At 36.2% G+C, this 56,747-nt stretch carries 63 protein-coding genes and 1 tRNA gene (2 of these 64 running past the window's edge); 17 read left to right on the forward strand and 47 right to left on the reverse strand.

What is annotated here, in order from left to right; all coding sequences use genetic code 11:
- From HHL20_RS11270 to rplC, 27 genes are all read right to left on the reverse strand, one after another.
- Window positions 1-504, reverse strand: the 5' portion of a protein-coding gene (locus HHL20_RS11270) for a DNA-directed RNA polymerase subunit alpha (protein WP_169231316.1). Its footprint begins 492 nt before the window's first position; 504 of the gene's 996 nt are visible here — the first part of the coding sequence; it begins with the start codon at window positions 502-504; the stop codon falls past the left edge of the window.
- Window positions 505-537: 33 nt separating this feature from the next.
- Entirely contained in the window at window positions 538-1,146 is a 609-nt protein-coding gene (gene rpsD / locus HHL20_RS11275; protein ID WP_169231317.1) for a 30S ribosomal protein S4, read from the reverse strand.
- Window positions 1,147-1,165: 19 nt separating this feature from the next.
- Entirely contained in the window at window positions 1,166-1,555 is a 390-nt protein-coding gene (gene rpsK, locus HHL20_RS11280; RefSeq protein WP_002983263.1) for a 30S ribosomal protein S11, read from the reverse strand.
- A 12-nt stretch (window positions 1,556-1,567) separates the two neighbouring features.
- Window positions 1,568-1,945 carry a 30S ribosomal protein S13 gene (rpsM, locus tag HHL20_RS11285; protein ID WP_027381318.1) on the reverse strand — a complete coding sequence of 126 codons (378 nt, stop codon included), beginning with the start codon at window positions 1,943-1,945 and terminating at the stop codon, window positions 1,568-1,570.
- Window positions 1,946-1,954: 9 nt separating this feature from the next.
- Window positions 1,955-2,071: a 50S ribosomal protein L36 gene (gene rpmJ, locus HHL20_RS11290; RefSeq protein ID WP_007839480.1), complete on the reverse strand. Its 117-nt coding sequence runs from the start codon at window positions 2,069-2,071 to the stop codon at window positions 1,955-1,957.
- A 110-nt stretch (window positions 2,072-2,181) separates the two neighbouring features.
- A complete protein-coding gene (gene infA / locus HHL20_RS11295; RefSeq protein ID WP_029297754.1) occupies window positions 2,182-2,397 on the reverse strand; it encodes a translation initiation factor IF-1 in 216 nt (71 codons plus the stop codon).
- Window positions 2,398-2,400: 3 nt separating this feature from the next.
- Window positions 2,401-3,780 (reverse strand): preprotein translocase subunit SecY, encoded by a 1,380-nt coding sequence (gene secY / locus HHL20_RS11300; RefSeq protein WP_066434454.1) that lies wholly within the window; start codon window positions 3,778-3,780, stop codon window positions 2,401-2,403.
- A gap of 9 nt (window positions 3,781-3,789) precedes the next feature.
- Complete coding sequence (gene rplO, locus HHL20_RS11305; protein WP_169231318.1) at window positions 3,790-4,239, reverse strand: 50S ribosomal protein L15; 450 nt, start codon at window positions 4,237-4,239, stop codon at window positions 3,790-3,792.
- Window positions 4,240-4,334: 95 nt separating this feature from the next.
- Window positions 4,335-4,511 carry a 50S ribosomal protein L30 gene (rpmD, locus tag HHL20_RS11310; protein ID WP_029297759.1) on the reverse strand — a complete coding sequence of 59 codons (177 nt, stop codon included), beginning with the start codon at window positions 4,509-4,511 and terminating at the stop codon, window positions 4,335-4,337.
- A gap of 11 nt (window positions 4,512-4,522) precedes the next feature.
- A complete protein-coding gene (gene rpsE, locus HHL20_RS11315; protein WP_029297761.1) occupies window positions 4,523-5,044 on the reverse strand; it encodes a 30S ribosomal protein S5 in 522 nt (173 codons plus the stop codon).
- Between the two features lie 18 nt (window positions 5,045-5,062).
- A complete protein-coding gene (gene rplR / locus HHL20_RS11320) occupies window positions 5,063-5,416 on the reverse strand; it encodes a 50S ribosomal protein L18 (protein ID WP_169231319.1) in 354 nt (117 codons plus the stop codon).
- 15 nt (window positions 5,417-5,431) lie between these two features.
- Window positions 5,432-5,977 (reverse strand): 50S ribosomal protein L6, encoded by a 546-nt coding sequence (rplF, locus tag HHL20_RS11325; protein ID WP_169231320.1) that lies wholly within the window; start codon window positions 5,975-5,977, stop codon window positions 5,432-5,434.
- Between the two features lie 17 nt (window positions 5,978-5,994).
- Window positions 5,995-6,393, reverse strand: a complete 399-nt coding sequence (gene rpsH, locus HHL20_RS11330; protein WP_029297768.1) for a 30S ribosomal protein S8 — start codon at window positions 6,391-6,393, stop codon at window positions 5,995-5,997.
- A 147-nt stretch (window positions 6,394-6,540) separates the two neighbouring features.
- Window positions 6,541-6,810 (reverse strand): 30S ribosomal protein S14, encoded by a 270-nt coding sequence (rpsN, locus tag HHL20_RS11335; protein WP_029297771.1) that lies wholly within the window; start codon window positions 6,808-6,810, stop codon window positions 6,541-6,543.
- Between the two features lie 3 nt (window positions 6,811-6,813).
- Window positions 6,814-7,365 (reverse strand): 50S ribosomal protein L5, encoded by a 552-nt coding sequence (rplE, locus tag HHL20_RS11340; protein ID WP_072883928.1) that lies wholly within the window; start codon window positions 7,363-7,365, stop codon window positions 6,814-6,816.
- Window positions 7,366-7,378: 13 nt separating this feature from the next.
- Complete coding sequence (gene rplX, locus HHL20_RS11345; RefSeq protein ID WP_123852737.1) at window positions 7,379-7,705, reverse strand: 50S ribosomal protein L24; 327 nt, start codon at window positions 7,703-7,705, stop codon at window positions 7,379-7,381.
- A 20-nt stretch (window positions 7,706-7,725) separates the two neighbouring features.
- Complete coding sequence (gene rplN, locus HHL20_RS11350) at window positions 7,726-8,094, reverse strand: 50S ribosomal protein L14 (protein WP_007839504.1); 369 nt, start codon at window positions 8,092-8,094, stop codon at window positions 7,726-7,728.
- Window positions 8,095-8,096: 2 nt separating this feature from the next.
- Window positions 8,097-8,351, reverse strand: coding sequence for a 30S ribosomal protein S17 (gene rpsQ, locus HHL20_RS11355; protein WP_029297775.1), 255 nt, complete (start codon window positions 8,349-8,351; stop codon window positions 8,097-8,099).
- A gap of 12 nt (window positions 8,352-8,363) precedes the next feature.
- A complete protein-coding gene (rpmC, locus tag HHL20_RS11360; protein WP_027381309.1) occupies window positions 8,364-8,549 on the reverse strand; it encodes a 50S ribosomal protein L29 in 186 nt (61 codons plus the stop codon).
- A 12-nt stretch (window positions 8,550-8,561) separates the two neighbouring features.
- Window positions 8,562-8,987 (reverse strand): 50S ribosomal protein L16, encoded by a 426-nt coding sequence (gene rplP, locus HHL20_RS11365; RefSeq protein WP_002983219.1) that lies wholly within the window; start codon window positions 8,985-8,987, stop codon window positions 8,562-8,564.
- A 97-nt stretch (window positions 8,988-9,084) separates the two neighbouring features.
- Complete coding sequence (gene rpsC, locus HHL20_RS11370) at window positions 9,085-9,837, reverse strand: 30S ribosomal protein S3 (RefSeq protein ID WP_169231321.1); 753 nt, start codon at window positions 9,835-9,837, stop codon at window positions 9,085-9,087.
- A 7-nt stretch (window positions 9,838-9,844) separates the two neighbouring features.
- Window positions 9,845-10,243 carry a 50S ribosomal protein L22 gene (gene rplV / locus HHL20_RS11375; RefSeq protein ID WP_029297778.1) on the reverse strand — a complete coding sequence of 133 codons (399 nt, stop codon included), beginning with the start codon at window positions 10,241-10,243 and terminating at the stop codon, window positions 9,845-9,847.
- A 2-nt stretch (window positions 10,244-10,245) separates the two neighbouring features.
- A complete protein-coding gene (gene rpsS, locus HHL20_RS11380) occupies window positions 10,246-10,524 on the reverse strand; it encodes a 30S ribosomal protein S19 (RefSeq protein WP_002983209.1) in 279 nt (92 codons plus the stop codon).
- 2 nt (window positions 10,525-10,526) lie between these two features.
- Window positions 10,527-11,348, reverse strand: a complete 822-nt coding sequence (rplB, locus tag HHL20_RS11385) for a 50S ribosomal protein L2 (protein WP_029297782.1) — start codon at window positions 11,346-11,348, stop codon at window positions 10,527-10,529.
- A 21-nt stretch (window positions 11,349-11,369) separates the two neighbouring features.
- Window positions 11,370-11,660, reverse strand: coding sequence for a 50S ribosomal protein L23 (rplW, locus tag HHL20_RS11390; RefSeq protein ID WP_029297784.1), 291 nt, complete (start codon window positions 11,658-11,660; stop codon window positions 11,370-11,372).
- A 3-nt stretch (window positions 11,661-11,663) separates the two neighbouring features.
- Window positions 11,664-12,293 (reverse strand): 50S ribosomal protein L4, encoded by a 630-nt coding sequence (gene rplD, locus HHL20_RS11395; RefSeq protein WP_029297786.1) that lies wholly within the window; start codon window positions 12,291-12,293, stop codon window positions 11,664-11,666.
- Complete coding sequence (gene rplC, locus HHL20_RS11400; RefSeq protein WP_169231322.1) at window positions 12,284-12,910, reverse strand: 50S ribosomal protein L3; 627 nt, start codon at window positions 12,908-12,910, stop codon at window positions 12,284-12,286. Before rplC ends, rplD begins: the two co-directional genes overlap by 10 nt.
- A gap of 457 nt (window positions 12,911-13,367) precedes the next feature.
- Here rplC and HHL20_RS11405 point away from each other — a divergent pair, with 457 nt between their 5' ends.
- Together HHL20_RS11405 and HHL20_RS11410 are read left to right on the forward strand one after the other, a co-directional pair.
- Window positions 13,368-14,345, forward strand: coding sequence for a hypothetical protein (locus HHL20_RS11405; RefSeq protein WP_169231960.1), 978 nt, complete (start codon window positions 13,368-13,370; stop codon window positions 14,343-14,345).
- Between the two features lie 39 nt (window positions 14,346-14,384).
- Window positions 14,385-17,090, forward strand: coding sequence for a hypothetical protein (locus HHL20_RS11410; RefSeq protein ID WP_169231323.1), 2,706 nt, complete (start codon window positions 14,385-14,387; stop codon window positions 17,088-17,090).
- Between the two features lie 61 nt (window positions 17,091-17,151).
- Here HHL20_RS11410 and HHL20_RS11415 read toward each other — a convergent pair whose 3' ends face one another.
- The 7 genes from HHL20_RS11415 to HHL20_RS11445 form a co-directional block, all read right to left on the reverse strand.
- Window positions 17,152-19,407, reverse strand: coding sequence for a zinc-dependent metalloprotease (locus tag HHL20_RS11415; protein WP_169231324.1), 2,256 nt, complete (start codon window positions 19,405-19,407; stop codon window positions 17,152-17,154).
- Between the two features lie 170 nt (window positions 19,408-19,577).
- Complete coding sequence (locus HHL20_RS11420; RefSeq protein ID WP_169231325.1) at window positions 19,578-20,060, reverse strand: low affinity iron permease family protein; 483 nt, start codon at window positions 20,058-20,060, stop codon at window positions 19,578-19,580.
- A gap of 137 nt (window positions 20,061-20,197) precedes the next feature.
- Window positions 20,198-21,448 carry a hypothetical protein gene (locus HHL20_RS11425; RefSeq protein WP_169231326.1) on the reverse strand — a complete coding sequence of 417 codons (1,251 nt, stop codon included), beginning with the start codon at window positions 21,446-21,448 and terminating at the stop codon, window positions 20,198-20,200.
- An 11-nt stretch (window positions 21,449-21,459) separates the two neighbouring features.
- Window positions 21,460-22,491, reverse strand: a complete 1,032-nt coding sequence (locus HHL20_RS11430) for an HlyD family secretion protein (protein ID WP_169231327.1) — start codon at window positions 22,489-22,491, stop codon at window positions 21,460-21,462.
- A gap of 1 nt (window position 22,492) precedes the next feature.
- Window positions 22,493-23,197 carry a DUF4956 domain-containing protein gene (locus HHL20_RS11435; RefSeq protein ID WP_169231328.1) on the reverse strand — a complete coding sequence of 235 codons (705 nt, stop codon included), beginning with the start codon at window positions 23,195-23,197 and terminating at the stop codon, window positions 22,493-22,495.
- A gap of 196 nt (window positions 23,198-23,393) precedes the next feature.
- On the reverse strand, window positions 23,394-28,640 hold the full coding sequence (locus HHL20_RS11440) for a lamin tail domain-containing protein (protein ID WP_169231329.1): 5,247 nt from the start codon (window positions 28,638-28,640) through the stop codon (window positions 23,394-23,396).
- Window positions 28,641-28,772: 132 nt separating this feature from the next.
- Window positions 28,773-30,140, reverse strand: coding sequence for a hypothetical protein (locus HHL20_RS11445; protein ID WP_169231330.1), 1,368 nt, complete (start codon window positions 30,138-30,140; stop codon window positions 28,773-28,775).
- A gap of 210 nt (window positions 30,141-30,350) precedes the next feature.
- Here HHL20_RS11445 and HHL20_RS11450 point away from each other — a divergent pair, with 210 nt between their 5' ends.
- Window positions 30,351-31,382, forward strand: a complete 1,032-nt coding sequence (locus HHL20_RS11450) for a helix-turn-helix domain-containing protein (RefSeq protein WP_169231331.1) — start codon at window positions 30,351-30,353, stop codon at window positions 31,380-31,382.
- 175 nt (window positions 31,383-31,557) lie between these two features.
- Here HHL20_RS11450 and HHL20_RS11455 read toward each other — a convergent pair whose 3' ends face one another.
- The 6 genes from HHL20_RS11455 to HHL20_RS11480 all read right to left on the reverse strand — a co-directional run bounded on the left by HHL20_RS11455 (window position 31,558) and on the right by HHL20_RS11480 (window position 37,664).
- Window positions 31,558-32,385 carry a GLPGLI family protein gene (locus HHL20_RS11455; protein WP_169231332.1) on the reverse strand — a complete coding sequence of 276 codons (828 nt, stop codon included), beginning with the start codon at window positions 32,383-32,385 and terminating at the stop codon, window positions 31,558-31,560.
- A gap of 220 nt (window positions 32,386-32,605) precedes the next feature.
- Window positions 32,606-32,911, reverse strand: coding sequence for a 30S ribosomal protein S10 (gene rpsJ / locus HHL20_RS11460; protein ID WP_002661363.1), 306 nt, complete (start codon window positions 32,909-32,911; stop codon window positions 32,606-32,608).
- A 17-nt stretch (window positions 32,912-32,928) separates the two neighbouring features.
- Complete coding sequence (gene fusA / locus HHL20_RS11465) at window positions 32,929-35,046, reverse strand: elongation factor G (protein WP_169231333.1); 2,118 nt, start codon at window positions 35,044-35,046, stop codon at window positions 32,929-32,931.
- Window positions 35,047-35,052: 6 nt separating this feature from the next.
- The gene (rpsG, locus tag HHL20_RS11470) at window positions 35,053-35,529 is read right to left on the reverse strand and encodes a 30S ribosomal protein S7 (protein WP_169231334.1); all 477 of its coding nucleotides are present in this window, start codon (window positions 35,527-35,529) and stop codon (window positions 35,053-35,055) included.
- Window positions 35,530-35,551: 22 nt separating this feature from the next.
- Entirely contained in the window at window positions 35,552-35,965 is a 414-nt protein-coding gene (rpsL, locus tag HHL20_RS11475; RefSeq protein WP_027381287.1) for a 30S ribosomal protein S12, read from the reverse strand.
- A gap of 103 nt (window positions 35,966-36,068) precedes the next feature.
- Complete coding sequence (locus HHL20_RS11480) at window positions 36,069-37,664, reverse strand: glycosyltransferase family protein (protein ID WP_169231335.1); 1,596 nt, start codon at window positions 37,662-37,664, stop codon at window positions 36,069-36,071.
- Window positions 37,665-37,771: 107 nt separating this feature from the next.
- Between HHL20_RS11480 and HHL20_RS11485 the strand changes: the two genes are divergently transcribed.
- The 5 genes from HHL20_RS11485 (at window position 37,772) to HHL20_RS11505 (ending at window position 41,464) form a co-directional block, all read left to right on the forward strand.
- A complete protein-coding gene (locus tag HHL20_RS11485) occupies window positions 37,772-38,248 on the forward strand; it encodes a Dps family protein (protein WP_169231336.1) in 477 nt (158 codons plus the stop codon).
- Between the two features lie 87 nt (window positions 38,249-38,335).
- A complete protein-coding gene (gene pncB / locus HHL20_RS11490; protein WP_169231337.1) occupies window positions 38,336-39,514 on the forward strand; it encodes a nicotinate phosphoribosyltransferase in 1,179 nt (392 codons plus the stop codon).
- Between the two features lie 2 nt (window positions 39,515-39,516).
- Window positions 39,517-40,029, forward strand: a complete 513-nt coding sequence (locus HHL20_RS11495; RefSeq protein ID WP_169231338.1) for a YciI family protein — start codon at window positions 39,517-39,519, stop codon at window positions 40,027-40,029.
- Window positions 40,030-40,033: 4 nt separating this feature from the next.
- On the forward strand, window positions 40,034-40,624 hold the full coding sequence (locus HHL20_RS11500) for a hypothetical protein (RefSeq protein ID WP_169231339.1): 591 nt from the start codon (window positions 40,034-40,036) through the stop codon (window positions 40,622-40,624).
- 84 nt (window positions 40,625-40,708) lie between these two features.
- Entirely contained in the window at window positions 40,709-41,464 is a 756-nt protein-coding gene (locus tag HHL20_RS11505) for a DUF5995 family protein (RefSeq protein WP_169231340.1), read from the forward strand.
- An 8-nt stretch (window positions 41,465-41,472) separates the two neighbouring features.
- Here the strand turns inward: HHL20_RS11505 and HHL20_RS11510 are convergent, their stop codons facing one another.
- The gene (locus HHL20_RS11510; RefSeq protein ID WP_169231341.1) at window positions 41,473-42,132 is read right to left on the reverse strand and encodes an SGNH/GDSL hydrolase family protein; all 660 of its coding nucleotides are present in this window, start codon (window positions 42,130-42,132) and stop codon (window positions 41,473-41,475) included.
- Window positions 42,133-42,302: 170 nt separating this feature from the next.
- Between HHL20_RS11510 and rmuC the strand changes: the two genes are divergently transcribed.
- Both rmuC and HHL20_RS11520 read left to right on the forward strand, forming a co-directional pair.
- Complete coding sequence (gene rmuC / locus HHL20_RS11515) at window positions 42,303-43,811, forward strand: DNA recombination protein RmuC (RefSeq protein WP_169231342.1); 1,509 nt, start codon at window positions 42,303-42,305, stop codon at window positions 43,809-43,811.
- Between the two features lie 106 nt (window positions 43,812-43,917).
- The gene (locus HHL20_RS11520) at window positions 43,918-44,682 is read left to right on the forward strand and encodes a TrmH family RNA methyltransferase (RefSeq protein WP_169231343.1); all 765 of its coding nucleotides are present in this window, start codon (window positions 43,918-43,920) and stop codon (window positions 44,680-44,682) included.
- An 81-nt stretch (window positions 44,683-44,763) separates the two neighbouring features.
- On the opposite strand, the gene HHL20_RS11525 is transcribed toward HHL20_RS11520, so the two are convergent.
- Entirely contained in the window at window positions 44,764-45,033 is a 270-nt protein-coding gene (locus HHL20_RS11525; RefSeq protein ID WP_169231344.1) for a hypothetical protein, read from the reverse strand.
- Between the two features lie 184 nt (window positions 45,034-45,217).
- Between HHL20_RS11525 and HHL20_RS11530 the strand changes: the two genes are divergently transcribed.
- Together HHL20_RS11530 and HHL20_RS11535 are read left to right on the forward strand one after the other, a co-directional pair.
- Window positions 45,218-46,381, forward strand: coding sequence for a hypothetical protein (locus HHL20_RS11530; protein ID WP_169231345.1), 1,164 nt, complete (start codon window positions 45,218-45,220; stop codon window positions 46,379-46,381).
- Entirely contained in the window at window positions 46,365-46,949 is a 585-nt protein-coding gene (locus tag HHL20_RS11535; RefSeq protein WP_169231346.1) for a hypothetical protein, read from the forward strand. Before HHL20_RS11530 ends, HHL20_RS11535 begins: the two co-directional genes overlap by 17 nt.
- Here HHL20_RS11535 and HHL20_RS11540 read toward each other — a convergent pair.
- Together HHL20_RS11540 and trhO are read right to left on the reverse strand one after the other, a co-directional pair.
- Window positions 46,895-47,437, reverse strand: coding sequence for a 5-formyltetrahydrofolate cyclo-ligase (locus tag HHL20_RS11540; RefSeq protein WP_317166002.1), 543 nt, complete (start codon window positions 47,435-47,437; stop codon window positions 46,895-46,897). The genes HHL20_RS11535 and HHL20_RS11540 overlap by 55 nt on opposite strands.
- A gap of 136 nt (window positions 47,438-47,573) precedes the next feature.
- Window positions 47,574-48,938 carry an oxygen-dependent tRNA uridine(34) hydroxylase TrhO gene (gene trhO / locus HHL20_RS11545; RefSeq protein WP_169231348.1) on the reverse strand — a complete coding sequence of 455 codons (1,365 nt, stop codon included), beginning with the start codon at window positions 48,936-48,938 and terminating at the stop codon, window positions 47,574-47,576.
- A gap of 360 nt (window positions 48,939-49,298) precedes the next feature.
- Between trhO and HHL20_RS11550 the strand changes: the two genes are divergently transcribed.
- A complete protein-coding gene (locus HHL20_RS11550) occupies window positions 49,299-50,831 on the forward strand; it encodes a trypsin-like peptidase domain-containing protein (protein WP_169231349.1) in 1,533 nt (510 codons plus the stop codon).
- Between the two features lie 47 nt (window positions 50,832-50,878).
- On the opposite strand, the gene HHL20_RS11555 is transcribed toward HHL20_RS11550, so the two are convergent.
- The 3 genes from HHL20_RS11555 to HHL20_RS11565 all read right to left on the reverse strand — a co-directional run bounded on the left by HHL20_RS11555 (window position 50,879) and on the right by HHL20_RS11565 (window position 54,368).
- Complete coding sequence (locus HHL20_RS11555) at window positions 50,879-51,331, reverse strand: hypothetical protein (protein WP_169231350.1); 453 nt, start codon at window positions 51,329-51,331, stop codon at window positions 50,879-50,881.
- Window positions 51,331-51,711 (reverse strand): RidA family protein, encoded by a 381-nt coding sequence (locus HHL20_RS11560; RefSeq protein WP_047401234.1) that lies wholly within the window; start codon window positions 51,709-51,711, stop codon window positions 51,331-51,333. The genes HHL20_RS11555 and HHL20_RS11560 overlap by 1 nt, the downstream gene beginning before the upstream one ends.
- Window positions 51,712-51,779: 68 nt before the next feature.
- Entirely contained in the window at window positions 51,780-54,368 is a 2,589-nt protein-coding gene (locus HHL20_RS11565) for a putative LPS assembly protein LptD (RefSeq protein ID WP_185194812.1), read from the reverse strand.
- 65 nt (window positions 54,369-54,433) lie between these two features.
- On the opposite strand from HHL20_RS11565, the gene HHL20_RS11570 reads away from it, so the two are divergent.
- From HHL20_RS11570 to rpsT, 4 genes are all read left to right on the forward strand, one after another.
- Window positions 54,434-55,720, forward strand: a complete 1,287-nt coding sequence (locus HHL20_RS11570) for an N-acetylmuramoyl-L-alanine amidase family protein (protein WP_169231351.1) — start codon at window positions 54,434-54,436, stop codon at window positions 55,718-55,720.
- A gap of 56 nt (window positions 55,721-55,776) precedes the next feature.
- Window positions 55,777-55,848, forward strand: a tRNA-Glu gene (locus tag HHL20_RS11575).
- 257 nt (window positions 55,849-56,105) lie between these two features.
- Complete coding sequence (locus HHL20_RS11580) at window positions 56,106-56,426, forward strand: hypothetical protein (RefSeq protein WP_169231352.1); 321 nt, start codon at window positions 56,106-56,108, stop codon at window positions 56,424-56,426.
- A 68-nt stretch (window positions 56,427-56,494) separates the two neighbouring features.
- Window positions 56,495-56,747: the 5' portion of a 30S ribosomal protein S20 gene (gene rpsT, locus HHL20_RS11585; RefSeq protein WP_072883895.1), read on the forward strand. Its footprint extends 2 nt past the window's final position; only the first 253 of its 255 coding nucleotides appear in the window; the start codon lies at window positions 56,495-56,497; its stop codon straddles the right edge of the window (only 1 of its three bases is visible, at window position 56,747).

A 56,747-nucleotide genomic window follows, 5' to 3' on the forward strand; every position in this document is an offset into this window, starting at 1 on the left:
AATGGTACCTATTGGCGCATTGTTTGACTTATTTTGTTCAGAAGGAACGTATCCTCTACCTTTTTCAATATTGAAAGTAATTTCGAAAGTTACATCACTGTTTAGGTTACAGATCACTAAATCCGGGTTAAGAACCTCAAATCCGTTGATAGATTTTCCTAAATCACCAGCAGTAATAATCGTCTGACCCGAAACTTTAGCAACAACCTGCTCATTAGACTGGTTTTCTGCCGTAGATTTTAGTCTTACCTGTTTAAGGTTAAGAATAATTTCGGTAACATCTTCGATTACTCCTGGAATAGTTGAAAATTCGTGCTCTACACCTTCTATTTTGATAGATGAAATAGCATAACCTTCCAGAGAAGAAAGCAACACTCTTCTCAAAGCATTACCGATTGTAAGCCCGAAACCTGGTTCTAGTGGTCTGAATTCAAATTGACCTCTAAATTCATCAGAGTTAAGTAAAATTACTTTATCGGGTTTTATGAATTGTAAAATTGCCATATTATTGGGTTGAGCAAAAATTTGATTAAAAAATTATTTAGAGTAAAGTTCGACGATAAGCTGTTCCTTGATGTCCTCCGGAATCTGGATTCTTTCAGGAGCAGAAACGAAAGTACCTTCTTTCTTCTCATCGTTGAATTGTAACCACTCATAATTTGCTTTAGAAGCCAATGCGTTGGTAACTACTTCAAGAGACTTAGACTTTTCTCTTACAGCAATTACATCACCAGCTTTTACCAAATATGAAGGAATGTTCAGGATTTCCCCGTTCACAGTGATATGTCTGTGAGAAACCAATTGTCTTGCAGCAGATCTGGTTTTAGCAAAACCTAATCTGTATACTACGTTATCCAATCTTGATTCGCAAAGTTGTAATAGAACTTCACCTGTTACTCCTTTACTTCTGTGTGCTTTGTCGAATAAGTTAGCAAACTGTCTTTCTAAGATACCGTAAGTATATTTAGCCTTTTGTTTTTCTGCCAACTGAACTGCGTATTCAGATTTTTTAGCACCTCTTCTTTTGTTAGGACCATGTTGTCCCGGTGGTTGGTTTTTTCTTTTCTCGAAGTTTTTGTCATCTCCGTAGATTGCAGCACCAAACTTTCTTGCAATCTTAGTTTTAGGACCAATATATCTTGCCATAATGGATAAATTCTAAAAATTAAACTCTTCTTCTTTTTGGTGGTCTACATCCATTGTGTGGCATAGGAGTCACATCAATGATTTCGCTAACTTCAATTCCTGAATTGTGGATAGATCTGATTGCAGATTCTCTACCTGCACCAGGACCTTTCACAAACACCTTTACTCTTCTTAATCCAGCTTCGTGAGCTACAGCAGAGCAATTTTCAGCTGCCATCTGAGCAGCAAATGGAGTATTCTTTTTAGAACCTCTGAAACCCATTTTACCGGCAGAAGCCCAAGAGATAACCTCTCCGTTTTTATTTGTTAAAGAAATGATGATGTTATTGAAAGAAGCCTGAATATGCGCTTCCCCAATAGCCTCAACTTTTACTTTTCTTTTCTTAACTACTTTAGTTTGTTTTGCCATAATTCCTAACGATTATTTACTAGCTTTTTTCTTGTTAGCAACAGTTTTTCTCTTTCCTTTTCGGGTTCTAGAGTTGTTTTTCGTTCTCTGGCCTCTTAAAGGTAATCCAAGTCTGTGACGTATTCCTCGTTGGCATCCTATGTCCATTAATCGCTTAATGTTCAATTGCACTTCAGATCTTAATTCTCCTTCTACTTTAATGTTTTCGGAGATATAGTTTCTGATTGCAGCCAATTCATCGTCATTCCATTCGTTGACTTTCTTGTCTTCGCTGATACCGGCAGCTTTAAGGATTTCTGAAGATGTACTTCTTCCAATTCCGTAGATGTAAGTTAAACCGATAACACCTCTTTTGTTTTTTGGTAAATCAATACCTGAAATTCTCGCCATAATTTAATTTTAGCCTTGTCTTTGTTTAAATTTTGGGTTCTTCTTGTTGATTACGAACAGTACACCTTTTCTGCGTACGATTTTGCAATCAGCACTTCTTTTTTTAATTGATGCTCTTACTTTCATTTGAAAATATTTATTTTTTTAACTGCCAAATGTAATCTTAAGATTTCATTTTGAGTATTTATTTTTAACAACAGCCAAATGGAACGTTTGCTCCATCTGGCAGATTGTTTTTAATATCTAAATGTAATTCTCCCCTTAGACAAATCGTAAGGAGACATTTCTAATTTTACCTTATCACCAGGTAATAACTTAATATAGTGCATACGCATTTTACCGGAGATATGAGCGATGAGTACATGCCCATTTTCCAGCTCAACACGGAACTGAGCGTTCGAAAGTGCTTCCGTGATAACGCCGTCCTGTTCAATATGTTTTTGTTTTGCCATAAATTAATATCCAGTCGTTCTTGATAATTTAGACTGCATTAAGCCATCATAATGATGGTTCAGCAGATAGGTATTAATCTGTTGAACAGTATCTAAAATTACTCCCACCATAATCAATAGTGACGTTCCCCCGAAAAATAAGGCGAACGCATCTGTCTGAACAAAGCTTCCGTGTACAATTGCCGGAAGGACTGCAAAGATAGATAAAAAAATTGCACCTGGCAAGGTAATTTTTGATAAAATGTCATCTAAATAATCAGCGGTCTCTTTTCCTGGTCTCACCTTCGGTACTAAACCTCCATTTCTCTTCAAATCATCAGCCATCTGGTTTACCGGAATTGTGATCGCAGTATAGAAAAACGAGAAGATAATAATCAATAGCGCAAACAGCACATTGTACTGCCAGCTAAAAACATTCTTGAAGCCTGCAAGAAAAGTGTTTGACTCATCTACTTTTGTTAATAATCCCGGAACGAACATCAACGCCTGCGCGAAGATAATCGGCATTACACCGGCAGCATTTACTTTCAATGGAATCCACTGTCTTGCGCCCTGCATAAGATTTCTGTTTACACCTCCTCTTGCCTGAGCTCTGCTTACATACTGGATTGGTATTTTTCTTACAGCAACGGATAACACCACTGCCAAAAGAACTACCAACATCCAGAAAATCACTTCAATAAGGATCATGATAGACCCCATTCCTCCTTTTCCGTTCTGAACTGCCATTTCCTGTACGAATGCTTCCGGTAATCTTGAAAGGATCCCCACCATAATAAGGATAGAGATACCGTTTCCGATACCCTTGTCGGTGATTTTCTCACCCAACCACATTGCGAATACTGAACCGGCAACCAAGATTACAATACTTGGCAACCAGAACATGATGGAATTTGGCTCTACATAATATGCAGATGAGAACTGAGCATATGGTAAGAATAATTGAGTAATAGAAGTTAAATAAGAAGGCGCCTGTACAAGACAAACTCCGATTGTTAACCATCTAGTTATCTGATTCAATGTATTTCTACCTGACTCTCCATCTTTCTGAAGTTTCTGAAGATAAGGGATAGCCATCCCCATCAACTGAACAATAATAGAAGCAGAAATATAAGGCATGATACCTAACGCCATTACGGAAGCGTGGCTGAAAGCCCCCCCCGTAAACGACGAAAGCAAGCCAAGGAGACCTGCTCCTTGCTTGTTACCGCCTTGATTTTTATAATGCTCTAAGAGATCTCCTACTTCTGCAAGATTAATTGCAGGTAAAGAGATATAAGATGCGAATCTATACACAAGGATAATTCCTAAAGTAAAGATAATTTTATCTCTAAGTTCTTTAAGACTCCAAATATTTTTGAGGGTTTGTATAAATTCTTTCATTAGTAATTATTATAAGGTAATTGCTTTTCCACCTGCTTTAGCGATAAGCTCTTCAGCAGATTTAGTGAATTTGTCAGCTGAGATAGAAACCGCAGATTTCAATTCTCCTCTACCCATAATTTTCACTAATTCGTTTTTAGTTGCTAACCCGTTAGCTACCAAAACTTCTTTTGTAATATCTCCAGTAATAGATTTATTTTCAATTAAAGTCTGGATAGAATCAAGATTAATAGCTCTAAACTCTTTTCTGTTTACGTTTTTGAATCCGAATTTAGGTAATCTTCTTTGTAAAGGCATCTGACCTCCTTCAAAACCGATTTTCTGAGAATATCCGGCTCTTGCTTTTTGTCCTTTGTGACCTTTTGTAGAAGTACCACCTTTTCCGCTACCTTGTCCTCTACCAATTCTTTTTGAATTGAAAGTTGATCCTGCAGCTGGTTGTATATTGTTTAAATTCATTTTTTTATTGATTTAAAGATTAAATAAATTAAAGATTAAAAAATTCCGACTAAAATAGAAAGAATATTTTAATCTTTTAATCTTTGAATTTTTAATTATTTTTGAACTTCAAGTAAATGACTAACTGCAGCTATCATTCCTAAAATAGAAGGAGTAGCTTCGTGTTCTACAACTTGGTGAAGTTTCTTTAATCCTAATGCTTCAAGCGTTCTCTTTTGGGTTTTTGTTCTTCCAATAGCGCTTCTTACTTGTTTTACTTTGATTGTTGCCATTGTTTTATCTATTAACCGTTAAACACTTTACTTAGTGAAACTCCTCTCATTCTAGCAATTTCTTCTGGTCTTCTGATATCCAATAACGCTTTGAAAGTAGCTTTCACAACGTTGTGAGGGTTTGAAGATCCTTTAGATTTTGAAAGGATATCGTGAATACCAGCAGACTCCAATACCGCTCTTACCGCACCACCGGCGATAAGTCCTGTACCGTGAGAAGCAGGTCTTAAGAAGATATCAGCACCACCGTATCTTGCAGAAGTCTGGTGAGGGATAGTGTGGTTCATTACAGGAACTTTCACAAGGTTTTTCTTAGCGTCTTCAACTGCTTTAGCAATTGCAGAAGCAACCTCTTTAGATTTTCCTAAACCGTAACCGATCACTCCTTCTTCATTTCCAACAACAACGATTGCAGAAAATCCGAAAGCTCTACCTCCTTTCGTTACTTTTGTTACTCTGTTAACAGCTACGAGACGATCTTTAAGTTCTAATCCTCCCGGTTTTACTCTTTCTATATTATCTAGTCCTAACATATTTCCGAAATTTAATGATTAGAATTTAAGTCCACCTTCTCTCGCACCGTCAGCAAGAGCTTTAATTCTCCCGTGATATACGAATCCGTTTCTATCAAACACAATATTTTCGATTCCTGCAGCGATAGCTTTGGCAGCGATAGCCTTACCTACGGCAGCAGAAACTTCAGTCTTAGTTCCGTTAGCTTCAACGCCTTTCTCTCTTGAAGAAGCAGAAGCCAAAGTTTTTCCACTGTTATCGTCGATTAACTGAGCGTAAATTTCCTTATTACTTTTGTATACAGATAATCTTGGCAATTCAGAAGATCCGGAGATTTTCCCTCTTACTCTTCTTTTGATTCTTATTCTTTTTTCTACTTTAGTTAATGCCATAATACTTATAATTTATTAAGCAGATTTACCAGCTTTACGTCTAACAATTTCTCCTACGAATCTTACCCCTTTCCCTTTGTATGGTTCAGGCTTTCTGAAAGAACGGATCTTTGCAGCTACCATCCCTAGAAGTTGGTTGTCGTGAGACGTTAAAGTAATAATTGGGTTTTTACCTTTTTCAGTCAATGTATCTACTTTTACTTCGCTTGGAAGTTCTAATACGATACCGTGAGAGAATCCTAAAGCCAACTCAAGTTTTTGACCTGCGTGTGAAGCTCTGTATCCTACCCCTACTAATTCCAGTTTCTTTTCGAAACCTGTATTTACACCAACAATCATGTTGTTGATTAACGCTCTGTATAAACCGTGAAGCGCTTTGTGTTGTTTAGTTTCAGATGGTCTGTTTACGTTCAGTTCACCATCTTTCTGTTCTATAGTAATTCCTGCTGTAAGCTCCTGAGAAAGTTCTCCTTTAGGACCTTTTACAGTTACCACACCATTGTTTTCAGTGATTGTAACTCCTGCTGGAACTGTTATAATTGCTTTACCAATTCTTGACATTTTCCTGTGATTAAAAATTAATAAACATAGCAGATTACTTCACCGCCTACTTTCTCTTCTCTAGCTTTCTTGTCAGTCATTACTCCTTTAGAAGTAGAGATGATAGAAATACCCAAACCGTTTAGTACTCTTGGAAGTTCTGTAGAACCTTTGTACTGTCTCAAACCTGGTCTAGAAGCTCTTTGGATAGACTTGATAGCTGGTTTGTTGGTTTGCTTGTCGTACTTTAAAGCGATTTTGATCGTTCCCTGAACAGCGCTATCTTCAAACTTGTAGTTTAAGATATACCCCTGATCAAATAAGATCTTAGTAATCTCCTTTTTGATTTTTGATGCAGGAATTTCCACCACTTTGTGGCCTGCGCTTTGTGCGTTCCTTACTCTTGTTAGGAAATCTGAAATTGGATCTGTTACCATTTTTCTTTTATAAATTATTGGTTAAAGAACAATCAGTATTGTAAGGACTTGAAGAGTAAAATATCAGACTTCAGAAATCTTCGGTCTGATATTTTTTATCTTTAGTATCCAGACAACTTAATTGTCCCGATTTTTAATTAGTAATGATTACCAACTAGCTTTTTTAACTCCCGGGATAAGACCGTTGTTTGCCATTTCTCTGAAAGTTACTCTGGAAATACCGAACGTTCTCATGTATCCTCTTGGTCTTCCTGTCAGTTTACATCTGTTGTGTAATCTTACAGGAGAAGCGTTTTTAGGCAATTTTTGAAGTCCTTCGTAATCACCTGCTTCTTTAAGAGCCTGTCTTTTAGCAGCGTATTTAGCAACTAGTGCTTCTCTTTTGCGCTCACGCGCTTTCATTGATTCTTTAGCCATTTCTTAGTTCTTTTTGAATGGTAAACCGAAGTGAGTTAATAATGCTTTAGCTTCTTTATCTGTTTTCGCAGTGGTAACGAAAGTGATGTCCATCCCTTGGATTTTTTTCACTTTGTCGATTACGATCTCAGGGAAGATGATTTGTTCAGTGATCCCTAAGTTATAGTTACCTCTACCATCAAATCCATCAGCTTTAATACCAGAGAAATCTCTGATTCGTGGTAATGCAGAAGAAGTAAGTCTGTCTAAGAACTCATACATTTTATTAGCTCTAAGTGTAACTTTCGCTCCTACAGGCATTCCTTTTCTCAATTTGAAAGCAGCTTCGTCTTTTTTAGAGATAGTACCAACAGCCTTTTGACCAGTGATATTCGTTAATTCTTCAACAGCATAATCAATGATTTTCTTATCTGCAGTAGCATCACCTAAACCTTGAGACAATACAATTTTCTCTAATCTAGGTACCTGCATTACAGATTTGTATCCGAATTCTTCCATCATTGCAGGAACAATCGTTTCTTTATATGCTTTTTTGGGTCTTGCTATATATTCCATGTGTTATTTAAAATTATAAAGTTTCACCCGTTTTTTTGTTGATTCTTACTTTCTTATCTCCTTCAGTTTTATAACCTACTTTGATAGCTTTTCCGTCTTTTCCAACTAAAGCTACATTTGAGATATGAATAGAAGCTTCTTTCTCAGTGATTCCTCCTTGAGGGTTAGAAGCTGAAGGCTTAACGTGTTTTTTAACGATGTTAAGACCTGCAACGATAACTCTAGGGTCTCTTCCTTCTTTTTTGATCACTTCAATAACTTCACCAGTCTTACCTTTGATATCTTTCTTACCGGTAGTAATGATTACGTTATCTCCTCTTTTTATTTTTAACTTTGACATTTTTTTTAAAATTTTAAATATTAAAGTACTTCAGGAGCTAATGAAATGATTTTCATATATTCTTTGTCTCTCAACTCACGAGCAACTGGTCCGAAAACACGGGTTCCTCTCATTTCTCCCGCTGCGTTTAGCAATACACAAGCATTGTCTTCGAATTTGATGTATGAACCATCTTTTCTTCTAACTGCTTTTTTAGTTCTTACTACTACAGCTTTAGATACCTGACCTTTTTTAGCGTTTCCTGATGGTGTAGAATCTTTGATAGTAACAACGATTTTATCACCAACTGAAGCATATCTTCTTCTGGTTCCTCCCAGAACTCTGATAACCAATACTTCTTTAGCACCTGTGTTATCAGCAACTTTTAATCTTGATTCTGTTTGTAACATTATTACTTAGCTTTTTCAATGATTCTTACTAATCTCCATCTTTTGTTTTTGCTTAAAGGTCTAGTTTCTTGGATCAAAACTGTATCTCCTTCCGCGCATTCGTTGTTTTCGTCGTGTGCAGTATATTTTTTCGTTTTCAATACGAATTTACCGTACATCGGGTGCTTTACTCTCGTAGTTTCACTAACAACAATAGTTTTTTCCATTTTATTGCTGGAAACCACTCCGATTCTTTCTTTTCTTAAATTTCTATCCATTGTAAAATGAAATTATTGTTTGTTAGTTAACTCAGTATTTAGTCTTGCGATTGTTTTTCTCAAATCTCTGATTTGGATCGGGTTTTCAATTGGGCTGATTGCATGAGCCAACTTCAATTTAGAATATTGAGCTTTTGCTTCAGTTAATTGAGCTTGAATATCACCCGCGCTTAAATTTTTAATATCAGCTTTTTTCATTGTATTCAAAGATTAAAGAGGTTTAACAAAATCGTTAGCAACTATAAATTTAGTAACAACTGGTAATTTTTGTGCTGCAAGTCTTAGGGCTTCTTTCGCTACTTCGTAAGGAACACCTCCTACTTCAAACATAATTTTACCTGGTTTTACTACAGCTACCCAATATTCCACGGCACCTTTACCTTTACCCATCCTTACTTCAGCTGGTTTTTTGGTAATTGGCTTATCCGGGAAGATTTTGATCCATAGCTGACCCTCTCTCTTCATATATCTTGTCGCAGCGATACGAGCAGCTTCAATCTGTCTTGCAGTGATCCAAGCACCTTCTGTCGCCTTGATTCCGAAAGTTCCATAAGCAAGTTGACTACCTCTCTGGGCATTCCCCTTCATCTTCATCTTATGTACTCTACGGAACTTGGTTCTTTTTGGTTGTAACATAATCTCTAAATTTTAGATTTTAGATTTTAGATTTTAGATTTTTTTTATTTTAAAAAAGTAACGGTAATTTAAAATTCAAAATTTCTAATCTAAAATTTTAATTATTATTGTTATTGTTGTTATTTTTTCTAGGTCTTCTGTTGTCTCTGTCTCCTCCTCTGTTGTCTCTTCTGTCAGACTGACCTCCTTTTTTCTGTTGTCCCACTAGTGGAGAAAGCTCTCTTTTACCGTAAACTTCACCTTTCATGATCCAAACTTTTACTCCTAGTTTTCCGTACTGAGTCAATGCCTCACCGATATGGTAATCTATATCTGCTCTGAAAGTAGACAAAGGAATTCTTCCGTCTTTGAAAGATTCTGATCTTGCCATTTCAGCACCGTTCAATCTACCAGAGATCTGAACTTTGATACCTTCTGCACCCATTCTCATTGTACCTGCCATCGCCATCTTAACAGCTCTTCTGTAAGAGATTCTGTTCTCAATTTGCTTAGCAATGCTGTCTGCAACTAATACTGCATCAAGCTCAGGTCTTTTGATTTCGAAGATGTTGATCTGAATATCCTTTTTAGTCAATTTTTTCAACTCTTCTTTCAGTTTATCAACTTCCTGACCTCCTTTACCGATGATAAGTCCCGGTCTTGCGGTAGTGATTGTAACTGTTACTAATTTTAATGTTCTTTCAATATAAATTCTTGAAATCCCACCTTTAGATAATCTAGCTTCAAGGTATCTTCTGATTTTGTAGTCTTCCGCGATTCTGTCTCCATAATCGTTTCCGCCAAACCAGTTAGAATCCCATCCTCTGATGATACCTAATCTGTTACCAATTGGATTTGTCTTCTGTCCCATACCTTGATTAATTTTCTTTATTACCTAAGATTAATGTAACGTGGTTAGATCTTTTTCTGATTCTGTACCCTCTACCTTGCGGAGCTGGTCTCAGTCTCTTCAATTGTCTTGCACTATCCACGAATATTTCTTTAACGATAAGGTTTGCTTCCTCAATGTCAGCCCCTTCGTTTTTCACTTGCCAGTTGGCAATTGCAGAAAGAAGTAATTTTTCTAATTTGTTAGAAGCTTCTTTCTTAGAATATTTAAGGATATAAAGAGCTTTATCTACTTGCTCTCCTCTAATGATATCAGCAACTAATCTCATTTTTCTCGGAGAAGATGGGCAGTTATTTAATGAAGCTTTCACAACGTCCTTGTTAGCTTCTTTTCTTGCGATTGAACTATCTTGTTTTCTTGATCCCATGATTATCTGCTTCCTTTGTTTTTGTTACCACCATGACCTCTGAAAGATCTTGTTGGAGAAAATTCGCCTAACTTGTGACCTACCATGTTTTCTGTAACGTAAACAGGGATAAAAGATTTCCCGTTGTGTACAGCAATAGTTTGTCCTACGAAGTCCGGAGAGATCATCGATGCTCTAGACCAAGTTTTGATAACTGTCTTCTTACCAGACTCTATATTTGCCTGAACCTTCTTATCTAAAGTATGATGAATGAACGGTCCTTTTTTAAGTGATCTTGCCATAATTATTTTCTTTTAGATACGATGTAACGGTTAGACACTTTGTTTTTCTTTCTAGTTTTGTAACCTTTAGACGGCATACCGTTTCTAGATCTTGGGTGACCTCCTGAAGAACGTCCTTCACCACCACCCATCGGGTGATCTACAGGGTTCATTACAACCGCTCTTGTTCTTGGTCTTCTACCTAACCATCTGCTTCTACCTGCTTTACCTGATACCGTTAACTGGTGATCTGAGTTGGAAACCGAACCGATCATTGCCATACATTCAGTAAGGATCATTCTTGATTCTCCTGAAGGCAATTTGATGATCGCATATTTTCCGTCTCTTGAAGTTAACTGAGCTGAAGAACCAGCACTTCTTGCTAAAATTGCACCTTGACCAGGCTTCATTTCAACACAAGAAATTACAGTACCCAATGGAATATTTCTCAATTTCATTGCGTTTCCTACGTTTGGTTCTACATTTTCTCCGGAAACTACTTTTTGGTCTACTTTGATACCGTTTGGAGCGATGATATATCTTTTCTCTCCGTCTGCGTACTCTAATAAAGCGATGAATGCAGTTCTGTTTGGATCGTATTCTACAGATTTTACTGTTGCTTCAACATCGAATTTGTTTCTTTTGAAGTCAATAATTCTGTATTTCTTTTTGTGTCCACCTCCGGTGTAACGCATGGTCATTTTACCTGTTTGGTTACGTCCACCTGACTTTTTAATACCAACTGTAAGAGATTTCTCTGGTTTGTTGGTAGTAATTTCCTCAAAATTGTTTACAATTCTGAATCTCTGTCCCGGGGTGATAGGTTTTAATTTTCTAACAGACATTACTATTATTTATAATTATAATTAATTTACAGCAAAAATATCGATAACCTCACCTTCAGCAAGTTTGATTACCGCTTTTTTCAATTTGTTTGTCTTTCCAACCTGAAGACCTTTCTTAGTATATTTCGCAGATACTCTAGGAGCATAAATCATTGTATTTACGTCTGCTACTTTTACACCGTAAGCTGCTTCCACAGCTTTTTTAATCTGGATCTTATTCGCTTTGGTATCTACCAAGAAAGAATAAGTACCTCTTAAATCCGTAAGGTAATTAGCCTTTTCTGAAATAACTGGTTTAATAATAACTGACATGATTTATTTCTTTAAATTTTCCTGGAATTTTTCAACTGCACCTTCAAAGAATACGATCTCACCTGCATTTACTAAATCGTAAGAACTTACTTCGTTGAAGTTCATTACTTTAGTTTTAGGTAAGTTTCTTGAAGATAAATACACATTCTTGTTAGCTTCAGGAAGAATGAACAAAGATTTTTTACCGTTTAATGTCAATGCATCTAATAAAGTAATGAAATCTTTAGTTTTAGGAGCGTTTAAGCTCACATCTTCTAAAACTCTGATGCTGTTGTCTCTCATTTTTTGAGATAAAACAGATTTTTTAGCTAATCTCTTAAGCGCTTTGTTCAATTTGAATCTGTAGTCTCTTGGTTTTGGTCCGAATACTCTACCCCCACCTCTGAAAGTTGGAGATTTAATATCACCATATCTAGCAGATCCAGATCCTTTTTGCTTCTTAAGCTTTTTAGTAGAAGCTGTAATTTCGCTTCTTTCTTTTGCTTTATGAGTTCCTTGTCTTTGTGCAGCAAGGTACTGTTTAACTTCTAAGTAAACCGCATGCTGATTTGGCTCAATTCCGAATACTGATTCGTCTAGAGTTACTTTTCTTCCGGTCTCTTTTCCTGATGTATTTAATACTACTAGTTCCATTTTCTGATAATTACATAAGAATTTTTAGCTCCCGGAACAGCACCTTTTACTACTAAAAGATTTTGTTCTTGATCCACTTTTAACACCTGAAGGTTTTGAACAGTTACCTGCTTACCTCCCATTCTTCCAGCCATTCTCATCCCTTTGAATACTCTTGAAGGGTCTGAACCAGCACCGATAGAACCTGGAGCTCTAAGTCTGTTGTGCTGACCATGAGTTGCCTGCATTACACCTCCAAAGCCGTGTCTTTTAACAACACCTTGGAAACCTTTACCTTTAGAAGTACCTGTTACGTCAACGAATTCACCTTCAGCGAATAAGTCTACAGTTACCTCTTCTCCTACTTTTACTTCATCAACGAATTCTCTGTAGAATTCTACCAATTTAGCTTTAGGAGCAGAACCAGCCTTTTTAAAATGACCAGCTAACGCTTTACCAACGTTCTTCTCACTCTTGTCATCGAAACCTAATTGAACAGCTTTATAACCGTCTTTTTCTAAGGTTCTGACCTGTAAAACCGAGCACGGACCAGCTTGAATAACTGTACAAGGAATGTTTTTCCCTTCTTCGTTAAACAAAGATGTCATACCGATTTTTTTACCAATAATACCTGACATTGTTTATATTATAATAAAATTTATCCTTTATTTATCACTATTTTCAGGAAGTCTGAAGTAATTTCTACGTTTGATGTAGGCATACTACGCCCCTAAAATGAGTGTGCAAATTTATGAATATTTTTATAACTGACAAATATTTCACACAAAATATTTTGATTTTTAATCAATTAGATCATTTTTGTAAAATCAGAAAGAAAATTCGGGAGGATAATTTGTGAATAATAAAATTTCTTATTGCGATCAATCTATAGTTACTATAATTTACGGTTTGATTTTTGTTAGGATAAAATTATTTCTATAAACTTTCTGATGAGATGAAAAACACATATAAATTACTTATTCCGCATCTGAAGAATGCGTTTAATAATCCGTTTAATTTTTTTGAAAAAAATATAAGTACTGCTGTAGAAGCAATAAATTCTGCCTTCACTTCTGATATTGATTTCTATCAATGATGAAAATACTCAGATCCTTATGTATTATGCTCCTGATATTTTCATGCAGTAAAAAAGAAGAGCATGCATACACCTTTTATTATTGGAAAACCAGGCTTAGTCTTAATCCTGAAGAAAAGAAAGCCCTGCGTAAAGCAACTGTCCCGTATTTATACACCCGTTTTTTTGATGTAGATAAAACTGCGGAAAAATTTCAGCCGGTAGGTGTTATTACAAAAGATAAGAGTTTCGAGACTCATCAAAAGATCGTTCCTGTTGTTTTTATAACCAACCGCACTTTTCTATATATTACAAAAGAAGAAATTACTTTTCTGGCTCAGAATATCAGCGCAATGATCCAAAAGAAAGCTGCAGATTATCACCTGAATATAGCTAAGGAAATACAAATCGACTGCGACTGGACCTCAGGAACACGGGATGATTATTTTATGTTTTTAAAGGAACTAAAAAGAATTTCCGGAAAAAATATTACCTGCACACTTCGTCTCCATCAGGTAAGAGACAAAGCAGAAACAGGAATTCCGCCTGTAGAAAAAGTATATCTGATGTGCTACTCTACTTCTTCACCTTTAGAAAATTCTGATAAAAATTCCATTCTTGATGTTGCTATTCTGAAAAGCTATTTGGGGAATATTGACCAATATCCAATACAAAAAATACAGGTTGCTCTCCCGATCTATTCGTGGGGAATAGTAACGAATTATTTAGGAAAACATAAACTAATTAATGCTTTATCTGAAAAAGATCTGCAAAATCCCGATTTCAAAAAGATTTCCGATCACGAAATTGAGATCTTAAAAGACGGTTTTTATTTCGGGAATTACATGAATAAAGGTTTCAGGATTAAAATTGAATCTATTTCCGACAGTCAGCTTTCAGAAGTTGTGGACTTTCTGGACAAAAAAATTTCTCATTATCCTATTATATATTATCAACTTGACAGTAAATTTGTTAAGAATCGTAATTTAGATTTTTAACTGCCATCAAAATCAACGATAACCCAACACCGCAATACAATGAAAAAATATCTTCTTTCACTCGCCGTCATTTCGCTGTTTTATACGAAATCGGAAGCGTGCGCATGGTCTGACCCGGATTATGAATACTTTAATCTGTTTACCCAGAGTATTATTAAAGATAAATCGTATCTGCCTTTTCTTCACAGCTATTCTACAAGGTTTTATACAGATTTTAAGCCTTCTATGATTCCCGATGAAAATATCGATTCATGGAAAAGATATTTTAACAACCAACTGAGCTATGCCCAGACAGAGTACCTAGTGAATAAAATGAATATTAATGATCTTAATGCTTTAAAAAAGGGCAGTCCAACCAACCAGCTTCTTATAACATTGGGTCCAGGATTTTATCAGAAATATAGTGAAGGAATCGATTATCTGATTGAGGCCAAATATCTTGAGCCTTATATGAAAATCAATTATATTGAAAGCGGTGATTCATTTTATTACAGGGAGCCGGCAACAACCGGAAAAAATGCAACGAATCTTGATTACAATAAAACTGTTTCTGCACTGACATCCTTATATAATGCTGCAAAAAACCCGGAGATCAAACAGCGATACGGTTACCAGCTTGTACGGTTCAATCATTACACAAGAAATTATGATGCTGCGGTAAAAGCATTTAAAACTTACGTAGAACCTTTGAGACTGAAAGGGGCACCCTATATTATGGCACTTGACCAACTTGCCGGTGCGCAAAGGGGATTAGGAATGAATACCGAAGCCAACTGGAATTTCTTTCAGGTTTTCAGAGACAGCAAAAGCCGTAAAGAATCTGCTTTTGTATCCATGAAACTTTCGGATACCGCTTCTTTTAATAATATTCTTAAGCGTGCAGCAACGAATGATGATAAAAATATGGCTTATTTCCTTTTAGGATACGAAGATTTTAATAATCCGATCCCCGTAATGGAAAAGATGTTTGAAATCAATCCCGATTCGGAGATCCTGAAAGTGATGGCGGTGAGAAGCATTAATGAATTAGAAAGAAGTTATCTTCCTATTTATTATTATACTGACGATAACAGTAATGCCGTTCAGAAAAATACAACAGATAAAAGCAGAAAACAGGATATAACAGAAACTGCAGAGCCTAAGAAGGAAGAACTTTCATTCTGGCAGAAAATTGTGAGATTCTTTAAAAACCTTTTCAGCAGTAAAAAAGATAAGAGTTCTACCGATGGGAAAGCAGATCAAAGTGATGATGAGCTTTTGGATAATCCAGACAGGATTCCGGTATTTACAAAAAACAATTACTGGTATGATGATAAAACCAAAGACTTCTTGGATGACCTGGAAGAATTCACCTCCAAAACAAAGGAAAAATCTAAGGATGAATACTGGCAGATTGCTGATGCCTATCTTAAATTCCTGAAAAAAGACTATAAGGCAAGCACGGAAATTCTTGAGAATATTAAAACTTCCAATCCTGAATATCTGGAAGAAATTAAAAGAATGAAGGTCTTGAATGATATTGTTTCCCAGCCAAAAATTGATGCGGATTACGAAGATCATTTAATGAAAGATTATGCAGAATATTTTACAGAGAAACCGGAGGTGAAGAAAGACAGCACCGAAACAGATGAATACGATTACTATGGCGAAGTTCCTTCCACGGCAGACTTCCTGAAAGATGTTTTGGCCAACCGTTATTTTCTTCAGGGTGAAGATGGTAAATCTTTCCTGATGAATAATAAGCTTTCTGATCTTCAGTACAATCCAAATTCAAGTCTCGTGAAAAGCGTGGAAGATTTTTACAGAAAGTCTGATAAAACTCAATTTGAACAACAGATTATCGCCAAAAACATTAATGATGTAGGAAATATTGAAGCATTCTTTGCCGTAATCTATGGTGACAGGGCAATGAGGCAGGCAGATTTTGAAAAAGCCAAATCTTACTATACCAAAGCGCAGGACTTTACGGGAATCCCCAGATCCGAATGGAATTATGACGAGAAAAAAGTTGCTTCCCTGAAATATCCTGCAGAAGCTTACAACGGATTCAGCAATATTTCTGATTATGTGTTTGGGCACAATGTATGGGAAAGTTACCAAAGTTCACCTGAAGAAAGCATGAAGAAAGAAGATTATTCCGCATTTCCATTTATAAAGCCTTCCATGAATAAACTGGAACTGGCAGAGACATTAATTCAGCTTAAAAAGATCGGGAGCGGTAAAGATGAAAAGTCTGCGGCGGCCAATCAATTAATAGGAAATCTGTTGTATAATACTTCTATTTTGGGATATTACAGACAGCTTTTTGTAATGGATATTGATAATACCAACGGTGGTAAATACGACTTCCAAAGTACAGAACGCCAGAATCCTTATCAGTATTACTATAAAAACTTTCTCAACAGAACCTATATTGAACCGGACAATTTTGATCTTGCGATTAATTATTACAAAAAGGCATTAAATATTTCTGCTAATAAGGAACAGAAAGCGAGAATTCTTTTCCAAATGGCTAGCGCGGAACAAGGAAAATACTATCAGTATGAAGCGAAAAATCCGTCGAAAATTAATTATTCTGATCCGAAATGGAGTGAAAAAAGTGATGCATACCAAAAACAGCTCGATCAAATTAAAAATCAAAAGTACAGAACGTACTTTGCACTGCTAAAATCTCAATATTCCGATACGGAAACAGCAAAAGGCCTTATGGGAAGCTGCTCATATTTCGGGTATTTCATGAAATGATAATTCAACATCAATCCAAAAAAAACCTCTGATTGCTCAGAGGTTTTTTATTTATCTTACGTTACCTTTTTATAAATTTAGTTTTATAGAGGGTTCCTTTTTCATCAATGCTAATAAAATAAACACCTTTAACCAAACCTCTCACTACAATTTTACCATCGCCCACCGATCCTTTAGTAATCAGCTGCCCCGGAGCATTGTAAATTTCATATGTTGATTTGGATGAAATATTCTTAACATTCAGCACATCATCAGCCGGATTAGGATAGATTTCTAAACTTTTCACATTGCCTACTTCAGCAGTTGCCAAAGTCCCGACGTTGTTCTGTTTTACCGCATAGAAAACGTTACCAATGGCCGAAACTCTTATATGACCGCTTTTTCCGGCTAGAGCTGCGGGAACAAATACACTTGCAGAGCCCGAGTTGGGAACAGATGCTGCTAAAACAGTCCATGTATTTCCTCCGTCATAAGTATAATCAATCTTTACATTGGCAACATTATACGGAGAAGCCGTTGTTCCAGAAACGACCCATGTTATTGTTGAATTGGCATTAGGAGTCAATGTTGCCGCATTTACTGTAAATGCCGCTGCAGATCCTACAACGATTGTTTGAGTAGCATATGCAGTCTGGGCCTGTCCGCCAATTTTATTATCTCTTACGGTTACTCTGAAGTTTGTAGTTCTTGCAACAGTAGACGCAGCTTCAAAATCAGCAGTATTTTTTACCGTTCCTGCTAAGACGGTTGATAATTTAGGAAAATATCTTGTAGGGTTTGATGTGGGAGACCAAGATCTAAAACTTGCTCCGGAAGAAGTATTCCCAATGTTACTTGTTGTAACCCCATTAGTTAAACTGCTTGAATTTACCTGTTCCCAGCAATATGTCAAAGGGTCTCCGTCCGGATCCGTTGCGTTGGCTGTTAATACAAATGCCGTAGATTTAGGTATAGTATAAGTGGTCGGCATTGAAGTAACCACAGGCGTATTATTGGTGATCGGCGTTTCAACATCAGCGATTACAAGTGTCATGTTTGCTTCAACCTGATCAATACTCACACTATGGAAATACGGGTCTGAATGATGCTGAATATCTGTAGTAGGACCCGTAATACCGGCATAGCCCATAATGGTTGATCCCGAACCAGGTTCATCACATACACCAGTACCTTCATTGAAGCTATAAGTATGGTTATCCCCTAACTGGTGACCCATCTCATGTGCTACATAATCTATGTCATAAGCATCTCCACTCGGAGGCAATTGAGTGGTACTAGAAGAATTCCATGTTCCGCTGCTGTAGTAATCTATTCCAGGAGATGTGATCCCGCTTCCTTTATAATTATCTGGCGAAATATAAGCATAGCCACACCCTCCTGCGCTTGCACTGTACGATGTTGTAGAAACATCATTGCTTCCAATACACCCTATACATCCCGCATTTCCGCCACCTCCGGTAGCCCCGAATAAATGTCCAATATCAAAATCATTATCGGTAACTCCATAACTGCCACCATGTAAAGTATTCATCAACTCATAATTCCATTTGCACATTTGGCTTGCGGGGCTGTAAGGATCACTATTCGCATCAGCAAATATGAGAGCGGGGGCACTAACCATATTCATATGGATGTTAAACTCCTGTTCAAAAACACCGTTCACACGGGTCATGGTAGCATTTATTTGAGCCAGAGCATTAGCTACCCCTCCAAAGTAAGATGTATATTCGCCTGTAACAGATATCGCCAGCCTAAGTGTATGGTATGTCTTGTTGCTTGATTTTGCAGCTAAGCCGGATTCCATCATTTCTTTTATTTTGGCTGTAGCTACCGGGCTTTCTTTTGTACTACATACGAATGCATGTCCTTCTCTACTTGTCTTTCCGTGCACCGCATAAACAGTTTTATCTGCAGAAGCAGGCTCAATAAACTCATATTTTCCGTTACTGATCACCATCGATTGAAAATCATTGGGAGCCACACTAAACCTGATGTACTTTTCAGGATCATCAATTCCTTTACCTACATAAGATCCTAACTGATATTGATTGGCTAGTACCTCATCAACTACAGGAAAGCTGTTAACCGCAAATTTCTCAACCTTACCCTCTAATGTGGGAACATTAATTGTTATGGTATTGCCGCCTACTTTCTGAGCTCTCAACAGCTGGGTTTTAATCATATCAATATCCAGCTTGTAATAGACAGCATTATTACTTTTTTTGATGATAGATTTTGTAGGAGCAGTTCTATTCCATTGTGCATTTACCATTGTTGCTGTAATAGCCAGCAACAAAATGGGTAGTTTTGTTTTCATATTAAAATATAAATTAAGGCAACAAATTTATAATTTAATAATAGACAGCAAATAAAAACATATAAATTATATAGAATTTAACAATTAAATAAGATATATCTATTAAAAAAGCTTAACATTATTGATTTTAATAATTCATCACAATAGTAAAGAATCTAAATAATTTCCCTTTATTGCTCTTTCTGTTGCCACTCCTGATGCCTTTTCCTGAAAAGTTCATCTTTATAATCCTGGTTCCGTTGAGCCGCGTCAATAGAATGGGACGAATGAATATCATCGTCTTCTTCTGCAAAATCTGCTAGCTTTTCATAATAGCAATGCAGCTGATCCAGTTCTTTTTCGGTAAGATCTTCAATGTCTACAATTCTGTTGCTGGCTTTTTCATTTGCGGCAATAAGCTCATTCAGTTTTATCTGAATTGCTTTTGAATCTTTATTCTGCGCTTTTTGAATTAAAAATACCATGAGAAAAGTAATAATTGTGGTACCGGTATTAATGACAAGCTGCCATGTTTCGGAATATTTAAAAACAGGACCCAAAACAGCCCATCCTATTACTATAATTGTTGCTCCTATAAATGCATAGGAACTCCCTGTAAACTTCGTTGCCCAATTTGAAAATCTTTCAAATATACTTTGATCTGACTTTGACATATTGCTATATTTTTACGATAAACAAGCAGCAAAAACTCCGCCGAAGAGATTGCTCTTTAGTTTTAATAATTTATATTAATTAACAATTTAGGATTTTAAATTGAATTATGTATCTTTTCTTATAAACAGTAACTTATTTATAATTTATTTAACTGAATGGGACATCGTCTGCATTTTACATTACTATCCGGGAAGGCACTAAATCTATTATTAAAAAAAAGATTCTGCGAAGTAAGCTGCATTAATTTTATATAATTTTCCACAATCTTCTGGTGAAGTTCATTAAGCTGTATTTTTTTCTCTGCATACAATATTTTATTATCAAGTAAAATTTCAAGCATTTGGTTTGTCATTTGAGAATTTACTTTTATAACTTTCAATTTATCTTCCAGTTTGGACAGGAAATCTTTGTATAGCCGGAACATCTTTAACTGGGTTTTTATTTCTAAGACTATACTTTCTGTTTCTACAGAGAATTTTTGTTTCTCTAGCGAAAGCATGTGGTTTAAATAATTATTTTCCATTTCCAGTTCTGCAAGCTTTATATCTTTCTTTCTGCTTGCAGGAAACAGAAACCCAATTCCAACAACATATTCTTTTCTAAAATCTGCCGATTCAAAATCATTCAGACCCAATTCTACATAGTCTATAATTTTTTTGTAATTGGATTTTTCTATATTATACTCAAAAGTATTAGATTCTATTTTGCTTTTAATTGTCAGCATGTCTCCCGAAAAATGATCTGCCGGTACTAATTCTGATATATTTCCCTCAATTATTTCAGCGGCTATATAATTGTCTATACTCTTGAAATCTATAGTATTTTGTATATTGAGTTGAGTTGCTAATTCTTTTTTTTGAGTTTCCAAATTATACAACTTTGTTTCTTCATCAAGTTCAAGGTCTAATATTTTCAGCTGTGTTTCATTAATATTTTTAATTTTCGCAGGATCCGAAACTATAATTTTCGTTAAAAGTTTTTCTTTCTCCTTACAGGCTTCAATCAATACAGTCAATAAGTCAGACTGATTGTGAGTAAAATAAATATTACTCCATAAAAGTACGGTCTGACATAAGTTTTCTTGGGCAGCAAGCTCAGCAGTCTGCTGAAAATTTTTTTCCTTCCATTTCATATATTCTGTTTCAAATTTTCTGGCTTTCAGAGGTGCAAAGTTTGCCCTTAAAGAGCTTCTCTGTTTAGAAAACTGAAACTGATCTGTCTTTGTGCTCAATGATACTTTTTGTATTAGCGGTGAAGAAAATGAATATTCCAAAAAGTTCTTTGAAGGCTGTAGAAAAGTTTTCAGATGATCTGCAAACGTGTAATCCTGTGCATTTATTTTCGACAATAGTCCAACAAAAATTAAGGTATATAAAATAAGTTTCATATTCCTCTGCGTTAAAATTTTAAAGAGAAAAAGCTATTTTTCTTTTTTGCAAAAGTGATCATTACTTTTTCATTTTGTAATAATTTATTATTCTTGGGAACTTCTATAGAAATATCTCTTCCGTAAGTAATTACCTCTTGTATTTTTCTTAGTCGCGGAGGTATTTCTACCAGCCTGGAGCCAATCTCATTTATTTTCCCCAGATAGGATCTTTCGTTATCCCGTATAGACTGTACGATAAAGAAGTCTCCTTTTTTAGGATCCAACGGAATATCTTCATAAATATAGCCCTGCACACTGGAAGCCGTAAGTTCCGAAAGCATCAGCAACAACTGAAATGAAGGTACATTTTCACCCTGCTCACATAAAATATTTCCTACAATTCCGTCTTCAGGAGCCAATATTTCCAACTGTGTTACTTTTTTTTCCAGTAGAGAAGTTGTGTTTCTTAAAGCGGAAGATTGTACTTTATTGATTTCCTGAACCTGATGAATCTGTGTATCTAAATGCTTTTCTTTAAGACGGGCAGATTGTAACAATTCATTTTTTTGTTCTTTCAACAAAGTAATCTGAGTATCTATTTCTGAAAAATCTAATGTATTTTTATCTACGTTTGAAAACTGCTCAACAAGTTTTATTTTATTCTGTTTTTCCGTTTCTAATTGCTTAATCTGAAGATCAAGCTGTTTTATCTGGTTGTAAGAAGTGAAGTTGGATGAGTGTAGTTCCGAGTCGAGATTATGCATATTCTGCATATTGAAAAGGGTGTTTTCTTTTGCCTTTAATTTGTTGTTCGTAAGTTCATTATTCAGTTCTCCCTGCGATACAATAAGCATTACATCTCCTTTTTTTACTTTTTGCCCCTGCCTTACCAGGATTTTTTCGACACGGATATTTTGTTCACATTTTATGTCGGTTTCCCTTTTAATTGCCACTCCGTAAAAAACGATACCTTCCCGATTGATGCTTGCAAAAAAATAAGTCACAATGAAAATGCTGAAGAAGGCAATGATATATACAAGATTATTCTTAAATACTTTCATCTTATAAATAATTTTGATTCTGGTTCTCGTTAATAAACCTGAATTTTATATCTTCAACTCCCTCAAAAGCTTCAATTTCTCTTACCAATTCCATAATTTCATCTTCTTTCCGAAGCTCAATCCAGTAATATCTTTCAAACGAATCACCGCTAGGTATTTCACCTGTTGTTTTTACTGTTTTAAAGTCAAAAAATACAGTATACTTACAATATTTTTCTAATAGAGATTTCATGTCTTTTTCCTGTTGAAAGGCTCTATTGTGAGTGAATTGCAATTGATATTCTGCCACTTTAAGAATACTGAGAGGAGAATACTTAAAAATAATGGCCAGTAAACAAAATGTAACGGTGCCTATAATTGCCATCACAACCCCGAATACTCCGCAGGAAATCCCTATCATGATTATGGCAAACATAAAAGCAACGTTTCGTGGGTTTCTTATATTTGTACGGAACCGTATCATAGCTAATGCTCCCATCAATCCCAATCCTCTGGCCAGGCTGTCTCCAATTGCCATTACAATGGTCGTAGAAATGACGCCTATAAAAATCAATGACTGGATAAATTTATTGGTATCCGGATTTTTCTGGGTAGTAATCTCATACGTGAAAGCAACCAGTGAACATAAACAAAAGCTTAAAATGATAATAATTAAATTATTGATCATGCTGGGCTCACTGCTGTTTGATTTTAATAATTCTAACATTATTTGTGTTTTAAAAAAATTATAAAGAATAATCTTTGATTTATTACGGAAGTCTGATACAGAAAGAAAAGTATTGAACATTTTTCCAATACTTTTCAACTATAAGTAAAATAAAGATCAGTTTATCTGACATCTACAAGAAAATCATATCATAAAAGACTATCCGTTTCCAGATAGTCTTTTGTATCATTAAGATTTATTTTTTGATAATCTTGAATGTTTCTGCTTTATTATCAGCAGCAACGATTCTCATAATATACATTGCTGTCGGCAAATAAGCTATATTAACTATATTCTGTTTTTGTTTCAGTTTTGCAGTAAATTCTAATTTACCCGACATATTATATATATACACTACAGAATTCTCAACAGGCATATCAATATGAAGTTCTGAAGAAACCGGGTTTGGATATACTTTTACATTTGCTTTCGGCTCAACTTCTACTTTATTATCCTTCTCCTTTTCTTCTTCTTCTTTTGGTTTTTCTTCTATCGCTGTTTTGGCAGTTGAATTATTATTAATAAGTACCGCCTCCCAACTTTGCGGCAATGCATTATCAAGGTTATTATTAATGAGTTTCAGATAATATCCCTGTCCGTTTGCCTGAGTTGGCCATGGCGAATTCTTACTATACGTTACTACATCTGCAACAGTTCCCGTTGCATCTTTGAATGTTATCGTTTCTCCGTCGTTACTCAGGCTTCCGCTGGTCCACTGATATTTCGTAAGATTGCTGAACCCTGTGATCAGAGAGGTATTTTTCACTAACATCATCGTCTGGTTTGGCGCTAAAGTAGTTCCTGCCGGGAATATATAGTTAATGGCGTCTGAAATGGTATAACCTGTTAAATCCAAAGGTTTATTTCCGGCATTACTCAACAATAAAAACTCGGCATCGGCATTACTTTGAGGCTTATAGTTAATCCCTGAAATTACCAGCTTACCTGCTATTCCTTTGGTAACTTTTATAGCCTGATACGTAATAGGCCCCCAGTTGTTCGTCGTAAATGCTCTTGAAACAATGGTATGATTTCCTATAGGCAGTAAAAATCCGGCAGTATACAATTTAGCATCCGGAGAAATAACGCCATCATTTCCCATAGGATCGCTGCCGTTAATCGTATAATATACTTGTGTTCCTGAATTAGGATTTGTAATCGTTACAGGTGCTTCATCAATAATCTCTGCTGCAGAATTAATAGTTGTTTTGGAAAGCGTATGCGCAAGTCCGTTTGAAAGCCATTTGGCGATGTTATAATTTACACGTTCCGGCATTTCATTGATAATTCTTACATTACTTTGTTTCCACAAGGTATAAGCATTGCTGGTAAAGCCCAGCCAAGCAGCATCCATTTTATAAACCAGATCAAGTTCCTGAGCGGCGCTTTGCACTTTCGCCTGTAACGCGGCAGCTGTAAGCGGAGCTCCGTCTGTCTGCATCTGCATAAGAACCTGATCTTTTACCAATGTTCTGAATTCAAGATTTCCATTGTTTCCAATGAAAGGCGAAAATAAGGTTCCCGGACCATTCAATCCATAACCTGGTATTGCCCATTTCGTAAGATAAGTCCCTCCATTTACCCAATTTTGCTTGAAAAATCCTCCGTCAGTATCATTGATCATGAATCTGAATTTCGTAAAATTAGGTGCATCATTATGTCCTATTGCAATAGCTTCATTTTCTGTGTCACCCATCATATACATCAGCATAAACTTGATATAATCATCTACATCTACTTTTTGCTTGAACAATTGGAAATTTTTTGTTGCTGCTGCATTTCTCACCTCATTCCATTTCTGAGGATCGCCATCTCCGGAGTATACAACACCAAAAGACCATAGAGCATCCTGCATATTCACATGGGTATAATTATCACTGTCATCTCCAAAATATTCTTCCAGATTTTCTTCACAGAAATCATCACGCATAGTTTTAATACCTTTATAAACACCGTTTACATACAGATGAACAAATTTAGTATTCAAAGCAAATTTCCCCATCTGCTTTTGCGTATTCATGAATACCTTCTCGCTGAAACGTGAATATCCTAATCCATAAACATTTCTTGACGGCCCATCCTGTCCTTCTTTTAGCTGAATAGAATTGAATTTATTGGATGGCGGATAAAGATCACCCGGAATCGTCTCAAAAAAATTATATTCCGCTTTTTTTACGTTCCAGTCTTTATTAAACTTAAATTTAATTCCCGGATTTGGCCAATAGGCAGAACTTTCTTGTCCGAATATTTTGACCCCTGCATTGCTATAGAAAGTTTTGTTATTAGGGTTAATATTATTATCTATATATTCAAAAGAGCTTCTTTGATAAGTACCATTCATTAATGAAGAGTTTGTAGATACGGACACAATTGGTATCTGGGATAAGCTCTGTGCATACTCTGAAGATGTAATATTGTTTTTGTATTCCCATCCTGTTTCATTGGCAAAACCATCGGATAAAAAGTAGGAATTTGCGATAACTCCGGAGTTATTACCATTTGCATCATAGGCATAATATTTTACTACCGAATTTTTGTTGATAGGAATTGGCCCTGTGTAAACAGTTCCTACCGTTTCGGATGGAAATGCTCCGTTTACAGTATATCTGATTGTAGATCCTGATGGTGCCGTAATGGAAAGATTAAATCCTGTGGGATAAACTCCTCTTTTATGACTTATTCCTGTTATCAGATTAAGTTTTGACAGCTGATTGCTCTTATTATAAGAGTCTTTGATGAAGCCCGTAAAAGAACCTGAACCATCCTGCATGCGACCATAGCTTTCATTAAACGGCATTTCCGGAAAGTCTACATAATCCTGCTGAATGACTGTCCCGTTAACTTTTCTGGATAAATATAATTTCTCCCCGGAGTTTTTTAGCTTGAATTTCAAATGCGCGTCTCCTGTTTCTGGTTTTTCATCGGCAGATACTACCAAAAATCCTTTGGCCGGGACGCATAAATTTTTAAGCTCATGAAGTGTTCTGTTTCCATTTTTATTTGAAATGTAAACTCCACTGTTTTCATTATTAAAGTATACGGGATAATTATGATTATTGTAAATCTCAACCCAATCTTCTCCCTGGCTCAAAGTTCCCTGAGAAGATACTTCATTAATATACAGCTGTGTCATGTTAGCCGGATTCTGCTCTATTCCTTCTATGGTAAGCGGCTCTGTAGTACCCGCTAAGACAATCTTCAATTTAGGCTGTAAAAATTCATTGGAGTTTCTGGAATGGGTAATCATGGATCCTTCGACCGTCTCAAATTTGAAAGCTAAGTTTTGCCCTGATTTCCATCCATCCAGAATATTCTGATGAATAATATTTTTTAAGTTAGGCGTTTTATAAATAGCCTGGTTGGATGCATTGTTTTCACTCACAGCATTCCATTCTTGTTGAATAGTAGTATAATCTCTGTTTGTAATTGAATTTCTTACTGCTGTATAAATCTCTGCATCCCTTAATTCCGATGAAATCTTAATTTTTACAGGAGTCGTAGAATTCCCGTATTTATAAAATTCGATCCATGCACTCACTACTTTTGCACCTTCAGGAATAGAAACATTGTCAAATTTTACGGTATTAATTTCTGAATTAGCACCTGTATTAAAATTAAGAAGCCCGTTCAAGTTTACGTTACCTGTTGAAATATTTTCGGCAGCGTCATTATCATAATTTGCTACGTAATAAATCTTTTCTTCATCATCAATCTGAATGGGACTTGCTGTAGAGCCAACTATTACGCCAATTGTATATTCTATAACCAGACGTGGCTGAAGAAATTCATTTCCATTTCTTGAAAAGACATTCAATGGAGATGTAGATTCCGGAAGGGATTCAAATTTAAATGCCAAACTTTGTCCTGGCTGCCAGCCTTTTGATCTGTTTTCGTCTATAATTGTACGCAAATTCGGAGTCCTGAATTTTTGTTCATGCTGAATAGGAAAATTTAAATTAGTCGCAGAAAGTACAACCTGATTGGCAGAATAATTCCTTCCGGTCACCTGATTGATAGTATTGGTGTAAACCGAAGGATTTCCGATTTCAGAATTAATTTTTATTTTAGATCCGGAAGTATTGGTATTTCCGTATGAAGAAAACTCGATATAAGCATCGGTAATTTTCGCATTGGAAGGTATATCAATACCATCAAATTTGATCGTATTTGTTTGTGGAACGGCAGGAGTACCTCCGCTCAAAGATAATACTCCTAAATTAACATCAACATTCCCTAATGCCAGATATTGTGTTGCATCATTTTCGGTGAGTGCAGTATATCTTGTTATCTTTCCTTGGGTAGGCATTGCTCCTACGCTTGGTCCCTGATTATTATTTAAATATTCAACAACCAAACGCGGACTGTAGTTTGCCCATCCATTGGAAGACCATGCATTGGCAATCCCTCCATTTCCTTCTATTAAGAAAGCCATACTTTGACCGGATTGCCATCCAACCAAACGGTTTTCTTCTATAATATCCTTTAAATTTGGTGATGTCTGCTTCGTATTTGCAACATTCCAGGAATTTGTAATTCCCCAGCTTACTTGTCTTTGAGAATATCTTCTTGAAGTAATATTCTGCCTGGCCGTAGTATACGCCAATGAATTTCCCAATTCTGTTCTAAACTTCAGCTCAGCATTTGCAGCATTGCTTCCATAAGAATATAGCTCAATATAAGCATTGACAACTTTTGCATTGTTGGGGATCTGTACATTATCAAAACGCAGTACACTTACTTGCGGGAAAGCGCCATATTTCCCTCCTAACTCCAAGACGCCACTATCCAAATACATATCGCCACTGGTAAGTATCTGCTCCGCGTCATTATTTCCACTTGATATGACTACGCTTGTAGATCCTGTTGCTGACCAATAATCAATAACCAAAGTCGGGCGATATCCCGCAGGCGCTGAAAAAGATTTTACGGTAAAAGCTCCCTGCTCATTTCCTGTAAAACGAAAAGCAATATTTGCATTAATAATACCTGAAGGAAACATTTGTTGTAAAATACCTTTCAGTTCCGGTGAATTATACTGCTGATTCACAACGCAGGTAGTAGTTGTCCAGGTTACCGACGAAGATGTATAATTCCTGGATTTAATATTAAGGCCTGTGGATGCAGCAGTGGATGTGGGATAAGGAAGCGAGCTCCCGATCTCTCCTTTAATATTAATCACAGTACCCGAATTACTTGCCTCATCGCCATAAAATACAATGTAGGCATTGTTGATAATAGCATCAGACGGAAGCGTAACTCCTTCGAAACGCAAAAAGGTTTCCTGAGAACTTGCTCCGTCTTTGCCATGCAATTCTAAATCTGAACTTGTGAAGTAGGCAGTATTATTCTGACTAACTTCTACGTCGTTATTCTGACTACTTAGTTCAATTTTAGCTTGGTTTTGGGCTAGAATAAAAACACCGTAGCACATTAATAACAACATGCTAATTTTTTTTCTCATCTTCAAATAAACTTAGTAAGGTAATAAAGGAGAAAGCAGGCTTTCTCCTTTTTAAAGAATAGCATATCAGCTATTCTATCTATATATAAATATTTGTGTTTTTAGGGGAACTGTCTAGTTTCCGTAAACCGGGACATTTCGTAAGGCCCAGGCGAAAACATTGGTGAAAAGCTGGGCAGTTGCCACATCACTATTATCTCCATATTTATCACCAAAAATAAAAACTCCGGAATTATTATCTATATCTGCAACCATAAGGTTTCTGGAGGTATTACTGGTCATTACCCCATATTTAACTGTACCGGGAATATTGGTTGCTATATATGCTCCATTACTTCCCTGAAACGGTATAGAAGTTGGGGTAGTATAAGGAAGGGTATATCCTGTAGGAGATACAAAAACCTGGCTTAAGTTTGCAGGAATTACAGTAGCTGTACCACTGGCACCTGTTTCAACAAAATACCCTAAAGCTTCAGAAAATGGAAGTTCATTAGTTTCGTCACCCTGATCAATTAAAACTCCTTTTCCTGAATTTGCCCAGTCCTTAACCAATGCAACAGCAGCACTGTTATATTCACTGCTGCTGCGTCCGTTCAGATATACAATGGAAGCTGTAGCAAGAGCATCACTGATGGCAATTACTGATGTTGGACTTACACATTTCACCTCAATGCTTTGTGTGCCGGCATATGATAATGCAGACCCAACCGATCCTCCTGCAGGGGCAGCTCCACCATTAAGCCATGTCCCTATTTTTCCACCAGCCTTACTTGTACTACTATTACAGCCCGAGATCAAACCAGTTGAAAAGTTACTTCCGTTGATATTTACAACGATCAGCTTGGATGTTGATCTGGTAAGAAACGTAACCGGCACATTAGTACATATAATTCCGTTTGTATTAGTAATTGTAGGCTTTATAGTAACCGTTGCATTGTATGTTCCTACAGCACCCGGCGTACCGCTGCTTGGATATAAGATAACATTTTGATTTCCAATACTCGTAAAGCTTCCTGAAGCAATAAATGTGATCCCGTTTACGGTAGCCGTATAATTATAAACTCCCAGTTTTGTCACTCTTACTGGTATATTAATATAAATATTTTGCTGAGATATAGGTTTGTTGATATCATATGCTCCTGATACAGATATGAGATTACAATCCGTAAAATCTACATTTCCCTGTTCCTGGCCGCATAAACTTTTCCAGTCTCCTGTAGCAGTGGCTGTATCCCACACCCAAATATCGTAGCAATTGGAGGTTGTATTAAAAATTGTTAACCCGTTTTCTGAAGCTCCGGGAGCAATATTATCTCTTTCCGTTGTAGTAAGACGTGTTAAAAGAGTACCTGTATTCCTGTTTTTAGAAACTACATCAAGGGCTGATTTTGAATTGGGAGTAGTTGTGTTGATTCCTACCTGAGCATTTGCTGTGAATGCGGCTAAAGCTATAGCCACAAATAATAATTTTTTTTTGATCATAATGGTTTTTTATTTTTTTAAGAATGGGCAAAGATAAATCGAAAATCTAAAGCATATTTTCATAGCTTAAGTGAATACTCATAAGGACTCATTTTTTTATTATGTAAAAACAAAATGCTATATATCAATAAGATAAATAAATATTTTATAAAATCACTTATCATCAAAAGTTTTTTTAAATTTGCAACATCCCTTAATAAAACAACACAAATGTCAGATCAAATTATTACAAAAGCGCAAGCAGCTTATCATATCCAAACTGAAAATGCGATACGAAAAAAATTTTTGATACAGTTTCTGTATTCATTAATTGTAATGTCATCTGTTTTTGAGGTTATATATTGGATTTTCGATTTTATAGTATTATTTCTGATTAATGCTATCGGTTTGATAATGCACGCCTTACTTTTAATTTATTTTTACAATTTTAGATTAACAATTATAAAACTATTTGCTAATCTTTATCTTATTTTCATTTCTATCTTTATTACTGTATTCGTTATATTATTATGGAAGATTGAGTCAGTTATTTTGATGTGGTATATTCTTGTACCATTAGGAGTAATAAATCTTTTTTCCTACAAAGCTGTAATAAAATGGGGTATATATGTTTTAGCTCTTGCAATTTTAGTTTTTATACTGCCATTTGATCAGTTTTATGCTATAAAAGTTGTCGATCAGCACTTTCTTACTTACTTAAGTATTTTTACCTTTATCAGTATATTATATCTGGTATGTCTTATAATTTATTATAAAGAAAAGATTAATATGTGTAGCTCTGATTTCTTACCTATATCAGAAGATGAAGGCACAGACTATGAATTGTCAAAGAAAACCTTAACCACCGTATCTTCCGCAGATGAAGACAGTAATAAGTACAATGAATTATTTGAAGAAATAAAAGTTTACCTGGAAAAAAATAAACCCTTTAAAGATCCTGATTTTAGTATACAGCAACTTGCCGCTGAACTAAATAGCAACAGTACTTATATATCTCGGGCTATTAACATAAAAACTAATATGAATTTTAAAACTTTCATCAATAAATACAGAATTAATCAGGTAAAGCAGGAGCTAAATAATATTGACAATGATAAATATACTCTTATGTATATATACACCAGCGCAGGTTTTAAATATCAATCTACTTTCAATAAAGTTTTCAAACAGATAGAGAACATAACTCCTTCTGAGTATATAGCACAAAAAAATAAAGATTCGGAAGGTAAAGATCCACAGTAATATATTTTAAATAGAAATATTAGAACGGTTTTACATCGTTAATTTCTAAGTTTGATCTTCATTATTGAAAAGTACTTCATAGATACAGGCTGTCCTAAAACAGTCAAATAAATTTGATTATATTTAAAAACTCCGCGAAGCCGCGGAGTTTTAGGTTAGTTAAATGGTAATGAGATTAGTTATATCGTATTGCTTTATCAATTTCTATAGGATTATTATTTCTCTTAATATTTTTCTGCATCATTTCAGAAAGTTCCTTGAACTGTTCAGGACTTCTTACTTCCACTCCCATCACCATAAAACGTGCGGCGGGATTGGTATTGTTTTTATAATGCTCTTTAAATGTGTGAAGTGGATCGTTATAATAATCAAGCATCATCTTTTTAAGCCTGGATTCAGGAATTTTAATGGGATTCTGGCCACCGAATTTTTCCAGGATCTCAAGAGTCTCATATGTCTTAGAAATCTTATAGCTTTTTACTAAGGAAAATTTAAAGTTGTCTTTATCATCATAAATTTCAAAGATCATTCCAGGCAGGCCTCTGAATTTATACGGACCTTCATTTAAGCTGATATCTTTTGTAAACCAGGCAGTCCAGTTTCTGCCTCCAAACTTCGCAGTCGCTTTCTGTACATTATAACCGCCGATTGTTTTGGTTTCGTTATCAAGATCCCAGTCAATTTTATCATTAGTTTCTACCAAGAACATATTCTGAATCATGATATAATTTGAGTTTATGGTAGAATTTCTCTTTCTCGTTAGCGCAGGAGTATCATCCCAGATTACATTATTCTCCCCTCTTGTTTTATTAATGGAATCGGTAACTACAAAATCATAATTATAGAACTTCACGTTCTCCGGATTCACATCCAATACCATACTTACTTTTCTTTTTTCTGACGTCGTAGAATCTGTTTTAAAATGGTATTCATAAATGAATCTATGTGTTTGTGCGGTAAGTGATATGCTAAACATCATCATTACAAGTAGAAATCTTTTCATAGTAATTTTTTACAAATATACACATTAAATAGAACCTTGCAATACATAATACTAAATCTTTAGAATATTTTTCAACTACTTTATGTGAAATAAAAAAATCCCTTTTCTTTCGAAAAGGGATTAATATCATAGCACGCTTCGACTACGCTCAGCGTTTGGAAACTCAATTGTGAGGACCAGAAAACTTCATCATTCAGACTTCCGTTTTCCAGCATATTTATCACACTTTAATTTCTACGTCTACACCAGAAGGAAGTTCTAATTTCATTAGAGCGTCCACTGTTTTAGAAGAAGAAGAGTAGATATCCATCAGTCTCTTGTGAGCTGATAACTGGAACTGCTCTCTTGCTTTCTTGTTTACGTGGGGAGATCTCAACACAGTGAAGATTCTCTTGTTTGTTGGCAATGGAATAGGTCCGTTTACAACAGCACCTGTAGCCTTTACCGTTTTTACGATTTTCTCTGCAGATTTATCTACTAAGTTGTAATCGTAAGATTTAAGTTTTATTCTGATTCTTTGTGACATTTTAATCTAATTTAATATTAACCTTTAGCCTTAGCGATTACTTCTTCAGCAACGTTTGTAGGAGCAGCTTCGTATTTCTCGAATTCCATAGAAGATGTTGCTCTACCTGAAGATAACGTTCTAAGAGAAGTTACATAACCAAACATTTCAGAAAGCGGAACGAAAGCTTTGATAACTTTAGCGTTATTTCTGTCATCCATACCGTTTACGGTACCTCTTCTTCTGTTAAGGTCACCTACGATATCACCCATGTACTCTTCAGGAGTTACCACTTCAAGCTTCATGATCGGTTCCATGATAACTGCTTTAGCAGCTCTACCCGCTTCTTTGAATCCCATTTTAGCAGCTAATTCGAATGAAAGCTGATCGGAGTCAACCGCGTGGAAAGATCCGTCCTTAAGAACAATTTTCATTGCCTCAACTTCGAAACCGGCCAAAGGACCGTTCTTCATTGATTCTTTAAATCCTTTCTCAACAGCAGGAATAAATTCTCTAGGAATGTTACCCCCTTTAATTTCGTTGATGAATTCAAGACCTGTTTTACCTTCGTCTGCAGGACCGATTTCGAATACGATATCTGCGAACTTACCTCTACCTCCGGATTGTTTTTTGTAAACCTCTCTGTGGTTAGCTTTTTGTGTAAGAGCTTCTTTGTATTCTACTTGTGGCTGTCCTTGGTTAACCTCTACTTTGAACTCTCTTCTCATACGGTCTACGATGATATCCAAGTGAAGCTCACCCATACCTGAGATAATAGTTTGTCCTGAAGCCTCGTCAGTTTTAACCTGGAACGTAGGATCTTCTTCAGCTAATTTTGCTAAAGCGTTACCCATTTTATCCTGGTCAGCTTTCGTTTTAGGCTCAACAGCGATACCAATTACCGGATCCGGGAATATCATCGATTCAAGAACGATTGGGTTCTTTTCATCAGATAGGGTATCTCCTGTTTTAATATCTTTAAATCCTACAGCTGCACCGATATCTCCAGCTTCGATATACTCAACCGGATTCTGCTTGTTTGCGTGCATCTGATAGATTCTTGAGATTCTTTCTTTGTTGTTTGAACGGGTGTTCAATACATAAGAACCTGCATCAAGTCTTCCTGAATAAGCTCTGAAGAATGCTAATCTACCTACGAACGGGTCAGTAGCAATTTTGAAAGCTAATGCAGCGAAAGGCTCATCTACAGATGGTTTTCTTTCAATATCAGCATCAGTTCTTGGGTCTGTTCCTTTGATATTATCCTTATCCAGTGGAGAAGGAAGATATTTACAAACAGCATCAAGCATAAACTGTACTCCTTTGTTCTTGAAAGAAGAACCACAAGTCATTGGGATAATAGAAAGGTCAATAGTAGCTTTTCTAAGCGCTTCGTTGATTTCTTCTTCAGAAATTGAATCCGGATCTTCGAAGAATTTCTCCATCAAAGTCTCATCATAATCAGCTACCGCTTCTACTAATTTCTCTCTATATTCAAGAACTTCATCTTTCATGTCTTCAGGAATCGGAACTACTTCATAAGTAGCACCTTGTCCGGCTTCATCCCAGATGATTGCTCTGTTTTTAATTAAGTCTACAACTCCTTTAAAATCTTCTTCAGCACCGATTGGTAAAACGATTGGAACTGCATTAGATCCTAACATTTCTTTTACTTGTTTTACAACGTTCAAGAAGTCAGCACCCTGTCTGTCCATTTTGTTTACGAATCCCATTCTCGCCACTTTGTAGTTGTCTGCAAGTCTCCAGTTTGTTTCAGACTGAGGCTCTACACCGTCTACGGCAGAGAAAAGGAATACCAAACCGTCTAATACTCTCAAAGATCTGTTTACTTCTACTGTGAAGTCAACGTGTCCCGGTGTATCGATAATGTTGAAGTGATAAGGCATTGTTTCAGGTAATTTCTTACCTTGATCTGTTGGGAAATTCCAGTTACAAGTAGTTGCAGCAGAAGTAATGGTAATACCTCTTTCTGCTTCCTGTTCCATCCAGTCCATTGTAGAAGCACCATCGTGAACCTCCCCAATTTTGTGGTTTACACCTGTATAGAATAAAATCCTTTCTGTAGTGGTTGTCTTACCTGCATCAATGTGAGCAGCAATACCAATATTTCTTGTAAATTTAAGATCTCTTCCCATTTCAGATTAGAATTTGAAGTGTGAGAAAGCTTTGTTTGCTTCCGCCATTTTGTGAGTATCAGTTTTCTTTTTGAAAGCAGCACCTTCTTCTCTTGCAGCAGCTACTACTTCATTAGCCAATTTCAAAGCCATAGACTTATCATTTCTAGCTTTAGAATATTTGATTAACCATTTCATTGCCATAGAAATTTTTCTATCAGCTCTGATTGGCATTGGGATCTGGAAGTTAGCACCACCTACTCTTCTGGAACGTACTTCTACGTGAGGCATAACGTTTGTTAATGCATCTTTCCAGATTTCAAGGGCTGTTTTTTCAGTATCTCCTTTTTTAGTTTCTACAATATCCAACGCATCGTAGAAAATTTTGAATGCGATTGACTTCTTACCGTCAAGCATTAAGTTGTTTACGAATCTAGTTACCAACTGATCATTAAATTTCGGATCTGGTAACAACGGTCTTTTTTTAGCTTTCGTCTTTCTCATTGTCTTATTCCTTATTTAATGATTATTTTTTCTTTCCTTTAGCTGGTGCAGCTGGCGCCTGACCTGGTTTTGGTCTCTTAGCTCCATACTTTGATCTTCTCTGTGTTCTTCCATTTACACCAGCGGTGTCTAAAGCACCTCTTACGATGTGGTAACGTACTCCCGGTAGGTCTTTCACCCTTCCGCCTCTCACCAATACTATCGAGTGCTCTTGAAGATTATGTCCTTCGCCCGGGATGTAGGCGTTGACTTCTTTACCATTAGAAAGTCTTACCCTTGCAACTTTTCTTAGTGCAGAGTTCGGTTTCTTAGGAGTGGTAGTATATACTCTCGTACATACACCTCGTCTTTGTGGACAAGAATCAAGGGCAGCCGATTTGCTCTTCTTGGCAAGCGTGGCTCTTCCTTTTCTTACTAATTGTTGAATAGTAGGCATTTAATTGCTTTTTATTTTAGGGTGCAAAAATAATAATATTTTTTTAATTAACAAGTAGTTATATAGAAATAATATTTTTATTTAAATTTTAATTAACAGACACTTACGGTTGGGCCACGATTGTAACCTCAACATTTCTGTCCCATTTAAAGCTTCTGATATTTTCCTTAAGTTTTTTAAGATTATTTTGATCCACAGCATAAATAGAGACCTTTTCTCTTGCTACGGCAATCGGGTTTTGGATTTTCAGTTCAGCTACCTTTTTCCAGTTTTTTGGAATATGGTTTTGCAGCCAGGCATCATAAATGATCGCAATATCATACCGGTTATTGATAGTATAACGACTCAGAAAATCTTCAAATTCAGCATCAGGGGACCTTTTATTTTTATTAAACCTAATAGTTTCTACAGAACCTAAGCCTGCGGTATCCAACAGATGAATATTCGTAAAATAGCTAATGGCCCCAATATCATTAGCCACAATTTTTGACTCATTATAATAGGTATGCAGAAATTTTGCAGACTGCATTTGCTGTTCATAAATATTCTTCCCGCCGTTTTCCAGCATTTTGTGAGCGAATGAACACTTATACATTAGTATAAAAATATTTATCAATACAATTCCGGTAATTAATTTCTCTCTTTTAATATAACTTCTGAAATTTTCGAAAAGCCCTTTAAGTTTAGGAATAAGAGCCATTGAAAAGCCAGTGAGAATATAAGCCTCATACCTGAACAAACCTTTAAGATCTGCAAACATGGAGTGACAAATCATCAGGAGTGAGATTACAATCAACAAAAAATTACTCCTGATGATCTCATGAAAACTTTTCGTTTTATAATCTCTCATAACGAAAATCACACTTAGCAAAATAGGGAAAAAGCCTATTTTATAAAAACTTACATTGAATAAAAGGTTATCCAAAAAAATTGTTTTTAAATGAATCGGTAAATTTGAATCCAGGCTCAATGTTGTTCCCTTTACCATTACGGAATTCGGGAACAAATATCCATCGTGCTGATAATTAAACCAACAAAACAGCATGATCGGGATAAAACCTGTTAGCAACACCAGAAGAGCTTCTCTCCATTTTTTAATCAATGCAAATACAAATGCAAGAATGACAAAATAAAACATACTTTCGAAGCGCACCACTCCCATCAGCAATAATGAAAGGTAAAATCCCGCAAGTGAATATTTATTTTGAAGGGTTGATAAACAGTATATGTTCAACACCAATAAAAAGACATGAAAAACATGCTCCATACCCGACAAAACCTGAAGATGCAACACTGAAAAAAATAGCGTAAACAAAATGGAAATAACAATATTTTTACTGCCACTGAATATTTCTGAAAAATACCGGCTCAGGACATATATTATCGCAAAGCCGAAAACAACATTAAAATACAGAGGAAGATGGTCATCATTTCCGAAAAGACTTATTAATACACTAATAACATAAGTAAAAAGCGGTGATGAAGAAGTTGACGAAAACTGATATTTGGTAACTCCCCAAACATCGTACAATGCAAAATTCTTAGCTATTGCCAGATGAATATAGGCATCATCAATAGGATAAATATACTGTCCGTCTGTTTTGGAGACAGAAATAAGAAAATATACTGAACATATCACCGTAAAAACAACAGTAGAAATTAAAAATCCTTTTACAGCAAACTTCGGATTGCCCATCATATAAATTAATTCTAAGAATTTCAAAGATAAGTATCATCAATCACGATTTTACTATTTCGGCATAATATTTACTTAAATTTGTTGTACAAAAATAAACTATCATCAATATGAAAAATGCTAATATTATAGGACTTCAGGAGGAAGACTGCCGAAAAATAGCAGAAAAGCTTAATGTACTTTTGGCCAACTATTCAATATTTTACCAGAATACCAGAGGCTCTCACTGGAATATTAAGGGAGATCAGTTCTTTACCCTACACCCGAAATTTGAAGAACTGTACAACAATCTGGTATTGAAAATAGACGAAATCGCAGAAAGAATACTCACCTTGGGCTCAACACCTGCCCATAATTATTCTGACTATCTTAAGGTGGCAACCATACAGGAAAGCCAGGAAGTAAGCGATGCAAATAAAAGTGTTGAAAACATTCTTAATTCTTTCAAGGTAGTGATCGACCTGCAGAGAGAGCTTCTTGACATTACGGATCAGGCCGGAGATGAAGGAACCAATTCTCAAATGAGCGACTACATTACTGAACAGGAAAAAGAAGTTTGGATGTATAATTCTTATCTGGGTAAATAATAAATTACACACCATAATTAAAAAAATCACCTTACATTTAGGTGATTTTATTTTTATTAATTATATTTGCGTATAAATTACACAAAAATGCACGACGTTCGACTGAATTCCATTTTAGACAATGATTTCTATAAAATTACCATGCAGAATGCAGTGGTAAAACTATTTCCAGGTTCTATCGTAAAATATGAGTTTATCAACAGAGGAAAACATCAGTTTCCTCCTGGTTTCGATGCGGCTTTGAGAGAAGCTGTTAATAAAATGGCAGAGCTTAAACTTACCAAAGAAGAAAAAAAATACATGGCAAGAACATGTCCATATATTGACCTGCCCTATCTTGATTTTCTGGAAGGATATCACTACGACCCGTCCGAAGTCAAAATTCACCAGGAAGGATGTGAACTTTCTGTCATTGTAGAAGGACTGTGGTACAGGACGATTCTTTGGGAAGTCCCCTTGTTGGCATTAATCAGCGAGCTTCATTATGAGATGAACCACATGGAAAGAGATTCCAATGATGTGGTTATGGGCAGAACACTTGAAAAAGCGGCTACTCTGGAAAAACTCGGAGTCAATTTTGCAGAATTCGGAACAAGAAGAAGACATTCCCATAAAGTACAAAATCTGGTAATGGAGGCATTGACCCAGAATAAAAATTCAACATTTATCGGAAGTTCCAATGTGCATTTTGCCATGAAATATGGAGTTAAGCCCATCGGAACACATGCCCACGAATGGTTTATGTTCCACGCAGCAGAATACGGTTTTAAAATGGCCAACGAACTTGCCCTGGAACATTGGGTAGATGTATACAGAGGTGATCTTGGGGTCGCTCTCTCAGACACGTACACAACCGATGTGTTTTTCCAGCAGTTTGATAAGAAATTTGCCAAGCTATTTGACGGCGTACGTCACGACAGCGGAGATCCGCTTGAATTTGCAGACAAAACCATTGCTCATTATCAAAGACATGGCATCAATCCTTTATTCAAATATATTATTTTTTCAGATGGGTTAAATCTTGAAAAGGTGGAGGAAATCACCAATTACTGTAAAGGAAAGATCGGCGTATCTTTCGGAATCGGGACCAACCTGACCAATGATGTTGGTCTAAAACCTATGAATATTGTGATGAAATTAATAGGAGTTCAGGCCCCGAACTGCGATTGGATCCCTACTGTAAAACTTTCCGATGAACATGGAAAATACACGGGAGATCCTAAAATGATTGAACTTGCTAAAGAGTTTTTAAGAATAAAAAATTAATAATGAGAAAATTTTTAGTACTGCTGTCCCTGTGTTCCCTTCTTTCGTCCTGCGTTATTACAAAAGGTAAAGACGGAGAACCGGGAAAACCGGGAAAAAATGCTTCAAACGCAACTTCCTCAACTACATTCAACCAGGAACTCGCCACAAAGCTTGGTGCCGACAAATATGGCATGAAGCCATACGTTATCGTAATGCTCACCACCGGCTCTGCAAAAGTTGAGGATAAAACCAAAATGGGAGAGTTAATGAAAGGACATTTAGCCAATATCAGGAAACTTTCCGACGAAGGGAAGATTGTTGTTGCAGGTCCTTTTTTAGAGAAAAGTAAAGAAGACTATCGTGGTATGTTTATCTTCAACACCCAATCAAAAGAAGAAGCAGAACAATGGGTAAAAACTGATCCTGCTGTAATGGCCGGAGTTTTCAGTTATGAAATTTTCCCGTGGTATGGATCGGCTGCGTTGCCGATGTACCTGAAGTACCATAAGGAAATTGCAAAAGAAAATCCGTAAATCAATGGGATTTTACAGTAAATTTTCAGAACAAGACCTTATTGAATCTTATAAAAATCAAATCGACTATCAAGGTAAGCCAAGTAAAGAACTCATAGAAGAGATTAAAAAAAGAAGTTCTTTGAAAGAATTTCAATTAAAAGTTGAGGATCAAAAAAAGACATTGGATGAAAGAAATAGAATTATTAGGGAGATTCATCAGCATTATATGAATAAATCTTCTGAATTGGAATGCCTCACACAAATCAATTCTGATATATACACTAAAAAAGAAATCCGTTTAATGATTCATCAGAAGTATAATCACATCAGCCAGAATGTTGAAAATCTAAAAGTCGATTCGGACACTATTCTATTTAGCATATTAGGAATTATGGTTTCAACGATTGCAAGTTCTGTCATTCTTTTACTATGCTTATACCAATTTGAATTCCTTGCAATATTTCATTTTTATCTGATTATCCCGGTCTATATCATCAATTATCTGATCATAAAATCTATAACACGGAAAACAAGGGATAATCTCGTGGTCTTCCTCGCAACTTTTATAGCAACTATTTTGAACGTTTTAATATTTATTCTTTTACTGAGATAAAAGATTCTTACAACTGTATAGTTACTTAAACACAGCCTCGCATAATTTGTGAGGTTTTATTATATTTATTAAAAAAAACAAACCATGAAAACCATTGAAGAAGTTTTGAAAAAATTAGATGATATTATCCTTTGGGCCAAACAAAACCAAAGTTCCATCGGATATTTTGCCTGCACCTACCGAATCATGACTGCAGCGGTTCTGAAAGGAATCCAGCAGAAAAAATTCGAGGACAATCCCAGGTTGATACAGCTTGACATTGCCTTTGCCAACCGTTACCTTGATGCATGGGAAGCATATTCCAAAGGAAAAAAATGCACCAACTCATGGTTTATTGCCTTTGAAGCAGCCAAAAATAAAAACCTGCTTATCCTACAGCATATTTTTCTCGGTATGAATGCACACATCAATCTTGACTTAGGAGTTTCTGCAGCTTCGATTATGCCCTACAGGAAAATTAATCCTCTAAAGAAAGATTTTGAAACCATCAATACCGTAATTGCATCAATTAATCAAAAAGTTCAGGATTCATTGAATCAGATCTGCTATCCCGTAGATTTAATTGATAAAATTTCAAACGGAAAAGACAATACCGTCCTGGATTTCGCCATTTCAAAAGCAAGAGAAACTTCCTGGGCATCGGCAGTCATCACTTCAAACACGCCCGGCATTTTACGGGAATCCGTCATCGGTATTATCGATTATGCCGCAGCAAAAGTTGCCACACAGATTATACACCCGAAAGTTCTGACACCGGCACTGCTTAAGGAATTAAAGAAATGCGAAAGCAGTGATATCGTGAAAAACATTGAGACCCTGGCTTCAACAAAAAATACATAAGTACCTCATTACTTTATATCCAGTCTTTTCAACAGGATAGACTCCATTTTTTCATATCCTTTTGCGGTAGGATGAATTTCATCTTCCGTATAGATCTTATCCAGTCCGTTTCGTGAATCTTTCATTGCAGAATGATAATCCACGTAAGGAATATTATGATTTTTTGCATAGCTCTCAATCATTGTATTGAGCTCGATCACCTTTTGTGCCGGATACATATTCTTTCTCCATCCAAAATCATATGCAGGAAGAACAGAACATAGTACAACTTTAATATTATTTGCCTTAGCCAGCTCTGCCATTGAAACAATATTTCCAAAAACTTTATCCAGCGAAATCGGACCCTGATTTTCAGCAATATCATTCGTTCCGGCAAGAATAATTACCCGTTTCGGTTTCAAATTAATAACATCCAGCCTGAATCTCAAAAGCATCTGTGAAGTTACCTGTCCACTGATTCCCCTCCCTACAAAATTATGTTTTGTAAAGAACAACGGATCTGTAGAAAACCAACCTTCTGTAATAGAATCTCCCATAAATACAGTGTTGGGAGCTATATTTTGCGACATGATCTCCTGATTTTGTTTTTCATATTTAGCATAGTTGGCAAAATCCTGCCCTGACAATACGACTGAAAACATAATGGCTGCAATACTTAAGAATTTCATTAAAAAATGTTTTAAATTTAAAATGACAGAATAATGAATAATATTTACAAATATACGTTTTGAAATGATCTTAAACTTTACTACGAACTATATTTAAAAATTTTATTTTGAATTAAAAACTTACGGTTTCCCGGAAAAGAAATCATCTTTCCTTTTTGTAATTTTGGAAAATGGAGATCACATATTTAATAATCGGATGTATCGTCGGCGGATTTATCGGGGCGCTCATTCAGTATTTCGCCGTAAAGTCATCAATGATTTCAAGAAAATCTTTTGATGAACTCAATAATCTGTATATCAAAAGTAATTCTGACCTTGAAAATGCCAATCTCAAAATTCAGGAGCTTAATCAGCATATCATTACTGATAAAGAACTAAATCTGCAGCAAAGCGATCTGATGAATGATTTAAAAAACGAGTTTGCAAAAATCTCAGCAGAATACTCTTCTCTGAATGCCCAGTTTCTGGAGCAAAAGCAGGTGCACCTTAAGCAGTCTTCCCAAATTGAAAATCTTCTGACAGAAAAACAGGCTCTTTTTGCCAAGAATTCTGAACTTTCTGCCATCAATGAAAGCTTACATAAGTCGCTGGAAACCCAAAAACTGGAGATTACGAAAATCCAGGAAGAATCCAAACTGCAGTTTGAGAATCTCGCGAATAAGATTTTAGAGGAAAAAGCGGAAAAATTCACGACTTTAAATCAACATAATCTTAAAACCATTCTTGAGCCTTTTCAGGAAAAAATCACCGACCTCAAAAACCGCGTCAATGAAGCTTACGAAAAAGAAAACAAAGAACGTTTCTCACTGGCAGAAAAGGTAAAAGAACTTGCCGAACTGAATCAGCAGATTTCCGAAGATGCCAAAAAGCTGACCCGCGCTTTAAAGGGTGAAAGCAAAACGCAGGGAAACTGGGGAGAAATGATCCTGGAAAGCATCCTCGAAAAATCCGGGCTGGTAAAAGGCAGGGAATACTTCCTGGAACATGAGCTCAGAGATGAAGACAACAAAGCATTGTTTTCGGAATTCTCGGGGAAGAAAATGCGTCCGGACGCGGTCGTCAAATATCCGGATGAAAGAAATGTGATCATTGATTCTAAAGTTTCCCTTACCGCTTTTACCGAGCTTGTAGATGAAACCGATCAGGATGTATATCGTATCAAACTAAACCAGCATTTGTCATCCATAAAAAATCACATTTCCCAACTGAGTCAGAAAGCTTATGACGATTATGGGAAATCGCTGGACTTCGTGATGATGTTTATTCCCAGTGAACCGGCTTATATCGCTGCCATGCAGTCAGACCAAAACCTATGGAATTTTGCGTACGAAAAAAGAATTTTACTGCTCAATCCCAGCAATCTTATTACTTCTTTAAAACTGATTGCCGATCTATGGAAACGTGAATACCAAAACCGGAACTCTATGGAAATTGCCGACCGCGGTGCTCGGCTGTACGATAAATTTGTCGGTTTTATAGATAACCTGGAAAAAGTAGGAAAGAATCTTGATATGGCCAAAAATACTTACAATGAAGCCTACAAACAGCTTTCTACAGGAAACGACAATCTGGTACTGCAAACCCAGAAACTAAAACAACTTGGCATAAAGAATAAAAAAGAACTTCCTCAAAGTCTCATCGAAAGTTCTCAAGCATACCTTGATCTTACGAGGGAATAATATTTTTTAATTTTACCAGCCTCAAGCTCCGGCCTTCGGCCGGAGCTTGAGGCTGGTAAAGGATCACACCAAGCCATTTTAAAAAGATTTTACATAATTTTGCAGCATGGTAATAGAAAGCTTTCAGAACGAAAAAGTAAAATACATCACCAAACTCCTTACCGACAACAGATTTCGTAAAAAGTCGGAAGTTTTTGCGGTGGAAGGACAGCAGGAAAATGACCGTGCCCAAAGATTCGGCTTTGAACCTGTAGAGTTTTTCATCTGTGAAAATATCTTTCAGCAGGAATTACCGAAAGGTAAGATTCATCTTGTAAGTGATAAAGTGTATGAAAAGATTGCTTACCGCGGAAGTTCGGAAGGAATCATCGGAGTATACAAAACGAAAGAAACCGATCTGTTTTCTTTTGAGCCTAAGGAAGACTCTACGATTATTGTAGTGGAAGGCGTTGAGAAGCCCGGAAATCTGGGCGCCATTTTAAGAAGCTGTGAAGCTTTCGGCGTTGACGGACTTATTGTTTCTGACGGAAAGACGGACTTCTACAACCCAAATGTAATCCGATCCAGTGTAGGCTGTCTTTTCGGGATGAATGTATTTCAGGCAGAAAATGAGCAGACCATGGAATTTCTGGATAGAAATGGCTACAACATTTACACTACCATTATGGATGAAAGTTCACAGAATCTTTACTTAAGGGATTTCAGACAAAAATCAGCTGTTATTTTCGGGACCGAACATTCGGGGCTCAGTGAATTCTGGTCGGGAAAGGGACAAAACACTCTTATTCCGATGGCTGGAAGCATAGACTCACTCAATCTGAGTAATGCCGTAGCAATTACATGCTATGAAACTCTGAGACAGAAAAGTTGACTTACCTAAGTCTATTTTATATAAGCATAAAAAAACCGCATCACTAGGTGAGCGGTTCTTTTATTTTAAAGCGTGCTTTAATTATTTTTTAGCAGCATCTTCTTTCTTAGCGTCAGCTTTTACTTCTTCTTTAGCTACGTTAGCGTCAGCTTTAACTGAATCTTTAGCAGCATCAGCGTTAGCTTTTACTGTATCTACAGTAGCGTTAGCTGTAGAATCGATAGCAGCAGTAGCTGAATCAGCTGTAGCGTTTACTGAATCTGTAGCGTTTTCAGTAGAGTTAGCTTCAGTTTTTTTACAAGCAACTAGAGAGATAGCAGCGATAGCAGCTACGAATAATGACTTTTTCATAATAAATTAAATTTAATTTTGTTAATATTGTTTTATAAAATCTTTTCTCTGTTCGGTTATTTGAACAAGACAAAGGTATAGCAGATAGAAAATTTGTTTAAGAAAAATAATTGTAATACCTTTGTAAAATAGTTTTACAAATAAATATACCTGATAATCAATAATTTAATTATTTTAAAATAAATTGACTGATTTAGATTTATTACACTTTGAGCAGCTGAAAAAGGATGTACAGGCTCAATATCTGAAAGAACATACCCCTTCCTATGATGATATTTCTAAATGGAAGGGAATTGATATCATCTATTTTCAGGAAGACCTCCGCAAAAAAGCGAAAGGAAACATCAGTGAAAAATCTTTTTATACCTACTTTAAAAATTCTCCCGTTACCAAATTACCAAGAATTGATATGCTCAATTTATTGAGTATTTATGCAGGATACGACTCATGGTACGGATTCAAAAAGCAGCATCTTTTTGCCGGAGAGTTATTAAAAGATGATGAAGATATCAGCGATGAAGATCTTACAGAAATGGAAAAAACAGTTTCCGGATCTCCTAATCTCCCAATAACTGAAAATCCGGCACAAAAACAGCCTGAAAACGCAGCTGACAACATCGATTTACAAAAATACACATCTGAAAATCAACCTATTAATAAAACAGAAGAAATAATAACAGTAAGTAAAACCAACGAGCAAAAACCTAAGAAAAATTTCATCAGAAAAAATGTCTGGGCGCTTGTAACTTCTATTTTAGTTATTCTTACCGGTCTTTTAGGATTCAAAGATGTTCTTTTTTCACAAACGTATAAATACTGTTTTACGGATGCCGACCGAGGCGTTGGTGTTGTCAATACACTCGAAATAAAAGTCATTAAAGAAAATGAATCGCCGATTCTTTATAAAATAAAACCAGGAGAGTGTTTTTATTATTCTACAAAGGATAAGAATCTGAAAATGCAGATCAGCTCGCCATTCTATGAATATCTGGAAGTTAACAGAAGCCTGGAAAACGCTCCTGACGAAGAAATTATAGAGCTGAAACCGGACGATTATAAAATGGCTGCCTATTATTTCTCTATTAAAGACGCCAACGGCGATCCTGAAGAGCTGAAGAGAAAAAGAAACCAGCTGGAAAGCTTAATCAGCAAAAATGCTGTTATCTACCAGATCTATGACAACAATATCTACGGAATAGAAAGACTGGACAAACAGAAATATATTACACTTGTCACCACACCGACGACTTCTTTAAAGAATTTGAGTGTAATAGAAATGAAAAAAGATAATAACGGAAAGATCATCTCCATCAAATTTAAAATTGCAACAGATGAAAAGAATAAATAACTTTTTAATTTTTACGGTATGGCTTCTTGTATTTGTTTCCTGTAACAACAAGAAAACGGAAATAAGTGATCTGGATAAGCTAAGAAACAGTAACAATACCAAAACCTACCCAGCTGTTCAGATGGACAGTGCACAGGCGATCAATTATATCACAAAACAGAAAGTCCAGGAGCTCCTCGATCTATCAACACTTTACCTGTCCGGAAACAGAAACACGGAAATCGACACTGTGATCTATTCACAGATGCAGAGTTATTTCCATAAGCCGGACAGCCTTACTTTCAAAAATCTGTTTCATGAATTGGACAGCCTGAAGGTAAAAGCAGTGAAGGTTAATAATCTGGAAGTCTATAAAGACCTGCACAATCAGGATACGCTGGATTTTGCGAAATTCAGTGTAGAATATTTCGACAATAAGAATAAATCTTTGGGTACTTTTGAGAAAAATGCGCAGTACATCCTTGTTTCTACACCCAATACGAAGAAAGAATTCAAATTTTTCTTCCTGAATTTTTATTCCAATCCGTTGTTGAAGAAAGACAGTACCTCTGTAGGAGTCACCAGATAGTCTACGGGAATATCATTTTCCCAGACATCATCAATATTTTCATCGGGGTTAAAATAATTAACTCCGATTTTTTTTGTCTTTCCATAAAGTGTTTCAAAAAAACCGTCATAGAACCCTTTTCCGTAGCCAACCCTGTTTCCGTGTCTGTCGCAGTATAAAAGTGGCGTAATTACAAAATCAAAATCTAAAACTTCTGAATTTTCATTGGAAACCGGTTCGGAAATCCCCCAATTATTAAGTTCAAATTTTGAATCTGCAAATATTTCTACAGAAATCAGTTTTGTATCGACAATTTTTGGAACAAAGATCCTGATATCCCGACTTAAGAAGTAATCTATGAAAATATGAGTATCAATTTCCTTAAATTTCTCAATCGGAATAAAAATATGTACTTTCTGACTTGGAAAAGGTTTAAAGTAATCAACGAAATTTTTAAAAATATTTTCTGACAACAAGGCAACCTCATCAATGGACAAGGCTTTTCGCATTTCTAAATAATTTTTTCTAAGTTCAGACTTTCTCATAGCCAAATGTATAAAAAGATAGCGCTCCTACGGAGCGCCATTTATAAAATTGGAAACTACACAGATAAAATTCTGCGGAATTTCTGTTACTTTACATCTATTAATCTAAAATCTTGTACAGTTTATCCGATAAACGCACTCTGAAAGGCAGTTCAAAAGTAATCTGATCTCCTTCTTTCGCCGTATCGCTGAAGTTTCCATTAACAAAAATACTGGATACTTCAACTTCCTGATCTCCTGTTGTAGGTCCGGAAATCAACACTTTATCTCCTACGGAAAGTCCGTTATTTTCAATTAAAAACTGAGCAATTTTAGATTTTGAATAATAATGTTCTGCTTTCCCGATTAATACTTTTTTAGTCTTGATTTTCTGGCGGATGTCTTTGGTTTCAGGTTTTGCTGCTTTTGCCAACGGCTTGTCCGGAAGATCTCCTGATTTTTTAAATTTTAAAGCTTCGGATTTTCCTTTTCTGAAGACTTTATTGCCCACCTGCAGACCTTTTCTCAGCTTTACCTGCTCTTCCCATGGTAAATGAATGATTTCCTGACATTCCGTTGAACAGCAATTTTCCATCGCCGCTTTACATTCGTCACACTGGATAAACAGTAAATGACAGGCATCATTCGCACAATTGGTATGGTTGTCACAAGGTTTTCCGCACTGATGGCACTGTGCAATAATATCGTCGGTAATTCTCTCTCCTAATCTGTGATCAAATACGAAGTTTTTACCTATAAATTTACTCTGAATTCCCTCTTCTTTAATCTGACGGGTATATTCAATAATTCCACCCTCAAGCTGGAAAACATTCTTAAAGCCCTGGTGTTTAAAGTATGCACTTGCCTTTTCACAACGGATTCCTCCGGTACAATACATTAAAAGGTTTTTATCTTCTTTAAAATCCTGTAATTGTTCATTAATGATCGGCAGACTTTCTCTGAAGTTTTCCACATCAGGCGTAATGGCTCCTTCAAAATGCCCTACTTCACTTTCATAATGGTTCCTGAAATCTACGACAATGGTATTCGGATCTTCAAGCAAAGTGTTAAATTCTTTTGCTCTTAAATGAACGCCTTTATTGGTAACATCAAAAGTCTCATCGTTCAGACCATCGGCTACGATTTTATTTCTGACTTTGATGGTTAATTTTAAAAATGAATGATTATCCTGCTCCACTGCCACATTCAGACGAATGCCCCTCATGAAATCATAAGCCTCAAGCGTTTCGCGAAATGCCTCGAAATTGTCCGCAGGAACGCTCATCTGAGCATTGATTCCTTCATGAGCAACATAAATACGGCCCAATGCATCAAGAGCATCCCAGGCTATAAATAAATCGTCACGAAATTTTTTTGGGTCTTCAATTTTGGCATACGCATAGAAAGATAATGTAAGGCGCTCTTTTCCGGCCTCATCTATAAGTCGAGCTCTTTCTTCTGCGCTTAAGGTGTTGTACAGTTGCATGCTATAAACGTTTTAAGTGAGAAAATTTTTGCAAAGATAATTATTTTTCAAAGATGGAAAAATATAACATTTGTCAGGTTCCGATGGTAATATTGGTATTCTTTTGGTGTCACTTAAATGCAGAGATTATTTAACTTTATGACAATACGAGCATCAATATGTCAGAATGTCATTAAGAATTTTTTAAGTTTCGTTAATTAGAATTTCAATTTTGCGGGATGTTACATAAATTATTACAATTGCTGTTAAATTTTAGTTAAAATTGAAACAATACATAACAAGTGCATACCTATTTAGCATTAAATTTGTTCACAATAAAACAAAAAAAATCATTTAATAATTAAATAAGAAAGATATATAATGAAGAGTACTTTAAAAAAACTATTGCCATTTGCCGTAGTAGGAGTGATCTCAGGAGCTACTACTGTTGGAACTTTACAATATTTTAATCACGACTCCAACAGTGCAGATCAGTCATACTTTACGAAATCTGCTTCTGATGTAACCTTTGCAGGGATGAATTCTTCTGCTGTAGGAGATGATTTTGTGAAAGCAGCAAAGACGACAGTACCTGCCGTTGTTACGATTAAAAACTATCAATCCCGATCTGCAAACCGTGCTTCGGAACAGGATCTTTTTGATTTCTTTTTCGGGGACCCTTTCGGAGGAAGGGGCCAGCAAAGACAGCGACAGCAGCAACAGGCTCCTGATAACATGCCTTCCGGAATGGGTTCAGGGGTAATCATTTCTCCTGATGGTTATATCATTTCAAACAATCACGTTGTGGCAGGAGCCAATAAACTGGAGGTTGTTTTAAGCAACAAAAAATCTTATATCGCAACATTGGTAGGCACTGACCCGAACACCGATATTTCATTGCTGAAAATCGAAGAAAAAGGACTGCCGTACCTGAACTTTGCAAATTCTGACAATATTGAGGTTGGCCAATGGGTACTTGCCGTAGGAAATCCGCTTGGCTTGAATTCTACGGTTACAGCAGGAATTGTTTCGGCAAAAGGTAGAGGTATCGGAATTTTAAGCTCACAAGGTAAAGCAGCCAATCCGATTGAAAGCTTTATCCAGACTGACGCAGCGATCAATCCCGGAAACTCAGGAGGTGCTCTGGTGAATACAAATGGTGAACTTATCGGTATTAACTCAGCCATTCAATCTACTACAGGTTATTACCAGGGATACGGATTTGCGGTTCCTTCTAATTTAGCGAGAAAAATCGTCGAAGATATTAAGAAATTCGGTATTGTACAGCGAGGTTTCCTTGGAGTACAATCTTTAGATTTATCCAACGATATGCAGGTGGCTGCTTATAACAAGGAGAAGAAGTCCAATATCAAAGCTGGTTCCGGAGTGTATGTAACCGGTTTCGGAGATAACAGCGGCGCTGAAGATGCAGGATTAAAAGTAGGTGATGTTATTACAAAAATTGATAATACGGCAGTAACGGATTTTGCAGATCTATCGATTGCTATCGGAAGCAAACGCCCAGGTGATAAAGTAGCCGTAACCTATTTAAGAAACGGTAAAGAAAACACTACTACTGTCACTTTGAAAGACCAGAAAGGAGGAACCTCAACGAGAACAAAAGCTGATTTGAGCGTTACTGAAAAAATCGGAGCTGAATTCGATCCTCTAAGCGAAAGATTCAAAACAGACTACGGATTGAACAGTGGTGTGGTTGCTAAAAATGTAACGGAAGGAAGTGAGATTGCCAAAATAGGAATCGTAGACAATTATATTGTTATCGAGATCAACGGGAAGCCTGTAAATTCACAAAAAGATGTAGAAAAGATTCTTGATAAATATTCAGGGAATGTATCGGTAAAATTTGTGGATGCTTACGGACAGATTTATACAAGAGGATTTAAAATGCCTTAATATCATTTAGCATATATCTAAAAACGCTGCCAATGGCAGCGTTTTTTTTATGATTGATTTACCTTTTCGGAGATTCTTTTTTTGTTTTTACGTTCATAAATAATTTCTACAATCTTTCCGCCTATCCAGGAAAACGGGAAGAACGTCAGGAAAATAGAAATTTTATAAAAGGTAGGATGATAAGGAAAAACAATAACATCCAGCATAGCCAGAAATAGCATGATAAAGCCTATAAGTATTGCATAAGCCACCTTGGCATATTTAACGATCATCGCTGTGGCCACCCCTCCTACGGTTGTCCCCAGTCCTGAAATAAACAAAAGGAAGCCAAAGAATGCATCATCATTCTGCATGCTTTGAAGAAATCTCTGCCAATGCTCAAACGGAGCAAAAGCTTCGAAAGTAACCCATTGCGGAAATACTCTTATACCAAGAGTAATGATGAGCCCGGCAATTCCAAGGCCTACAATAACCGCAATTGTATTTCTTATAAAGTTCATTAATCCTGATGAGCGATCATAGAAATTTCGATATCCACATTTTTCGGCAGGCAGGAAACCTGTACCGTTTCACGGGCCGGGAAGCTTTCTGCATCAAGGTACGATGCATAAATATCATTCATTACTGCAAAATCATCCATACTTTTAAGGAAAATTGTAGCCTTAACAACATTTTTAAACGTCATTCCTGCTTCCGTAAGAATTGCTTCAAGATTTTTCATTACCTGATGTGTTTCTTTTTCAATTCCTTCCACCAATTTGCCTGTTGCAGGATCTACAGGAATCTGACCCGAAATATACAAAACCCCGTTTGCCATGTTAGCCTGTGAATAAGGTCCGATTGCTGCAGGAGCATTTACAGTGTTGATTATTTTTTTCATTAGAATTTATTTTGGGTGCAAATATAAAATTTATATTCTATTTCTATAATCAAATATCAAATCTAATGCTAGAATGGTGCATTTGGCTGTGTAAAACTTCTGTCTTTGTATTTTAGGGCATCACTTAAGATATTGGCTTTGATACCGATAAAGAAGTCATACACCTTATATTGTCCGAAAGGAACCCAATTGAAATTGATGGTAAAACTTCGCTGATCCCTCGAAAAACCAATTCTTGTATATGCCAATTGCTTGGTCACCATATCATAATGTGTGCTTCCGTTGATATTCCAGAACGGAGTGAGCTTAATGCTTCCGTCAAGACCCACCGAAGCCAGTCTTGTAGGGGTTCTTGAAGCATAGCTTTTGGTATAGGCATAATTAGCATTTACGTTCAGGGTCCAGGCTTGGTCAAAATGGGCGTAATTATCATCATCAAAATAATAATTTTCGTTCCTGATTTCCCCTTTCGACTGATATTTTTTTGAGTAATCTGTTTTCTCCCCGAATATTTCGCTGCTTAAAGGATAAGAAAGCTGCACATTGAACCCCTGTACACTGAATCCTCCCAGATCTTCAGTTCTGATTCCTGTATCCTGCCCCGGTAAATAAATGATTTTATAGGGATCTAATGATAAACTTGTGTTTACGCTTAATTTATTATCAAAGAACGAAGACTGCCCATTGATCGTTATGATGGAAAAAGGGTGATCTTTTGCAGCAAAATTGTAATTTCCTGATAGGTTTAAAGATTCAAAAAGTTTAACTTTTTTTACTCCCGTAGAGTCTTTTTTAGATCTCACTTTCATTTCAACATTATTTCCGATATTGAATCCTAGCGCACCTACCATTCCGCTGCTCGGCGTTCCTACAATCCCTCCTTCAAAAATAGAATAAGGCGTTAAAGCTCCGTTGGCGTCATAATAATTTTTGTAATATCCGAAACCCGAACCTCCAAAATCCGGAGAATAGGTAAATCCGATACTCGGTGTAACCATGTGCCGGATGGCTTCAATTGCAGAACCTTTCTTGAAATTTGCCTGTCCATATAAGGTCGTCTGAATACTTGCTGTGGTTGAAAACGTAGAATATCCTGCTATTCCTTTATCAGTTGCTGTTACGGGTTTATTGGCGATAGGATCGTAATACTTTTTAATGGTTTTGGTCGTTAAAGCATTATCTATATTCGCTCCCAAGCTGAATGTGAAATATTTCGCAATCGTGGTATTGGTTCCCAGAGCAATATTATTTTTAAGCCCTGTCTGCATTTTTTCCCACATCGCCGCAGTAAAAAGCTCTCCTTCATTGGTCTGTACGAAATTCGTAAGGTTAAGCCCTGTATTTACCGTAATATTCTCAAGCAAACCGGTTCTAGTTCCTGTTTTAGATCCGAAAAGATAAAACTGATTGATCGCCACGTTCATCTGCGGAAGACGAAGATCTGCCAATCCGGTAGCAAAGTTCTGTGAATAAGATGCTGTCGCCGTAATGGTTGCCGGAAGTCTTAAAAATCTTTTGGTAACGGTTACCGTTGAGTTCTGCTGGGTATTTAATACGTTTTGATTTAGAATGTAATTATTGTTCAGGGTATTATTGTAGAACTTTGTGCTTACAATATCCACAGATGCGGAAAAATTAAGGAACGGATTTGATTTCGTATCCTGCGTATGTCTCCATGCGATTCTGTAGGTACTTGTTTTGCCATAATCGTCCAGCCCTTTGATTCCTCTTACCGCTGTTCCGATATCAGCAGAAAAATTCCCTGAATACCTGTACTTTTTTACGTAATTCATTTCAGGTCGTAAGTTCCAGCTTCCTTTTGTATAGATATCAGCAAGAACCTTAAGGTCAAAATGTTCTCCGATGGGCTGATAATATCCTATTCCATTGAGGAAAAACCCTACATCCTGTCTTTCCCCGAAACTGGGAATCAGGATACCTGCCGATCTTTTATCCGAAAAAGGTAAAATTGCAAAAGGCATGATAAGCGGCGTCGGAACCTGCTCGATATACATCTGGATCGGTCCGGAGATAATAGAAGATTTATTTTTTGTTTTAACCAATTTTATATTTGATGCCCGCAAATGGTAATCTGCCGCGGTATCTTTCTTTTTAATAAAATAATCATCGGTTGTATAGTTCGCCCGTCTCATAGCAAAAACGGAATCGTTGTATTTTTTTGTTTTTTCAGCGACAATTACCCCTTCATTTTCTTCGGTCCTGGCATTAAATGCAACAGCCTTCTTGGTTTTTGTATTGTACTGAAATTCGTCTGTTTCATATTTTTTCCCTGCCTGAGTAATTACAGCAGGTTCTATGTATCTTCCTAAAGAATCCTGTTTTCCGCGGGCATACATAAGGCTTTTGCCCTCATCGATGGAAATATAATCTGCATCAATCTGAACATCCTGGTATTTTACCTGGGCATTTTTGTTGAGATAAATCATTTTTTTCTGAAAATCCCGGCGGTTATAGTCTGCCTTGGTCTGAAGGACACTTTCGAGAGGTTCTTTTTTCAGAACGATCGTATCTTGCTTGGGAATAGTATCATTAACCGTATTCTTAGTCAATTTTTCAGGAGTTTGCTGTGCTAAAAAACTGTTAAAAATTAGGATAATTAAAATTTGTAATATATTTTTGGAGACGGTTTTGGCCAATTTATTTGTTATATTTATGATATATAATTAAGGCTCAAAATTAATATAATTTTTAAAACTGTAGGATGCACAACGTAAATTTTAAAATAATTTTATCATTTCTCCTTATTCTTTCGATCAACTTTATTTTTTCGCAAAAGAAATTCACCATTGTTCTTGACGCAGGACACGGAGGAACTGACCACGGAGCCAACAGAACCTATGATGATATAGGAAGGATTGCTGAAAAAGATGTTACGCTTGCCATTACTTTAAAAGTAGGAGCAATGCTTGAAAAAAATAAAGATTTTAAAGTAATTTATACAAGAAAAATAGACGAATACCCTTCGCTCTCAGACCGAACCAACCTTGCCAACCGAAGCAAAGCCGATCTTTTTATTTCCATTCACTGTAATTCTTCAAAAAAGCCAACGGCTTACGGAACCGAAACTTTTGTACAGGGACCAGACCAGAACGACACCAACCTGGAAGTTGCCAAAAGGGAAAACGATGTGATCTTCCTTGATGAAAAGGATAAACAGACCTTCGGTTCTTATGATGCAAGCTCACCGGAATCTTTGATTGCCCTGAAACTTCAGCAAAGCAAGTATCTTGAATCCAGTCTTCTCCTGGGAGGACTGGTGGAAAACAATTTTGTAAATAAAGATAAGAGAAGCTCCCGCGGTGTTTTCCAGAAAAATTTGCACGTTCTCCGTATGAATGCGATGCCTTCCGTACTTATCGAGACAGGATTCATCAACCATCCGGAAGAAAGTCACTACCTGGCTTCCGAAAAAGGTCAGGATGAAATAGCAGAAAGTATTTATAAAGCAGTTATTGATTATAAAAAAGCTATCGACCGTAAATCAGGATATATTGCCTCTACGAAAAAGCCGGAACCGGAAAAACCAGTGGAAGTTGCCCTGAAAAATGATTTCAGAATTTTACTGCTAAGTTCTCCTACAAAATATAATGATGGTGACCCTGCCCTCAAGGGATTAAATTACATTCTTCCTATCAAAGAAAACGGACAGTACAAATATTATTACGGCGTGACCAATCTGGCTTCTGTGAGAGACATCAACATTAAGACAGCTAAAGATGCAGGATTCCGCAATGCATATGCAGTAGGTTTTATGCCGAATCAGAAACTGAGCAATGGTTACTATACCATTGAAGTCTATACTGGAGATAAACTGAACGGAAACTCATTTATTCTTCAGACCCTGAAAGATGTAGATAGAAATAAGGAAAGCGGCGTTTTCTACTATACTTACGGAAAAGTACAGACCCTGGAAGATGCAGTAAAACTTCAGAAAGATCTTGAGGCCAAAGGCATTAAGAATACGGTCATTCAAAAAGTATCCAAATAAAGCAATATAATTTTGAAGTTAAAAAGTTAATGATTACTTTTGCAACCTCAAAATTCGGCCTATTCGTCTAGTGGTCAGGACTCAAGATTTTCATTCTTGCAACAGGGGTTCGATTCCCCTATAGGCTACGAAAAACAACAATTAATCTCTGATCTGAAAAGGTTGGAGATTTTTATTTATACATGAATTAAACTTTCTATCATCCGTTTGCTTTTTCCTGTTTTAAACAAACATTATGTTAAAAAAAATCACGCACATTGTGAGCAGTTTATCATAAAAAATATCCCAAACTGCCCAAAGGTATTTTATTGAAAAGAAAAAAATATTATCTTTGCCCCGCTTTAAAGGAGAATGTTTTTCTTTATAAAAGCCACAAATGAATATCATGCCGGATTTAAAAATACAGGAAGCGAAATTGCTTTTCAAAAAAATCCACTCTAACCCAAAAAGTTACGATTTAAAAATCAATGAAGACGGGATAACAGGCAGTGATGATGAAATAAGTTTCAGACTTTACAGGAGAGAAGAAAGAGTCGATTTTGCAGTAACGATTGACGGACTTACCTTCACCAATACCACTGGAGAATGGAACAACGCGATGGCCATGCTTACCGCAACCATCAAAAAATTAGAAAGAGAAGAAGAGAATATTAAAATAGAACAGGCAATAGGAAAACTCCGAAAATATTTATCAGAAGAAAATTAAAAATTTTTAAAGATAAAATTTGGTAGATAAAAAAAAAGTTTTTACTTTTGCACTCACATTTGAACGATATGGCAAATCATAAATCAGCATTAAAAAGAATTAGACAAAACGAAGTAAGAAGACTTCGTAACAGATACTACCACAAGACTGCTAGAACAGCAATGAAGGTGTTAAGAAATGAAGAAAACAAAGCTGCTGCTACAGAGCAATTGCCAAAAGTTATCGCTTTGTTGGATAAATTAGCTAAGAAAAATATTATCCACAAAAACAAAGCTGCTAACTTAAAAAGCAAATTAACTAAGCACGTTAACAAACTAGCTT

This window comes from Chryseobacterium cheonjiense (assembly GCF_012927265.1).
Lineage (GTDB): Bacteria > Bacteroidota > Bacteroidia > Flavobacteriales > Weeksellaceae > Chryseobacterium > Chryseobacterium cheonjiense.

What these genes read in the sequence shown, in the direction of transcription:
- HHL20_RS11485 (WP_169231336.1), top strand. Translation starts at nt 37,772, where the DNA reads ATGAAAAATGCTAATATTATAGGACTTCAGGAGGAAGACTGCCGAAAA.
- HHL20_RS11410 (WP_169231323.1), top strand. Translation starts at nt 14,385, where the DNA reads ATGAAAAAATATCTTCTTTCACTCGCCGTCATTTCGCTGTTTTATACG.
- rpmD (WP_029297759.1), bottom strand. Translation starts at nt 4,511, where the DNA reads ATGGCAACAATCAAAGTAAAACAAGTAAGAAGCGCTATTGGAAGAACA.
- infA (WP_029297754.1), bottom strand. Translation starts at nt 2,397, where the DNA reads ATGGCAAAACAAAAACATATTGAACAGGACGGCGTTATCACGGAAGCA.
- HHL20_RS11440 (WP_169231329.1), bottom strand. Translation starts at nt 28,640, where the DNA reads ATGTTGTTATTAATGTGCTACGGTGTTTTTATTCTAGCCCAAAACCAA.
- rpsE (WP_029297761.1), bottom strand. Translation starts at nt 5,044, where the DNA reads ATGTTAGGACTAGATAATATAGAAAGAGTAAAACCGGGAGGATTAGAA.
- HHL20_RS11435 (WP_169231328.1), bottom strand. Translation starts at nt 23,197, where the DNA reads ATGTTAGAATTATTAAAATCAAACAGCAGTGAGCCCAGCATGATCAAT.
- rpsN (WP_029297771.1), bottom strand. Translation starts at nt 6,810, where the DNA reads ATGGCTAAAGAATCAATGAAAGCGCGTGAGCGCAAAAGAGAAGCACTA.
- HHL20_RS11550 (WP_169231349.1), top strand. Translation starts at nt 49,299, where the DNA reads ATGAAGAGTACTTTAAAAAAACTATTGCCATTTGCCGTAGTAGGAGTG.
- rmuC (WP_169231342.1), top strand. Translation starts at nt 42,303, where the DNA reads ATGGAGATCACATATTTAATAATCGGATGTATCGTCGGCGGATTTATC.
- HHL20_RS11520 (WP_169231343.1), top strand. Translation starts at nt 43,918, where the DNA reads ATGGTAATAGAAAGCTTTCAGAACGAAAAAGTAAAATACATCACCAAA.
- HHL20_RS11510 (WP_169231341.1), bottom strand. Translation starts at nt 42,132, where the DNA reads ATGAAATTCTTAAGTATTGCAGCCATTATGTTTTCAGTCGTATTGTCA.
- HHL20_RS11405 (WP_169231960.1), top strand. Translation starts at nt 13,368, where the DNA reads ATGAAAATACTCAGATCCTTATGTATTATGCTCCTGATATTTTCATGC.
- HHL20_RS11415 (WP_169231324.1), bottom strand. Translation starts at nt 19,407, where the DNA reads ATGAAAACAAAACTACCCATTTTGTTGCTGGCTATTACAGCAACAATG.
- rplV (WP_029297778.1), bottom strand. Translation starts at nt 10,243, where the DNA reads ATGGGATCAAGAAAACAAGATAGTTCAATCGCAAGAAAAGAAGCTAAC.
- rpsS (WP_002983209.1), bottom strand. Translation starts at nt 10,524, where the DNA reads ATGGCAAGATCACTTAAAAAAGGACCGTTCATTCATCATACTTTAGAT.
- HHL20_RS11430 (WP_169231327.1), bottom strand. Translation starts at nt 22,491, where the DNA reads ATGAAAGTATTTAAGAATAATCTTGTATATATCATTGCCTTCTTCAGC.
- rplR (WP_169231319.1), bottom strand. Translation starts at nt 5,416, where the DNA reads ATGGCATTAACTAAAGTAGAAAAAAGAATAAGAATCAAAAGAAGAGTA.
- trhO (WP_169231348.1), bottom strand. Translation starts at nt 48,938, where the DNA reads ATGCAACTGTACAACACCTTAAGCGCAGAAGAAAGAGCTCGACTTATA.
- fusA (WP_169231333.1), bottom strand. Translation starts at nt 35,046, where the DNA reads ATGGGAAGAGATCTTAAATTTACAAGAAATATTGGTATTGCTGCTCAC.
- HHL20_RS11450 (WP_169231331.1), top strand. Translation starts at nt 30,351, where the DNA reads ATGTCAGATCAAATTATTACAAAAGCGCAAGCAGCTTATCATATCCAA.
- HHL20_RS11500 (WP_169231339.1), top strand. Translation starts at nt 40,034, where the DNA reads ATGGGATTTTACAGTAAATTTTCAGAACAAGACCTTATTGAATCTTAT.
- rpsH (WP_029297768.1), bottom strand. Translation starts at nt 6,393, where the DNA reads ATGGTAACAGATCCAATTTCAGATTTCCTAACAAGAGTAAGGAACGCA.
- rpsG (WP_169231334.1), bottom strand. Translation starts at nt 35,529, where the DNA reads ATGAGAAAGACGAAAGCTAAAAAAAGACCGTTGTTACCAGATCCGAAA.
- HHL20_RS11555 (WP_169231350.1), bottom strand. Translation starts at nt 51,331, where the DNA reads ATGAACTTTATAAGAAATACAATTGCGGTTATTGTAGGCCTTGGAATT.
- HHL20_RS11420 (WP_169231325.1), bottom strand. Translation starts at nt 20,060, where the DNA reads ATGTCAAAGTCAGATCAAAGTATATTTGAAAGATTTTCAAATTGGGCA.
- HHL20_RS11505 (WP_169231340.1), top strand. Translation starts at nt 40,709, where the DNA reads ATGAAAACCATTGAAGAAGTTTTGAAAAAATTAGATGATATTATCCTT.
- rpsQ (WP_029297775.1), bottom strand. Translation starts at nt 8,351, where the DNA reads ATGGATAGAAATTTAAGAAAAGAAAGAATCGGAGTGGTTTCCAGCAAT.
- HHL20_RS11525 (WP_169231344.1), bottom strand. Translation starts at nt 45,033, where the DNA reads ATGAAAAAGTCATTATTCGTAGCTGCTATCGCTGCTATCTCTCTAGTT.
- rplC (WP_169231322.1), bottom strand. Translation starts at nt 12,910, where the DNA reads ATGTCAGGTATTATTGGTAAAAAAATCGGTATGACATCTTTGTTTAAC.
- secY (WP_066434454.1), bottom strand. Translation starts at nt 3,780, where the DNA reads ATGAAAGAATTTATACAAACCCTCAAAAATATTTGGAGTCTTAAAGAA.
- rpsD (WP_169231317.1), bottom strand. Translation starts at nt 1,146, where the DNA reads ATGGCAAGATATATTGGTCCTAAAACTAAGATTGCAAGAAAGTTTGGT.
- rplO (WP_169231318.1), bottom strand. Translation starts at nt 4,239, where the DNA reads ATGAATTTAAACAATATACAACCAGCTGCAGGATCAACTTTCAATTCA.
- rplD (WP_029297786.1), bottom strand. Translation starts at nt 12,293, where the DNA reads ATGGAACTAGTAGTATTAAATACATCAGGAAAAGAGACCGGAAGAAAA.
- HHL20_RS11540 (WP_317166002.1), bottom strand. Translation starts at nt 47,437, where the DNA reads ATGCGAAAAGCCTTGTCCATTGATGAGGTTGCCTTGTTGTCAGAAAAT.
- rpmJ (WP_007839480.1), bottom strand. Translation starts at nt 2,071, where the DNA reads ATGAAAGTAAGAGCATCAATTAAAAAAAGAAGTGCTGATTGCAAAATC.
- HHL20_RS11495 (WP_169231338.1), top strand. Translation starts at nt 39,517, where the DNA reads ATGAGAAAATTTTTAGTACTGCTGTCCCTGTGTTCCCTTCTTTCGTCC.
- HHL20_RS11535 (WP_169231346.1), top strand. Translation starts at nt 46,365, where the DNA reads ATGAAAAGAATAAATAACTTTTTAATTTTTACGGTATGGCTTCTTGTA.
- rplP (WP_002983219.1), bottom strand. Translation starts at nt 8,987, where the DNA reads ATGTTACAACCAAAAAGAACCAAGTTCCGTAGAGTACATAAGATGAAG.
- rpsL (WP_027381287.1), bottom strand. Translation starts at nt 35,965, where the DNA reads ATGCCTACTATTCAACAATTAGTAAGAAAAGGAAGAGCCACGCTTGCC.
- HHL20_RS11425 (WP_169231326.1), bottom strand. Translation starts at nt 21,448, where the DNA reads ATGAAACTTATTTTATATACCTTAATTTTTGTTGGACTATTGTCGAAA.
- rplN (WP_007839504.1), bottom strand. Translation starts at nt 8,094, where the DNA reads ATGTTACAAACAGAATCAAGATTAAAAGTTGCTGATAACACAGGTGCT.
- rpmC (WP_027381309.1), bottom strand. Translation starts at nt 8,549, where the DNA reads ATGAAAAAAGCTGATATTAAAAATTTAAGCGCGGGTGATATTCAAGCT.
- HHL20_RS11445 (WP_169231330.1), bottom strand. Translation starts at nt 30,140, where the DNA reads ATGATCAAAAAAAAATTATTATTTGTGGCTATAGCTTTAGCCGCATTC.
- HHL20_RS11480 (WP_169231335.1), bottom strand. Translation starts at nt 37,664, where the DNA reads ATGATGGGCAATCCGAAGTTTGCTGTAAAAGGATTTTTAATTTCTACT.
- HHL20_RS11570 (WP_169231351.1), top strand. Translation starts at nt 54,434, where the DNA reads ATGCACAACGTAAATTTTAAAATAATTTTATCATTTCTCCTTATTCTT.
- HHL20_RS11580 (WP_169231352.1), top strand. Translation starts at nt 56,106, where the DNA reads ATGCCGGATTTAAAAATACAGGAAGCGAAATTGCTTTTCAAAAAAATC.
- rplF (WP_169231320.1), bottom strand. Translation starts at nt 5,977, where the DNA reads ATGTCAAGAATTGGTAAAGCAATTATAACAGTTCCAGCAGGAGTTACA.
- rpsK (WP_002983263.1), bottom strand. Translation starts at nt 1,555, where the DNA reads ATGGCAAAACAAACTAAAGTAGTTAAGAAAAGAAAAGTAAAAGTTGAG.
- rpsJ (WP_002661363.1), bottom strand. Translation starts at nt 32,911, where the DNA reads ATGTCACAAAGAATCAGAATAAAACTTAAATCTTACGATTACAACTTA.
- HHL20_RS11560 (WP_047401234.1), bottom strand. Translation starts at nt 51,711, where the DNA reads ATGAAAAAAATAATCAACACTGTAAATGCTCCTGCAGCAATCGGACCT.
- rpsM (WP_027381318.1), bottom strand. Translation starts at nt 1,945, where the DNA reads ATGGCGAGAATTTCAGGTATTGATTTACCAAAAAACAAAAGAGGTGTT.
- pncB (WP_169231337.1), top strand. Translation starts at nt 38,336, where the DNA reads ATGCACGACGTTCGACTGAATTCCATTTTAGACAATGATTTCTATAAA.
- rplE (WP_072883928.1), bottom strand. Translation starts at nt 7,365, where the DNA reads ATGGAATATATAGCAAGACCCAAAAAAGCATATAAAGAAACGATTGTT.
- rpsC (WP_169231321.1), bottom strand. Translation starts at nt 9,837, where the DNA reads ATGGGACAGAAGACAAATCCAATTGGTAACAGATTAGGTATCATCAGA.
- HHL20_RS11455 (WP_169231332.1), bottom strand. Translation starts at nt 32,385, where the DNA reads ATGAAAAGATTTCTACTTGTAATGATGATGTTTAGCATATCACTTACC.
- rplX (WP_123852737.1), bottom strand. Translation starts at nt 7,705, where the DNA reads ATGTCAAAGTTAAAAATAAAAAGAGGAGATAACGTAATCATTACTACC.
- rplB (WP_029297782.1), bottom strand. Translation starts at nt 11,348, where the DNA reads ATGTCTGTTAGAAAATTAAAACCTATCACCCCGGGACAGAGATTCAGA.
- rplW (WP_029297784.1), bottom strand. Translation starts at nt 11,660, where the DNA reads ATGTCAGTTATTATTAAACCAGTTATTTCAGAAAAGGCTAATTACCTT.